Source organism: Kitasatospora paranensis (assembly GCF_039544005.1).
Lineage (GTDB): Bacteria > Actinomycetota > Actinomycetes > Streptomycetales > Streptomycetaceae > Kitasatospora > Kitasatospora paranensis.
Genome location: NZ_BAABKV010000001.1, coordinates 6,831,008 through 6,887,253, shown reverse-complemented (window position 1 = coordinate 6,887,253; position 56,246 = coordinate 6,831,008). Strand labels below are relative to the sequence as shown.

General features: G+C 74.7%; 55 protein-coding genes and 4 pseudogenes (2 of these 59 running past the window's edge). 23 read left to right on the top strand and 36 right to left on the bottom strand.

The window, feature by feature from the left end:
• From ABEB13_RS32715 to infC, 5 genes are all read right to left on the bottom strand, one after another.
• Positions 1-741 carry the 5' portion of an ATP-binding protein gene (locus ABEB13_RS32715; protein WP_345708367.1) on the bottom strand. The gene continues 363 nt to the left of window position 1, outside the view, so only the first 741 of its 1,104 coding nucleotides appear in the window; it begins with the start codon at positions 739-741; its stop codon lies off the left edge, out of view.
• Positions 742-789: 48 nt separating this feature from the next.
• A complete protein-coding gene (locus ABEB13_RS32710; RefSeq protein ID WP_345709905.1) occupies positions 790-1,644 on the bottom strand; it encodes a TrmH family RNA methyltransferase in 855 nt (284 codons plus the stop codon).
• A gap of 115 nt (positions 1,645-1,759) precedes the next feature.
• Complete coding sequence (gene rplT, locus ABEB13_RS32705) at positions 1,760-2,146, bottom strand: 50S ribosomal protein L20 (RefSeq protein WP_100887489.1); 387 nt, start codon at positions 2,144-2,146, stop codon at positions 1,760-1,762.
• Between the two features lie 104 nt (positions 2,147-2,250).
• A complete protein-coding gene (gene rpmI, locus ABEB13_RS32700; RefSeq protein ID WP_045302606.1) occupies positions 2,251-2,445 on the bottom strand; it encodes a 50S ribosomal protein L35 in 195 nt (64 codons plus the stop codon).
• Between the two features lie 134 nt (positions 2,446-2,579).
• Positions 2,580-3,275, bottom strand: coding sequence for a translation initiation factor IF-3 (gene infC, locus ABEB13_RS32695; protein WP_345709904.1), 696 nt, complete (start codon positions 3,273-3,275; stop codon positions 2,580-2,582).
• A 440-nt stretch (positions 3,276-3,715) separates the two neighbouring features.
• Here infC and ABEB13_RS32690 point away from each other — a divergent pair, with 440 nt between their 5' ends.
• Together ABEB13_RS32690 and ABEB13_RS32685 are read left to right on the top strand one after the other, a co-directional pair.
• Positions 3,716-4,087, top strand: a complete 372-nt coding sequence (locus tag ABEB13_RS32690) for a DUF1844 domain-containing protein (protein WP_100887491.1) — start codon at positions 3,716-3,718, stop codon at positions 4,085-4,087.
• A gap of 205 nt (positions 4,088-4,292) precedes the next feature.
• Positions 4,293-4,529, top strand: a complete 237-nt coding sequence (locus ABEB13_RS32685) for a hypothetical protein (RefSeq protein ID WP_345708366.1) — start codon at positions 4,293-4,295, stop codon at positions 4,527-4,529.
• 29 nt (positions 4,530-4,558) lie between these two features.
• On the opposite strand, the pseudogene ABEB13_RS32680 reads toward ABEB13_RS32685, so the two are convergent.
• Both ABEB13_RS32680 and ABEB13_RS32675 read right to left on the bottom strand, forming a co-directional pair.
• Positions 4,559-4,933 (bottom strand): annotated as a pseudogene (locus ABEB13_RS32680) (SseB family protein); the annotation flags it as partial.
• Positions 4,934-4,978: 45 nt separating this feature from the next.
• On the bottom strand, positions 4,979-5,278 hold the full coding sequence (locus ABEB13_RS32675; RefSeq protein ID WP_345708365.1) for a hypothetical protein: 300 nt from the start codon (positions 5,276-5,278) through the stop codon (positions 4,979-4,981).
• A 12-nt stretch (positions 5,279-5,290) separates the two neighbouring features.
• On the opposite strand from ABEB13_RS32675, the gene ABEB13_RS32670 reads away from it, so the two are divergent.
• Positions 5,291-5,941, top strand: coding sequence for a serine hydrolase (locus tag ABEB13_RS32670; protein WP_345708364.1), 651 nt, complete (start codon positions 5,291-5,293; stop codon positions 5,939-5,941).
• Between the two features lie 23 nt (positions 5,942-5,964).
• Positions 5,965-7,184 (top strand): annotated as a pseudogene (locus tag ABEB13_RS32665) (alanine racemase).
• A 59-nt stretch (positions 7,185-7,243) separates the two neighbouring features.
• On the opposite strand, the gene ABEB13_RS40830 reads toward ABEB13_RS32665, so the two are convergent.
• From ABEB13_RS40830 to ABEB13_RS32655, 3 genes are all read right to left on the bottom strand, one after another.
• A complete protein-coding gene (locus ABEB13_RS40830) occupies positions 7,244-7,477 on the bottom strand; it encodes a hypothetical protein (protein ID WP_425559926.1) in 234 nt (77 codons plus the stop codon).
• An 11-nt stretch (positions 7,478-7,488) separates the two neighbouring features.
• The gene (locus ABEB13_RS32660) at positions 7,489-8,316 is read right to left on the bottom strand and encodes a DUF2510 domain-containing protein (protein WP_425559925.1); all 828 of its coding nucleotides are present in this window, start codon (positions 8,314-8,316) and stop codon (positions 7,489-7,491) included.
• A gap of 73 nt (positions 8,317-8,389) precedes the next feature.
• Positions 8,390-9,049: an SDR family oxidoreductase gene (locus ABEB13_RS32655; RefSeq protein WP_345708362.1), complete on the bottom strand. Its 660-nt coding sequence runs from the start codon at positions 9,047-9,049 to the stop codon at positions 8,390-8,392.
• A 129-nt stretch (positions 9,050-9,178) separates the two neighbouring features.
• Between ABEB13_RS32655 and ABEB13_RS32650 the strand changes: the two genes are divergently transcribed.
• The 4 genes from ABEB13_RS32650 to ABEB13_RS32635 all read left to right on the top strand — a co-directional run bounded on the left by ABEB13_RS32650 (position 9,179) and on the right by ABEB13_RS32635 (position 13,313).
• The gene (locus ABEB13_RS32650) at positions 9,179-9,913 is read left to right on the top strand and encodes a gamma-glutamyl-gamma-aminobutyrate hydrolase family protein (RefSeq protein ID WP_345708361.1); all 735 of its coding nucleotides are present in this window, start codon (positions 9,179-9,181) and stop codon (positions 9,911-9,913) included.
• A gap of 128 nt (positions 9,914-10,041) precedes the next feature.
• Entirely contained in the window at positions 10,042-11,094 is a 1,053-nt protein-coding gene (locus tag ABEB13_RS32645; RefSeq protein ID WP_345708360.1) for a cation diffusion facilitator family transporter, read from the top strand.
• Between the two features lie 84 nt (positions 11,095-11,178).
• Positions 11,179-12,081, top strand: a complete 903-nt coding sequence (locus tag ABEB13_RS32640; RefSeq protein WP_345709903.1) for a 5'-3' exonuclease — start codon at positions 11,179-11,181, stop codon at positions 12,079-12,081.
• A 203-nt stretch (positions 12,082-12,284) separates the two neighbouring features.
• Positions 12,285-13,313, top strand: a complete 1,029-nt coding sequence (locus ABEB13_RS32635; protein ID WP_345708359.1) for a sphingomyelin phosphodiesterase — start codon at positions 12,285-12,287, stop codon at positions 13,311-13,313.
• 77 nt (positions 13,314-13,390) lie between these two features.
• Here the strand turns inward: ABEB13_RS32635 and ABEB13_RS32630 are convergent, their stop codons facing one another.
• Complete coding sequence (locus tag ABEB13_RS32630; protein ID WP_345708358.1) at positions 13,391-16,234, bottom strand: DEAD/DEAH box helicase; 2,844 nt, start codon at positions 16,232-16,234, stop codon at positions 13,391-13,393.
• Between the two features lie 483 nt (positions 16,235-16,717).
• On the opposite strand from ABEB13_RS32630, the gene ABEB13_RS32625 reads away from it, so the two are divergent.
• The 8 genes from ABEB13_RS32625 (at position 16,718) to ABEB13_RS32590 (ending at position 22,969) form a co-directional block, all read left to right on the top strand.
• On the top strand, positions 16,718-17,092 hold the full coding sequence (locus ABEB13_RS32625) for a hypothetical protein (protein WP_100887501.1): 375 nt from the start codon (positions 16,718-16,720) through the stop codon (positions 17,090-17,092).
• Positions 17,093-17,133: 41 nt separating this feature from the next.
• Positions 17,134-17,463: an ArsR/SmtB family transcription factor gene (locus ABEB13_RS32620; protein ID WP_100887502.1), complete on the top strand. Its 330-nt coding sequence runs from the start codon at positions 17,134-17,136 to the stop codon at positions 17,461-17,463.
• Positions 17,464-17,615: 152 nt separating this feature from the next.
• Positions 17,616-19,625 (top strand): immune inhibitor A domain-containing protein, encoded by a 2,010-nt coding sequence (locus ABEB13_RS32615; protein WP_345709902.1) that lies wholly within the window; start codon positions 17,616-17,618, stop codon positions 19,623-19,625.
• A complete protein-coding gene (locus ABEB13_RS32610) occupies positions 19,532-20,035 on the top strand; it encodes a hypothetical protein (RefSeq protein ID WP_345708357.1) in 504 nt (167 codons plus the stop codon). The genes ABEB13_RS32615 and ABEB13_RS32610 overlap by 94 nt, the downstream gene beginning before the upstream one ends.
• A gap of 549 nt (positions 20,036-20,584) precedes the next feature.
• Positions 20,585-20,968, top strand: a complete 384-nt coding sequence (locus tag ABEB13_RS32605) for a hypothetical protein (protein ID WP_345708356.1) — start codon at positions 20,585-20,587, stop codon at positions 20,966-20,968.
• Positions 20,968-22,050, top strand: coding sequence for a transcriptional regulator (locus ABEB13_RS32600; RefSeq protein ID WP_345708355.1), 1,083 nt, complete (start codon positions 20,968-20,970; stop codon positions 22,048-22,050). Before ABEB13_RS32605 ends, ABEB13_RS32600 begins: the two co-directional genes overlap by 1 nt.
• Positions 22,051-22,129: 79 nt before the next feature.
• The gene (locus ABEB13_RS32595; RefSeq protein WP_345708354.1) at positions 22,130-22,522 is read left to right on the top strand and encodes a roadblock/LC7 domain-containing protein; all 393 of its coding nucleotides are present in this window, start codon (positions 22,130-22,132) and stop codon (positions 22,520-22,522) included.
• A 72-nt stretch (positions 22,523-22,594) separates the two neighbouring features.
• Positions 22,595-22,969: a hypothetical protein gene (locus ABEB13_RS32590; protein ID WP_345708353.1), complete on the top strand. Its 375-nt coding sequence runs from the start codon at positions 22,595-22,597 to the stop codon at positions 22,967-22,969.
• Between the two features lie 21 nt (positions 22,970-22,990).
• Here ABEB13_RS32590 and ABEB13_RS32585 read toward each other — a convergent pair whose 3' ends face one another.
• Complete coding sequence (locus tag ABEB13_RS32585) at positions 22,991-24,292, bottom strand: MFS transporter (RefSeq protein WP_345708352.1); 1,302 nt, start codon at positions 24,290-24,292, stop codon at positions 22,991-22,993.
• A 131-nt stretch (positions 24,293-24,423) separates the two neighbouring features.
• On the opposite strand from ABEB13_RS32585, the gene ABEB13_RS32580 reads away from it, so the two are divergent.
• Positions 24,424-25,026 (top strand): ArsR/SmtB family transcription factor, encoded by a 603-nt coding sequence (locus ABEB13_RS32580; RefSeq protein ID WP_345708351.1) that lies wholly within the window; start codon positions 24,424-24,426, stop codon positions 25,024-25,026.
• Positions 25,027-25,096: 70 nt separating this feature from the next.
• Positions 25,097-26,554 (top strand): aminopeptidase P family protein, encoded by a 1,458-nt coding sequence (locus ABEB13_RS32575; protein WP_345708350.1) that lies wholly within the window; start codon positions 25,097-25,099, stop codon positions 26,552-26,554.
• A 28-nt stretch (positions 26,555-26,582) separates the two neighbouring features.
• Here the strand turns inward: ABEB13_RS32575 and ABEB13_RS32570 are convergent, their stop codons facing one another.
• The gene (locus tag ABEB13_RS32570; RefSeq protein ID WP_345708349.1) at positions 26,583-27,608 is read right to left on the bottom strand and encodes a nitronate monooxygenase; all 1,026 of its coding nucleotides are present in this window, start codon (positions 27,606-27,608) and stop codon (positions 26,583-26,585) included.
• A gap of 148 nt (positions 27,609-27,756) precedes the next feature.
• Between ABEB13_RS32570 and ABEB13_RS32565 the strand changes: the two genes are divergently transcribed.
• Positions 27,757-29,256: an amino acid permease gene (locus tag ABEB13_RS32565; protein ID WP_345708348.1), complete on the top strand. Its 1,500-nt coding sequence runs from the start codon at positions 27,757-27,759 to the stop codon at positions 29,254-29,256.
• A gap of 28 nt (positions 29,257-29,284) precedes the next feature.
• On the opposite strand, the gene ABEB13_RS32560 is transcribed toward ABEB13_RS32565, so the two are convergent.
• Positions 29,285-29,956, bottom strand: a complete 672-nt coding sequence (locus ABEB13_RS32560) for a TetR/AcrR family transcriptional regulator (protein ID WP_345708347.1) — start codon at positions 29,954-29,956, stop codon at positions 29,285-29,287.
• Positions 29,957-30,066: 110 nt separating this feature from the next.
• On the opposite strand from ABEB13_RS32560, the pseudogene ABEB13_RS32555 reads away from it, so the two are divergent.
• From ABEB13_RS32555 to atzF, 4 genes and pseudogenes are all read left to right on the top strand, one after another.
• Positions 30,067-30,874: pseudogene (locus ABEB13_RS32555) on the top strand (urea amidolyase associated protein UAAP1).
• On the top strand, positions 30,871-31,476 hold the full coding sequence (locus ABEB13_RS32550; RefSeq protein ID WP_345708346.1) for an urea amidolyase associated protein UAAP2: 606 nt from the start codon (positions 30,871-30,873) through the stop codon (positions 31,474-31,476). Before ABEB13_RS32555 ends, ABEB13_RS32550 begins: the two are co-directional and overlap by 4 nt.
• Positions 31,477-31,482: 6 nt before the next feature.
• Positions 31,483-35,061 (top strand): urea carboxylase, encoded by a 3,579-nt coding sequence (gene uca / locus ABEB13_RS32545; protein WP_345708345.1) that lies wholly within the window; start codon positions 31,483-31,485, stop codon positions 35,059-35,061.
• Positions 35,058-36,704 (top strand): allophanate hydrolase, encoded by a 1,647-nt coding sequence (gene atzF / locus ABEB13_RS32540; protein ID WP_345708344.1) that lies wholly within the window; start codon positions 35,058-35,060, stop codon positions 36,702-36,704. Before uca ends, atzF begins: the two co-directional genes overlap by 4 nt.
• Before the next feature lie 7 nt (positions 36,705-36,711).
• Here atzF and ABEB13_RS32535 read toward each other — a convergent pair whose 3' ends face one another.
• The 22 genes and pseudogenes from ABEB13_RS32535 to ABEB13_RS32430 all read right to left on the bottom strand — a co-directional run.
• Positions 36,712-37,419 carry a GntR family transcriptional regulator gene (locus ABEB13_RS32535; RefSeq protein WP_345708343.1) on the bottom strand — a complete coding sequence of 236 codons (708 nt, stop codon included), beginning with the start codon at positions 37,417-37,419 and terminating at the stop codon, positions 36,712-36,714.
• Positions 37,420-37,459: 40 nt separating this feature from the next.
• Positions 37,460-38,407 (bottom strand): ornithine cyclodeaminase family protein, encoded by a 948-nt coding sequence (locus ABEB13_RS32530; RefSeq protein WP_380231950.1) that lies wholly within the window; start codon positions 38,405-38,407, stop codon positions 37,460-37,462.
• Positions 38,404-39,420: a proline racemase family protein gene (locus tag ABEB13_RS32525; protein WP_345708342.1), complete on the bottom strand. Its 1,017-nt coding sequence runs from the start codon at positions 39,418-39,420 to the stop codon at positions 38,404-38,406. The genes ABEB13_RS32530 and ABEB13_RS32525 overlap by 4 nt, the downstream gene beginning before the upstream one ends.
• Positions 39,417-40,757, bottom strand: coding sequence for an aldehyde dehydrogenase family protein (locus ABEB13_RS32520; protein ID WP_345708341.1), 1,341 nt, complete (start codon positions 40,755-40,757; stop codon positions 39,417-39,419). Before ABEB13_RS32520 ends, ABEB13_RS32525 begins: the two co-directional genes overlap by 4 nt.
• 55 nt (positions 40,758-40,812) lie before the next feature.
• Positions 40,813-41,814, bottom strand: coding sequence for a proline racemase family protein (locus tag ABEB13_RS32515; RefSeq protein WP_345708340.1), 1,002 nt, complete (start codon positions 41,812-41,814; stop codon positions 40,813-40,815).
• Positions 41,815-41,845: 31 nt separating this feature from the next.
• Positions 41,846-42,754, bottom strand: coding sequence for a dihydrodipicolinate synthase family protein (locus ABEB13_RS32510; protein ID WP_345708339.1), 909 nt, complete (start codon positions 42,752-42,754; stop codon positions 41,846-41,848).
• A gap of 137 nt (positions 42,755-42,891) precedes the next feature.
• Positions 42,892-44,312: pseudogene (locus ABEB13_RS32505) on the bottom strand (FAD-dependent oxidoreductase).
• The gene (locus ABEB13_RS32500; RefSeq protein ID WP_100887523.1) at positions 44,293-44,613 is read right to left on the bottom strand and encodes a (2Fe-2S)-binding protein; all 321 of its coding nucleotides are present in this window, start codon (positions 44,611-44,613) and stop codon (positions 44,293-44,295) included. Before ABEB13_RS32500 ends, ABEB13_RS32505 begins: the two are co-directional and overlap by 20 nt.
• On the bottom strand, positions 44,610-45,776 hold the full coding sequence (locus ABEB13_RS32495; RefSeq protein ID WP_345708338.1) for an NAD(P)/FAD-dependent oxidoreductase: 1,167 nt from the start codon (positions 45,774-45,776) through the stop codon (positions 44,610-44,612). The genes ABEB13_RS32500 and ABEB13_RS32495 overlap by 4 nt, the downstream gene beginning before the upstream one ends.
• 160 nt (positions 45,777-45,936) lie before the next feature.
• Positions 45,937-46,827 (bottom strand): twin-arginine translocase subunit TatC, encoded by an 891-nt coding sequence (gene tatC / locus ABEB13_RS32490; protein WP_345709900.1) that lies wholly within the window; start codon positions 46,825-46,827, stop codon positions 45,937-45,939.
• A gap of 126 nt (positions 46,828-46,953) precedes the next feature.
• A complete protein-coding gene (locus tag ABEB13_RS32485; protein ID WP_345708337.1) occupies positions 46,954-47,226 on the bottom strand; it encodes a twin-arginine translocase TatA/TatE family subunit in 273 nt (90 codons plus the stop codon).
• Positions 47,227-47,365: 139 nt separating this feature from the next.
• Positions 47,366-47,530 carry a hypothetical protein gene (locus ABEB13_RS32480; protein WP_345708336.1) on the bottom strand — a complete coding sequence of 55 codons (165 nt, stop codon included), beginning with the start codon at positions 47,528-47,530 and terminating at the stop codon, positions 47,366-47,368.
• A 28-nt stretch (positions 47,531-47,558) separates the two neighbouring features.
• Positions 47,559-47,789 (bottom strand): hypothetical protein, encoded by a 231-nt coding sequence (locus ABEB13_RS32475; RefSeq protein ID WP_345708335.1) that lies wholly within the window; start codon positions 47,787-47,789, stop codon positions 47,559-47,561.
• 4 nt (positions 47,790-47,793) lie between these two features.
• The gene (locus tag ABEB13_RS32470) at positions 47,794-48,750 is read right to left on the bottom strand and encodes a helix-turn-helix transcriptional regulator (RefSeq protein ID WP_345708334.1); all 957 of its coding nucleotides are present in this window, start codon (positions 48,748-48,750) and stop codon (positions 47,794-47,796) included.
• The gene (locus ABEB13_RS32465; protein WP_345708333.1) at positions 48,747-49,718 is read right to left on the bottom strand and encodes a helix-turn-helix transcriptional regulator; all 972 of its coding nucleotides are present in this window, start codon (positions 49,716-49,718) and stop codon (positions 48,747-48,749) included. The genes ABEB13_RS32470 and ABEB13_RS32465 overlap by 4 nt, the downstream gene beginning before the upstream one ends.
• A 123-nt stretch (positions 49,719-49,841) precedes the next feature.
• Positions 49,842-50,213 (bottom strand): FKBP-type peptidyl-prolyl cis-trans isomerase, encoded by a 372-nt coding sequence (locus ABEB13_RS32460; RefSeq protein WP_100887530.1) that lies wholly within the window; start codon positions 50,211-50,213, stop codon positions 49,842-49,844.
• 136 nt (positions 50,214-50,349) lie between these two features.
• Positions 50,350-51,642: an FKBP-type peptidyl-prolyl cis-trans isomerase gene (locus ABEB13_RS32455; RefSeq protein ID WP_345708332.1), complete on the bottom strand. Its 1,293-nt coding sequence runs from the start codon at positions 51,640-51,642 to the stop codon at positions 50,350-50,352.
• A gap of 141 nt (positions 51,643-51,783) precedes the next feature.
• Positions 51,784-52,779: an FKBP-type peptidyl-prolyl cis-trans isomerase gene (locus ABEB13_RS32450; RefSeq protein WP_345708331.1), complete on the bottom strand. Its 996-nt coding sequence runs from the start codon at positions 52,777-52,779 to the stop codon at positions 51,784-51,786.
• A 135-nt stretch (positions 52,780-52,914) separates the two neighbouring features.
• Entirely contained in the window at positions 52,915-54,276 is a 1,362-nt protein-coding gene (gene pafA, locus ABEB13_RS32445; RefSeq protein WP_100887533.1) for a Pup--protein ligase, read from the bottom strand.
• A 122-nt stretch (positions 54,277-54,398) separates the two neighbouring features.
• Entirely contained in the window at positions 54,399-55,145 is a 747-nt protein-coding gene (prcA, locus tag ABEB13_RS32440) for a proteasome subunit alpha (protein ID WP_345708330.1), read from the bottom strand.
• A 20-nt stretch (positions 55,146-55,165) separates the two neighbouring features.
• On the bottom strand, positions 55,166-56,023 hold the full coding sequence (prcB, locus tag ABEB13_RS32435; protein WP_345708329.1) for a proteasome subunit beta: 858 nt from the start codon (positions 56,021-56,023) through the stop codon (positions 55,166-55,168).
• 164 nt (positions 56,024-56,187) lie between these two features.
• On the bottom strand, positions 56,188-56,246 hold the final stretch of the coding sequence (locus ABEB13_RS32430; protein ID WP_100887536.1) for a ubiquitin-like protein Pup. Its footprint extends 160 nt past the window's final position; the window shows 59 of its 219 coding nt (coding positions 161-219); its start codon lies beyond the right edge, outside the window — the gene reads right to left on this strand; it ends in the stop codon at positions 56,188-56,190.

Genomic DNA, 56,246 nt, shown 5'->3' with positions numbered 1-56,246 from the left:
CACCTGGTCGATCTTGTCGGGGTCGCCCCACTGCTGGCCGAGCGGCTCGGTGATCCGGATGTCGAAGCGCTCGGCGGGAATCCCGGACGCCACCTTGCCCTCGACGTGCCGGCGCACCGCGGCGGCGATGTCGACGACCTGGCGGCGGACCTCCAGCCGGCCGGCGTCGATCCGGGAGATGTCGAGCAGTTCGGCGATCAGCCGGGTGACCCGGTCCGCGTCGGCGTCGACGGTCTCCAGCATCACCCGCTTCTGGCCGTCGTTGAACCGCTCCCACTTGGCCAGCAGCGTGGCGGTGAAGCCCTTGACGCTGGTCAGCGGGGAGCGCAGCTCGTGCGCGACGGTGGCGATCAGTTCGGCGTGGCTGCGTTCGGTGCGGCGGCGGGCCTCGGTGCCGCGCAGGGCGACGACGACCCGCTGCACCGGTCCGCCGGGCCGCTCGCGGACGTACCGGGCGGAGACCAGCACCTCGCAGCCGCCGGGGAGCAGCAGGTTGCGCTCGGGCTGGCCGGAGCGGATCGCCAGGCCTCCGTACGGGTCGGTGAGCTTCCACCAGCGCCGGCCGTCCAGGTCCTCCAGGGGCAGGGCGTCCGCCAGCGGAGCGCCGAGCACCGCCTCGGGCCGGCGGCCGGTGAGCCGGGCCGCGGCCCGGTTGAAGGTGACCACCCGGCCTTCGGCGTCCGCGACGACCAGGCCGTCCGGTAGGTCGTCCGGGTCGAGCTCCTCCGCGCTGCCGACCATGGGTGTCCTCCCCTGACCCACCGTTCCTACGCCCCGCCGAGGGCGACCCTAGCGCCCGTACTGCTCTGTGCGACACCCTCCGGGCGAGCGCTGCGCCCGGGCCGAGGCGTAGAGGCAGACGGCGGCGGCCGTGGCGAGGTTGAGGCTCTCGGCGTGTCCGTGGATGGGCACGCGCACCACCTCGTCGGCCAGCGCGCGGGTCTCCTCCGGCAGGCCCCAGGCCTCGTTGCCGAACACCCATGCGCCGGGCGCGCCGAGCGTGCCCTCGTCGAGCTCCTGGTCGAGGTCGCGCTCCCCCGCGCCGTCCGCGGCGAGCACCCGGACCCCGGCCTCGCGCAGCCGCGCGACCGCCTCCTCGACCGGCACACCGGTCGCGAAGGGCAGGTGGAACAGGCTGCCGACGGAGGCCCGGACGGCCTTCGGGTTGTACGGGTCGACGGAGGCGTCGGTGAGGACGACGGCGTCCGCGCCGGCCGCGTCGGCCGTCCGGAGCACGGTGCCCGCGTTGCCGGGGTCGCGGACGTGCGCGAGCACCGCGACCAGCTGGGGCCCGGCCGCGAGCACGTCCTCGAACGGGGTGTCGATGAAGCGGCAGAGCGCCACGATCCCCTGCGGGGTGACGGTGTCGCAGATCTCCGCGATCACCTCGTCGGTGGCGGTGAGCAGCGGCAGCCGGGCCTGCTCGGCGGCGTCGACGATGTCGGTGTGCCGCTCCAGCGCCTGCTCGGTGAGGTAGATCTCGACCACGGCGTGCTCGTCCGAGCCCGGCAGTCGCCCGTACGCCACGGCCTCGCGGACCGCCTGCGGGCCCTCGGCCAGGAAGCGGCGCTCCTTGGAGCGCTGGTTGCGCCGGGCCAGCCGGCGGGCGGCGACGACGCGCGGCGAGCGCAGGGAGGTCAGCAGGGGGTGTCGGTGCTCGGCATGCTCTCGTTCTCTGGTGGTCCGGGGTGCGCGACGGGCCCGCAGGCAGCGAGTACCTGCGGGCCCGAAGAGCTCAGCAACCGGGGTGCTGCCTGGATCAGGCGGCGACCTTGGGGGCGTTGACGTCCTCCGGCAGCGCCTTCTGCGCGACCTCGACGAGGACGGCGAACGCGGCGGCGTCGTTGACGGCCAGGTCGGCGAGCATCTTGCGGTCGATCTCGACGCCCGCGGCCTTCAGGCCCTGCACGAAGCGGTTGTAGGTGATGCCGTTGGCGCGGGCCGCAGCGTTGATGCGCTGGATCCACAGCTGACGGAAGTCGCCCTTGCGCTTCTTGCGGTCGTTGAAGTTGTAGACGAGCGAGTGGGTGACCTGCTCCTTGGCCTTGCGGTACAGGCGGGAGCGCTGGCCGCGGTAACCGCTGGCCCGCTCGAGGATGACCCGGCGCTTCTTGTGGGCGTTGACTGCCCGCTTGACGCGTGCCACTTGATTACTCCTTGGGTTGGACCTCGGATCGCTCCGGGCGGTCCGTCATTCGTTGGGGTCGGGAAGGATCAGCTCGTCCCGCGGCCGGGGCCGCGGGTGGGCGATCACTTGCCGAGAAGCTTCTTGATCTTCTTGGCGTCGGCGGGAGCCAGCTCGACGGTGCCGGCCAGCTTGCGGGTCAGCGTCGAGGGCTTGTGCTCCAACAGGTGGCGACGGCCGGCACGCTCGCGCAGCACCTTCCCGGAGCCAGTGATCTTGAAGCGCTTGCTGGCGCCGCTGTGCGTCTTCTGCTTCGGCATGTCGCCGTATCTCCTCGTCGGTCCGCCCCGGCCCGCGCAGCAGTGTGCGGGGCCGGGAGTGGATTCTTCTGCTCGGCCGGGGCGGGAGCCCCGGCCGGGTGGCCGGTTACGAGCCGGTCGCCGAGCCCTGGGGCTCAGGCGTCCTGCTCGGCCTCGGCCGGCTGGTCGACCTCGGCGGGCTCTGCGGCCTCCACGGGCTCCGTGTCCTCGATCGACTCGTGCTCGTCGTCGATCTCGGACTCGGCGCCGGGGGTGCGGCCCTGGCGCTCCGCCTTGCGGGCGTCCGCAAGGGCGCGGGCCTCGGCCATCGCCTCGGTCTTCTTCTTGTGCGGGCCGAGAACCATGATCATGTTTCGGCCGTCCTGCTTCGCCGACGACTCCACGAAGCCCAGGTCCTGGACGTCGTCCGCGAGCCGCTGCAGCAGTCGGAAGCCCAGCTCGGGGCGGGACTGCTCACGACCGCGGAACATGATCGTGATCTTGACCTTGTCGCCCTGCTTGAGGAACCGGACGACGTGACCCTTCTTGGTGTCATAGTCGTGCGGGTCGATCTTCGGCCGGAGCTTCATCTCCTTGATGACCGTGTGCGCCTGGTTCTTGCGCGCCTCACGGGCCTTCATGGCCGACTCGTACTTGAACTTGCCGTAGTCCATGAGCTTGCACACCGGCGGCCGTGCGGTCGCCGCGACCTCGACCAGGTCGAGGTCGTACTCCTGCGCAAGTTCCAGCGCCTTGGCAAGCGGCACGATGCCGACCTGCTCGCCGCTGGGACCGACGAGTCGCACCTCGGGGACGCGAATCCGGTCGTTGATGCGGGGCTCGGTGCTGATGGGGCCTCCTCGGTTGCACCTTTTGCGCTGCGGCCGTCGGGCGGCGGTCGCACGTCGTGGTTTCGACCACTGGGCGGGGCTTCATTCATGCTCCGCTGCCGAAAGGCACCGAACGCACGAAAAAAGCCCCGCACGGTACAGGCGGGGCTCCACACATTCCGGGGCGCCCTCGGGGGGCGCCGCTGGCGATCGCGCGCCTTGCGGCGTACGTCGCGGACCGGACCCGTCGGCCCGGAGGTCGATCGGGTGGGAGACTGTCGCGGTTGCCCTCTCGGGCCTCCTGGGTGGAGCCTCCACTTGCTGGCCGGGTGCCCTGGGGGCTCCTGGCCGGTCAGTCTCGAATCATAGCAGCGTTCGGGGCACGACCGGTATTCCGGCCCCGGGCACCCCGCCTTGTACGCTCCCTGGTGAACGTACCCCCGCCCGACGGAGTGAGCACCTTGACCAGCCAGCCCCACGAGCACGACGACGAGCAGGCGCTCGGCTTCGACGACCTGACCCGCGACATCGCGGAGGTGCCGGCCGTGGAGGTGATCACCACCGTCGCCGTCCACCTGATGAGCGCGGCGGCGGTGAAGTGCGGACTGGCCGAGGGCGGCGAGGCCGACAAGGACCTCGACGAGGCCCGCAAGCTGATCACCGCACTCGCCGGCCTGGTGACCGCCGGCGCGCCGGAGATCTCCAACTTCCACGCCGCCCCGCTGCGGGACGGCCTGCGCTCGCTGCAGCTCGCCTTCCGCGAGGCCTCGCTCGTCCCGGACGCCCCGGGCGCCGGCCCCGGCGAGAAGTTCACCGGCCCGGTCTACTCCTGACCCGCCGCGCCAGGGGCGCGGAACCCGCCTCGGCGGGTTCCGCGCCCCTGGCGCGTGCCGGGGCCGTGCCCCGGTGCCGTGCGAGCCGGACCGGCCGCCGTCAGCGCCGGTAGAAGGGCTCGCCGGACAGTTCGGTGCCCGGCGCCAGCATCGCCATCTCCAGCCCCCGTCCATCCGGACCCGCAGCACCGGGTCGGCGGCCAGCGTGCCCGCCAGCCGCTCGAAGAACGCCCGGGCCCCGTCGCCGTACGCCGTCTCCGGCTCCAGGACGAGCGCGAGCACGCCGTCGACCCCGACCGCGGGGCGCAGGTGGGCGGCAACCACCGCGGGCTCCGCCGCCAGGACGGCCCGCACCGCCTCCCGGACGTCCGGGTCCTCCACCGGCGGCCGGTACGGCCGGTTCTCCGCGAGCGCCCGCAGCCGGGCACCGCTCAGCCGGTAGCTGACCGGGCCCGCCGGGTCGATCAGCAGCGTGTCGGCGCGCTCCGCGAAGGCGACCATCGCCGCCTGCGGCGCGGCCACCGGCGCCGGCCGGGCATCGGCCCGCCAGCGGGCCATCGTCGCCAGCGAGGTGAAGGCGGGCAGCGCCCGCCGCCCGTCCGCGGCCTCGATCACCGGGACGGCCATGTCACTGGTCTTCTCGTGCCGAAGGCCGTCCGCCCCCGTCTCCACCTCCCCCAGCAGCGCCACGATCGGCACCATCAGCCGGCTCGGTGTCAGCGCCGCCAGCAGCGCCGGCTCCTCCGCGGGCCGGCGGGCCCACTCCTCGAGAGCCGAGGCGAGCCTCGGGTCGGCGGTGCCGTCGTCGTCGGCGAATCCGGGGTTCGGGATGTTCTTGGGCTCCACCCGACGAGCCTATGCCACCGCGCGGACGCGCTTCTCAGCCGTCGCTCACCCACGGCTCATGGCCGCCACAGGGGCCCCGGCCAGCATCGCCGCCATGGCAGCAGAGGGCAGGACCCGAAGGGACGCGCGCAGGCGGCGTCGACGGACACGGCGGACGGCAGCGCTGCTCGTCCTCGCCCTCGCGGCCGCCGCCGTCCGGCTGTACCCGGGACGGTCGCAGAGCGCCGACACCTTGCAGGTCGCCGCCACCGAGCCGGCCGGCGCCCCTCCGCCGACGCGGCCGCCCGGCTCGGCGCGCAGCTCGACGCAGGGCTCGCCGACGCCCTCGGCGGCACCACCGGCCACGTCTCCGTCGCCGTGCTGGACACCGCGACCGGTGCCACCGCGGACTACGGCACCGACACCTTCGTGACCGCCAGCATCGTCAAGGTGGACATCCTGGCAGCCCTGCTCCGGCAGTCCGACGGCATGCTGACGGCGGCGCAGCGGACCGCCGCCGCACTGATGATCGAGAACAGCGACAACGACGCGGCCACCGAGCTGTTCGAGGCGGTCGGCGGGGCCGACGGCCTGGACGAGGCCAACGCCGCGTTCGGGCTGACCGCCACCACCGCGGGCACCGACGGCTACTGGGGACTGACGGCCACCACCGCCGCCGACCAACTGCGCCTGCTCCAGGTCGTGTTCGGGACGGACGACTCGCTGGGCACAGCCTCCCGGAGCTACCTGCAGGGGTTGATGGGCCGGATCGCCGACGACCAGGACTGGGGCGTCTCCGCGGCGGACGACGGCGGCGACCCCCGGCTCAAGAACGGCTGGCTGCCGCGGACGGAGAGCGGCGCCTGGGTGATCAACAGCATCGGGCGGGTCGTCCACGACGGCCGCCAGGTGCTGGTGGCCGTCCTGAGCGACGGCTCCGCGACCGAGCAGGAGGGCATCGACCTGGTCGAGTCGGCCGCCTCGGCCGCCGTCGACAGCCTGACCGCGGCCACCTCTACCCAGCGGTAGCCGCCGTGTGGCACGCTGCGCCCATGGCCACCGACCTCGCCCCCGCCGCGCCCGGCGCCGTCGCCGACCGCGCCCGCTACGACCGGGCGACCGCCCACCTCGACGCGCCGCTGGCGATCGTCGACCTGGCGGCGTTCGACGCCAACGCGGCCGACCTGGTGCGCCGCGCGAACGGCAAGCCGATCCGGGTGGCGAGCAAGTCGGTGCGCTGCCGGGCCCTGCTGGAGCGCGTCCTCGCCATGGACGGCTTCGCCGGGATCATGAGCTTCACCCTCGCCGAGTCGCTCTGGCTCGCCCGTTCGGGCTTCTCCGACATCCTGCTCGCCTACCCGTCGGCCGACCGGGCCGCCTTCGCGGAGCTCACCGCCGACCCGAAGCTCGCCGCTGCCGTCACCGTGCTGGTCGACGACCCGGCGCAGCTCGACCTGATCGACGCCGCCCGGGGCGGCGCCGAGACCGTGCGGGTCTGCCTGGAGCTGGACACCTCGCTGCAGCTGCTCGGCGGCCGGGTGCGGGTGGGCGCCCGGCGCTCCCCGCTGCGCACCCCGGAGGCCGTCGGCGCGCTCGCCGAGCTGGTGCAGACCCGCCCGGGCTTCCGGGTGGTCGGCCTGATGGCGTACGAGGGGCACATCGCGGGGGTCGGCGACCGGATCGCGGGCCGGCCGGTGCGCTCGCGGATGGTCCGGCTGATGCAGGACCGGGCGCGGGCCGAACTCGCCGTGCGGCGGGCCGCGGTGGTGCGCCGGCTGCGTCAGGTCGCCGAGCTGGAGTTCGTCAACGGCGGCGGCACCGGCAGTGTGGAGTCGACGGTCGCGGAGGCGGCGGTCACCGAGGTCGCCGCGGGATCCGGGCTGTACGTGCCGCGACTGTTCGACAACTACCGGGCGTTCACCGGGCGGCCCGCCGCGCTGTTCGCCCAGCCGGTGGTGCGCCGGCCCGGCGTCGGCGTGGTGACGGTGCTGGGCGGCGGCTACCCGGCCTCCGGCCCCGCGGGCGCGGACCGCTCCCCGTCCCGCACCTGCCGGCCGGCCTGCGCTACGACCCGCAGGAGGGCGCCGGCGAGGTGCAGACGCCGCTGCTCGGGGCCGCGGCCGACGACCTGCTGGTGGGCGACCGGGTGTGGTTCCGGCACGCCAAGGCGGGCGAGCTCTGCGAGCGCTTCGCCGAGCTGCACCTGGTGGACGGGGACCGCGTGGTGGAGACCGTGCCGACCTACCGCGGCGAGGGCCGGACCTTCCTCTGACCGCGTACAGCACCGGGCGGGCCCGACCAGCGGGCCCGCCCGGTGCCGTACGCATCGCGTCAGGTGTTGGTGCCGTCCTGGGCCCCGGCGGCCGCGGTGCCGATGCCCTGGACGATGGTGTCCATGACGGCGACGTCGGGGGCCTTGGCCGCGATGTCGAAGCCGAAGCGGACGGAGACCAGGCTGCCGCTCTTCGCGCCGGGGAAGACCACCGTCTCCACGTAGCCGTTGTTGCCCTGGGGGGCGTCGACCTTCCAGCGGACGAGGTAGCCGCTGCGGCCCACCACCGTCACGGCCTCGGACTTCAGCTCCTGGTGGCCCTTGATGGCGCCGTAGGAGTCCTTGGCGGCGGCGGCGATGTCGGCCAGCGCGGCCTGCTTGGCGTCACTGCCCTGGAGGCTGCCGGTGACGACACCGCCGAGCGAGCAGTTGGCGCTGCCGTCGGGGCAGGTGTACGTCCCGATGATGAGCGAGGCGTGGCCGTCGGTGCCGGTGCCGCCCTTCCAGCCGCTGGGGATGGGGAGGCTGATGCCGTTGACGGCGTCGACCGCGGTGGTGGCCGAGGAGCCGCTGCCCTTGCCGTTGCCCTTGCCGTTGCCCTGACCGTTGCCCAGCCCGCCGCCGAGGCCGCCGCCGTTGCCCTGGCCGCTGCCACCGTTGCCATTGCCCTGGCCACCGAAGGCGTCCCCGCCGTTGCCGCCGTCGCCGCCGGGGAAGCCCGGGATGCCGTTGCCCCCGGGAAGCCGTAACCGCCCGGGCCGGCCGCCGGCCGGGCCGAGGCCGTGTCCGTGCGGCCGTCCATCGCCAGGTACGTGACGCCGGAGCCGACCACGACACCGGCGAGGGCGGCGACGGCCGCGGCCACCACCGCCGGGCGGGCGGGCCTGCGTGCGGCCTTCGGCGGGGTGTCGGAGGCGAGCGGCGGGTAGTCCGGGTACCGGACGCTGGGGCCGCTCTCCAGTACCTGGCCCTCGATCACGGTCGGCTCGCCGCCGGCGGCCTCCTCCACGGCGCCCGGCCCCGGGCGGGTGGTCGCCGTCCAGCCCTGGCCGTCCCACCAGCGCTCGGGGCGGGGCTCGGTGGTGGTGTCCTTGGGATCCGGGTACCACCCGGCGGGAATCTGCTCGCTCACGCCATCGAATCTAAGGGCGCGCACATAAACGCGATATCAGCGGGAGGGCCGAAACCGCCATTTCGCGATGAGATTACGGTGAGAATCGGATCACCGTGCCGTTGACGCCCGCCGCACCGTCCCCGACCAGGTACGCGGCGGCGGCGGCCAGCCGGTCGACCCGGCCTCCGTCCTCGCCCACCGCGTTGAAGCGGATGCCCTCGGGCCCGAACCGCCCGGCCAGTTCCCGGGTCAGCGTGACCACCCCGGCGGCCGCCACCGTCGCGGCCACCCCGCTCTCGACCGCGGGACCGGCGAGGTTCACCACCGAACCGTGGCCGTGCCGGCGCAGGTACGGCAGGGCGGCCCGGCAGGCGAGGAAGACCGCGGTGAGCCGGCCGTCCAGCACCGCCCGCCAGGTGTCGGGCGAGGTCTCCAGCGGCGGACCGTCGGCGGACGGCGGGCCGCCGGCGCCGTTGACCACCGCATCCAGCCCGCCGAAGGTCTCGTACGCCTCGTCGAACAGCGCCTCCACCATGTACTCGTCCAGGGGGTCGGTGTGCACGAACAGCCCGCCGACCGAGCGGGCCACCGCCCGGCCGGCCCGCTCGTCGGGGTCGGCGCAGACCACCCGCGCACCGTCCTCGGCAAGCCGCCGGGCGACGGCCGCCCCGGCCTCCCCGGCGAACCCGCTCACCCCGGAGACCACCGCGACCCGCCCGGCCGGGCGGCCGGACCCCGCCGACTGCGCCATCCCGCTCTCCTCGGTCACGTACCGGCACGACACGGTCACCGTACGTCGTACCGCCGACCGTGGCCCCGCGGCGCGTGCCGAACCGCCGGATCCCGCCCGATCGGCCCGCCGGGCGGCAGAATCCGCGCCATGACTCCACGGCCCGTGATCGGCATCAGCACACTCGTCACCGACGCCGCCTGGGGGCGGTGGGAGCGGATCCGCACCGTCCTGCTCGCCGAGCGCTACCCGGCGGTGGTGCAGGCGGCCGGCGGGCTGGCCGTCCTGCTGCCGCCGGACGCGGCCGAGCATGCCGCGGACGCCGTCGCCCGGATCGACGCCCTGGTGATCTCCGGCGGCTCGGACGTCGACCCCGCCCGATACGGCGCCGCGCGGCACCCCGAGACCGACGGGGGCGAGCCCGAGCGCGACGCCTGGGAGGCCGCGCTGCTGACGGCCGCGCTGGCCGGCGGGGTGCCGGTGCTGGGCATCTGCCGCGGGCTGCAACTGCTGAACGTCGTCCTCGGCGGCACCCTCGTCCAGCACCTGCCGGACGTGGTCGGCCACCACGGGCACCTGGGCGCGCCCGGGACGTACGGGCGGCACACCGTCCGTCCGGTGCCGGGGACACTGCTGGCCGGGGTGCTGCCGGAGGAGTCCCTGGACGTGCCGACCTTCCACCACCAGGCCGTGGACCGGCTCGGGGACGGGCTGGCCGTCAGCGCCTGGGCCGAGGACGGCACCGTGGAGGCGGTCGAGGGGCCCGGCTTCACCCTCGGCGTCCAGTGGCACCCCGAACAGGGCGACGACCTGCGGCTGATGGCGGCCCTCGTCCGGCAGGCGGCGGCCGTCCGCAGCGCGTCGCTGGCGCCCGTCGGCACATGAGCCGGTCGGCCGGACGGGCGGAACGCGGCAACGACAACGGTCACCAGTGCAGCCTTTGGATCTCCCCACGATCTGGGGTTCACTTCGGGTGCGGGCGGGCAACCGCCCGGTATCGGGAGAGGAGTCCGATGGCCGGCCGCCGGCACGAGCACGACCACGAGCACGGAGACGCGCACGGGCACCAGGACGGCCACGGCCACGGCGGCCACAGCCACGCGGTGTCCGCGGACGCCGACCGGCGCTGGCTGGTGGGCGCCCTCGTCCTGATCACGGCGTTCATGGTGGGTGAGGTCCTGGTGGGCCTGGCCGCCGGGTCGCTGGCCCTGATCTCGGACGCGGCACACATGCTGACCGACGCCGCGGCGATCGGACTGGCCCTGGTAGCCATGCGGCTCGCCGCCCGGCCCGCCCGCGGCGGCTACACCTACGGGCTCAAGCGGGCCGAGATCCTCTCCGCCCAGGCCAATGGCGTCACCCTGCTGGTGCTCTCCGCCTGGCTGGGCTACGAGGCCGTCCGGCGGCTGATCTCCCCGCCGGAGGTGGCCGGCGGCCTGGTGCTGGTGACCGCGCTGGTCGGCGTGGCGGTGAACATCGCGGCGGCCTGGTGCATGTCGAAGGCCAACCGGAGCTCGCTGAACGTCGAGGGCGCCTTCCAGCACGTACTGACCGACCTGTACGCCTTCATCGCCACCGCGGTGGCCGGCGCGGTGGTGCTGACCACCGGCTTCGTCCGGGCCGACGCCGTCGCCTCGCTGATCGTGGTGGCGCTCATGCTGAAGGCCGGCGTGGGCCTCGTCCGGGCCTCCGCGCGGATCTTCCTCGAGGCCGCCCCGGCGGGCATCGACCCGGACGCGGTGGCCGACCGGCTGGTCGCCGCACCGCTGGTCGAGGAGATCCACGACCTGCACATCTGGGAGATCACCTCGGGCCAGCCGGCGCTCTCCGCGCACATCCTGGTCGAGTCGGGCGGCGACTGCCACGCGGTGCGCCGCGAGCTCCAGCGCCGGCTGCGCGAGGAGTACCGGATCACCCACGCCACCCTGCAGGTCGACCACGTCGGCGAGGAAGGTCCGCAGGAGCTGCTGCAGATCGGCCGCGCGGCCGCCATGGAGGCGCTGGAGGCGGAGCACTGCGCGGACGCGCACGGGCCGGTGCACCGCAGCGGGCCGCACCGGCACTGACGCACCGGCAGTGACGCACGGCAGTGACGCACCGGCGGTGTCGGCGGGGTACGGCATCATCGGAGGGTGACCGCACCGCGACTGATGCTGCTCGACACCGCGAGCCTCTACTTCCGTGCCTACTTCGGCGTCCCGGAGTCCCTGAAGTCCCCGGACGGGCAGCCGGTGAACGCCGTCCGCGGCCTGCTGGACTTCATCGCCCGGCTCGTCCAGGACCACCGCCCCGACCACCTGGTCGCCTGCATGGACGCCGACTGGCGGCCGCAGTGGCGGGTCGACCTCATCCCCTCCTACAAGACCCACCGGCTCGCGCCGGAGCCCACCGTGGCAGGTGAGGAGGAGATCCCCGACACGCTGGCCCCGCAGGTGCCCGTGATCGAGCAGGTGCTGGACGCGCTGGGCATCGCCCGGGTCGGCGTGGCCGGCTACGAGGCCGACGACGTGATCGGCACCCTCGCCACCGCGGCCCGGGGCCCGGTGGAGATCGTCACCGGGGACCGCGACCTGTTCCAGCTGGTCGACGACGCCCGCGGCGTCCAGGTGATCTACCCGGTCAAGGGCGTCGGCAACGCCGAGGTCATCACCGAGGCCGCCCTCCTCGACAAGTACGGCGTCACCGGCCCCGAGTACGCCGACATGGCCGCCCTGCGCGGCGACCCCAGCGACGGCCTGCCCGGTGTCAAGGGCATCGGCGAGAAGACCGCCACCCAACTCATCCGCGAGTACGGCGACCTCGCCGGCATCCGCGCCGCAGCCGCCGACCCGGTCTCCAAGCTCACCCCGGCCCGCCGCAAGAACATCCTCGAAGGCGCCGCCTACCTCGACGTCGCCCCCACCGTCGTCCGCGTCGCCACCGACGTGCCGCTGCCCGACTTCGACCCGGTGCTGCCCGGCGAACCCCTCCACCCCATGGCCCTGGAGGCGCTCTCCGAGCAGTGGGGGCTGGGCGGCTCGCTGGAGCGGGTGCTGGCGGTCCTGGGCGGCTGACCGGGCGGGCCGGGCGGGCAGGGCGGGCAGGGGCCCGACAGGCGGCAGAGCTGTACAGACATCTTTCCGCCACAGGACCGCTCCCTGCCGATCGCGTCGCGTTCTTCCGGATGTACCCGCGAGTAGCTAGGGTCCCGCTGTCATGACCGGGGCCCGACAACCGCAGGCCCCGGAGCCGGCCGACCCACCCTCAGGAGAACGCCATGCTCACGCGCCGCTCGGCCGCCGCCCTCGCCTCGGCGGCGGCCGCCGCCCTGCTGCTCGGCGGCACCGCCCCGACCGCCTCCGCCCAGGACACCACCAGCCTCTCGGTGTTCGCCTTCAACGTCGACCTCGGCACCGCGATCGTCGACTCCACCCAGCACGAGCAGGCGGCCACCCGCACCCCGGTGATCGAGTCGATCGTCCGTCAGCACAGCGCCGACGTGGTGATCCTGGACGAGAACTTCAACAACACCTCGACCGCCGACATCAACAGCCGGCTGGCCGACCTCTACCCCTACCGCACCCCGGTGGTCGGCCAGACCTGCTCCGGCGGCGGCTGGACGGGCATCAGCGGCAACTGTTCGAACTCGTGGTTCGTCATCAACGGCGGCACCATGATCCTCTCGAAGTACCCGATCACCGCCCAGTACGCCCACGTCTTCGGCAACTCGACGTACGGCACCTGGGACTACCACGCCAACAAGGGCGCGGCCCTGGTGCGGATCGACAAGGGCGGCACCAAGGCCTGGGTGGTGGGCACCCACCTGCAGGCCGACGAGTCCGACGTCCCCACCGACACCACCCAGGCCACCCGGCTCGGCCAGCTCGGCGAGATCCGCTCCTGGGTGAACGGCATCGCCGGCACCGACGCGCCGGTGCTCATCGGCGGTGACCTCAACGTCGAGTACCTGCACGGGCAGGCCCGCGGCGACTTCGCCAACGCCCAGAACGCCGTCGGCGGCGTCCTCGGCACCCCGGCGACCGACCCCAACGCGACCCGGACCACCATGGACTGCCCGGTCTCGGCCTGGTGCCAGTACATGGCGGGCGTGGAGACCTTCCCGACGGACTACCGGGACGACCTGGACTACCTCGGCTACCTGAACGCGCCGGGCCGGCCCGTCCCGGCCGCGCTGCCGACCGTCACGGTCGACGTCGACCCGCAGCCCGGCTGGACGCCGGGCCAGGTGGACACCCGGGCGCCCAGCGACCACTACCCGGTCGAGGCCACCTTCCAGCTGCACTGACACCGCCGGGAACGGACGCGGGGCCCCGGTCGCCGGAAGGCGATCGGGGCCCCGCGTTGTCCGGCGGCTGCCCCCGGCTACCCCACCGAGGAGTAGGCGATGATGCCGCGGCGCAGCGCGTCGACCGCCTTGCGGGCGGTGGTGCGCAGCTCGGCGTCCTCGCCGGCGGCGTCCTGGATCTGGCCGAGCACGTCGATCAGCTGCTTCGTCCAGCGGACGAAGTCGCCGGCCGGCAGTTCGGCGTCGCGCAGCACCGCGTCCAGGTTGTGGCCGAGCGCCCAGCGGTAGGCGACCCAGGCGAAGCCGAGGTCGGGCTCGCGCTGGCCGACGCCCTCGGCGGTGGAGATCTTGTGCTGCTCCTCCAGGGCGTCGAGGTGGCCCCAGATCCGGATCATCCGGCCGAGCGCCTCCTTGGCCCCGCCCTCCGGCACCCGGGGCGCGGCCGCGTCGTCGGCCTGCCGGGACTCGTAGACCAGCGCCGAGGCGCAGGCGGCGAGTTCGGCGGCGGCGAGGCCGTTCCAGACGCCCTCGCGGATGCACTCGGAGGCGAGCAGGTCGAGTTCGCCGTAGAGGCGGCCGAGGCGCTTGCCGTCCGCGGTGACGGTGTCGCCGCTGAGGTAGCCGAGGTCGGTGAGCAGGCCGCAGACCCGGTCGAAAGTCCGGGCGATGGTGTGCGTGCGGGAGCGCATCCGGCGCTCCAGCAGGTCGGTGTCGCGGTGCAGCCGGTGGTAGCGCTCGGACCAGCGGGCGTGGTCCTCGCGCTCGTCGCAGCCGTGGCAGGGGTGCTGGCGCAGCGCGGCGCGCAGCCGGGCGATCTCGGGGTCGTCGGCGGCGGCGGCGCGGCCCTTGCGGTAGCGCTCGGGCTCGACGTGGCCGGCCTTGGTGCGCAGCGCGGAGGCGAGGTCGCGGCGGGACTGCGGGCTGCGCGGGTTGAAGGACTTCGGGATCCGCATCCGGTCGACCGCCTGGACGGGGTACGGGAAGTCGATCATCGCGAGCCGCTTGACCTGGCGCTCGGCGGTGAGCACGACGGGCCGCGGCCCGTCCTGGTAGTCGGGGTGGCGGGGTGCGCCGCGGCCCGTCCGGTTCACCGGGGGCAGGCCCGGGTCGAGGACGAGCGCGAGGCCGGCGAACTTGCCGGCCGGCACGTGGATGACGTCGCCGGGCTTGAGCTGCTCGATCGACTCGGCGGCGGCGGAGCGGCGCTGGCCGGCGCCCTCGCGGGCGAGTTCGTTCTCGCGGTCCTTGAGCGCCCGGCGCATGCCCATGTACTCGTCGAAGTCGCCGAGGTGGCAGGTCATCGACTCGCGGTAGCCCTCCAGGCCCTCCTCGTTGCGCTGCACCTGGCGGGCGAGGCCGACCACCGACCGGTCCGCCTGGAACTGCGCGAAGGAGGTCTCCAGCAGTTCGCGGGAGCGGTGCCGCCCGAACTGGCCGACCAGGTTGACCGCCATGTTGTAGGACGGCCGGAAGGAGGAGCGCAGCGGGTAGGTGCGGGTGCCGGCGAGCCCGGCCAGCGCCTCGGGGTCGATGCCGCGCTGCCAGAGCACCACGGCGTGGCCCTCGACGTCGATGCCGCGGCGGCCGGCCCGGCCGGTGAGCTGGGTGTACTCGCCGGGGGTGATGTCGGCGTGGGTCTCGCCGTTCCACTTGACCAGCTTCTCCATGACCACCGAGCGGGCGGGCATGTTGATGCCGAGGGCGAGGGTCTCGGTGGCGAAGACCGCCTTGACGAGGCCCTTGACGAAGAGCTCCTCGACGACCTCCTTGAACCGCGGCAGCATGCCGGCGTGGTGGGCGGCGATGCCGCGCTCCAGCCCGTCGAGCCACTCGTAGTAGCCGAGGACGTGCAGGTCCTCGTCGGGGATGTCGTAGCAGCGCTGCTCGACGATCTCCCGGACCTGCCGGCGGTCGCTGTCGCGGTTGAGCCGCAGCCCGGAGGAGAGGCACTGCTGGACGGCGGCCTCGCAGCCCGCGCGGCTGAAGATGAAGGTGATCGCGGGCAGCAGGCCCTCGGCGTCGAGGCGTTCGATGACGTCGACCCGGCTCGGCGTCCAGACCCGGCCGGGGCGGCCGGTGGGCATGGAGCGTCCGCGGCCCTTGGCGAAGCGGTCGCGGCCGCCGCGGTCGATCTCGGCGCGGGCGAGCCGGACGAGCTCGGGGTTGACCGCCTTGGCCGGGTTGCGCGGGGCGTCCTTGGGGCGGCCGTCGCGGTCCGGGTTGGCGAACAGGTCGTACATCCGGTTGCCGGCCATGACGTGCTGCCAGAGCGGGACGGGCCGGTGCTCGGAGACGATCACCCGGGTGCCGCCGCGGACGGTGTCGAGCCAGTCGCCGAACTCCTCGGCGTTGGAGACCGTCGCGGAGAGCGAGGCGAGCACCACCGACTCGGGGAGGTGGATGATCACCTCCTCCCAGACCGCGCCGCGGAAGCGGTCGGCGAGGTAGTGGACCTCGTCCATCACCACGTAGCCGAGGCCGTCGAGGGCACGCGAGCCCGCGTACAGCATGTTGCGGAGCACCTCGGTGGTCATCACGACCACCGGCGCGTCGCCGTTGACGCTGTTGTCACCCGTCAGCAGGCCGACCTTGGCTGCGCCGTAGCGCTTGACCAGGTCGCCGAACTTCTGGTTGGAGAGCGCCTTGATCGGCGTGGTGTAGAAGCACTTGCGGCCGCTCGCCAGCGCCAGGTGGACGGCGAACTCGCCGACGATGGTCTTGCCGGAGCCGGTCGGTGCGGCGACCAGGACGCCCTCACCGGCCTCCAGGGCCCGGCAGGCCTCGATCTGGAACGGGTCGAGCGGGAAGTCGTAGAGCTGCTGGAAGCCGTACAGCTCGGTCGCCTGCTCGGCGGCGCGGCGGCGGGAGGCCGCGTAGGCCTCGGCCGGGCTGAGCTGCTCCTCGGGCATGGTGCTGTCCATCGGCGTCACCTTCTCTTCCCGTGGAAGTGCTGCCCGAACGGGCCGGACGGGGGCGCAGACGGCGACGCCTGCGGCTGCGGGGCCGGGCCGACGTGGGCCGGGGCCGGGGCGCAGCGGATGTGGTGGGTGTGGTGATCGAGCATCTCGCCCAGAGGTTACCCGGCAGAACGGACATCGATAGCACCGTTTTTCCACGCCGGGCCGGGGCGGCGGACGGCTCGGGGCACGGCCGGCCGGGCGGTGACCCGGTGTCGCCGATGATGACCGCTGCGTCGCGGCGACACGCCGACGGATGGCAGGTCAATCACATCCTGAGTTGCAAATGTCTTCAAGCCGTCGCCGTAGCGACGTGATCCGATCACCAAACGAGCATCGGTGAACTGTTCCGGTCAATGACCGATTACTTCGCGATCGTCTCCCTACAGTCGGTGCCGAACCCGCCCGAACGGAGTGCGGGCACCGGCACCAGCAGGAGGAACGACGATGGCGAACCTGGAAACCTCTCTCAAGGAAGCCATGGCGATCGAGGGCGCGATCGGCGTGGCCCTGGTCGACTACGGCAGCGGCATGGCCCTGGGCACCCTCGGCGACGGCGTCGAGATCGACCTCAACGTGGCGGCCGCGGGCAACACCGACCTGGTGCGCGCCAAGATGCGCACGATGGAGATGCTCAACCTGCACGACAACGAGATCGAGGACATCCTGATCACCCTCTCCAGCCAGTACCACCTGATCAGGCCACTGACCACGTCCACCGGACGGGGCCTGTTCCTCTACCTCGCGCTCAACCGCAGCCGGTCCAACCTGGCGATGGCCCGGCACCAGCTCAAGCGGATCGAGGCGGGCCTTGAGGTCTGAGCGGGCCGGCGGCACCGGCACGGCGTCGGAGAGGGGGCGTGATGCCCGTACCGCTGTACCAGGCGAAGGCCGAGTTCTTCCGGATGCTGGGCCACCCGGTACGGATCCGGGTCCTGGAGCTGCTCCAGGCCGGGCCCATGCCCGTCCGTGACCTGCTCGCCGATATCGACATCGAACCGTCCAGCCTCTCCCAGCAGTTGGCGCAGCTGCGCCGGTCCGGGCTGGTGACGGCCACCCGGGAGGGCTCCACCGTGGTCTACGCGCTCGCCGGCGCCGACGTCGCCGAGCTGCTGCGCACGGCCCGCCGGATCCTCACCGAGATGATCCAGGACCAGGGCGTCCTGCTGGCCGAGCTGCGCGCCGCGGACTGACCCCCGTCGGCACCGGACGCCGCGGCGCCGCGCCCGGGACGGCGCGGCGCCGGCCACCGGATCACCCTTCCATCGCATCGAACTGACGATCTGTCATGAACAGGGGACAACTCTCGCCCGATCTCTTCCATGTGACCGATGACATGTGAAATATTACCGGCGCTCGACCACCCTCGTCCCGAAAGGACTCGGTCCGTGCGCCGACTGTCCGCGGCCCTCGTCGCCGCGCTCACCACCAGTGCGATATCCGCCGCCCTGGTCGCCACCCCCGCCCAGGCGGCCCCGCCCACCCCGCGGGCCGCCGGCCCTGCGGCGGCCGTCGCCCCACCGGGCACGGACGGCCGCGAGGGGCCCGAACAGCCGCCCGCCCCGCAGGAGCGGCGCAGCCAGGCACTGCGCAGCCAGGCGCTGGAGCAGCTCAACCGGGGCACTCTCGCCCGCACCCCGCAGGGCACCGCCCCCGCGAAGGTGCGGATCGGCGGCGACTACGTCCAGCTCGCCCGGCAGCGCACCGACCGGGTCTTCGTGATCCTCGCCCAGTTCGGCGACCAGGTCGACGACACCACGCAGTACCAGGGACAGCCGCGCTACGGCGGCACCCCGGGCCGCGGCACAACACGATCCCCGAGCCCGGCCGGGACGACACCCACACCTACTGGAAGAGCGACTTCAGCCGCGACTACTACCAGCGGATGTTCTTCGACGCGACGCCCGGCGCCGACTCCGTCCGCAACTACTACCGGACGCAGTCCTCCGGCCGGTACGACATCGAGGGCACCGTCACGGACTGGGTGACCCTGCCGTGGAACGAGGCCCGGTACGGCTCCAACAAGGGCCCGCAGGGCAGCGGCGCCTGGACGCAGGCCCAGGAGTTCGTCCGGGACGCCACCAAGGCCTGGTACGACGGGGAGATCGCCAAGGGCCGCACCGCCGCGGACGTGAAGGCCGAACTCGCCCGCTACGACGTGCAGGACCGCTACGACCACGACAAGGACGGGAACTTCGACGAGCCCGACGGCTACCTCGACAACGTGATCGTGGTGCACGCCGGGGTCGACGAGACCTGGGGCGGCGGCGCCCAGGGCGCCGACGCGCTGTGGGCGCACCGCAGCTGGGCCTTCCCCGACCCGTCCGGGCAGAGCGGCCCGGCGGGCGACCGGATCGGCGGCACACCCGTCGGCGACACCGGCCTGTACGTCTACGACTACCTCCAGGCCGGCGAGAACAGCGGCGTCGGCCTGTTCTCCCACGAGTACGGGCACAATCTCGGGCTGCCCGACCTGTATCCGACCTCGGGCGGCGACAACGCGGTCAACTTCTGGTCGCTGATGTCGTCCGCGTCGTACCTGGGCACGGGCCGGAGGAACACCACCGGCTCCTACCCCGGCGACCTGGACGCCTGGAGCAAGCTCCAGCTCGGCTGGCTGAACTACGACGAGGCGCAGGCCGCCACCCGCTCCAGCCACGCGCTCGGGGTGAGCGGCTACAACACCGACCAGGCACAGGCCGTGCTGGTGCACCTGCCGCCCGGGCGGACGACCACCACGCTGGCCGACCCCTTCGAGGGCGCCGCGCAGTGGTGGAGCGGCACCGGGGACGGCATGGACGCCTCGCTGGCCCGGACGGTCGACCTCACCGGGCGCGGGTCGCCGGCCGCACTCGACGCGGCGGCCTGGTACGACACCGAGAAGGACTACGACTTCCTCACCGTGGAGGCCTCCACCGACGGCGGCGCCACCTGGACCCCGCTGCACGGCACGGCCGGCGGCGCCCCGATCGGCGACACCCCGGCGCTCACCCCCGGCCTGTCCGGCAACTCCGGCGGCTGGACGCCGCTGCACATCCCGCTGGACGCCTACCTCGGGCGGCCGGTTCAGATCCGGGTGCACGTCACCTCGGACGGCAACACCCACGGCAAGGGCGTCCTGATCGACGCGGTGAAGGTGACCGCGGGCGGCACGACCCTGGTCGAGGACGGCGCGGAGGGCGGCGGCGCCGGATGGGCATCGGCCGGCTTCTCGGTCATCCGGGGCAGGGACGCCGTGCAGGACCACCCCGGGCGTACCTGGTGGAGAACCGGCGCTACGCCGGGTACGGCGCCTACCTGCGCACCGGCCCGTACAACTTCGGCTGGACGGGCGTGGCGGGCAAGGCCGGGGTGATCGACACCTACCCGTACCAGGAGGGCGTGCTGATCTGGCTCTGGGACACCGCCTACTCCGACAACAACACCAAGGACCACCCCGGCGGGGGACTCGTGCTGCCGGTGGACGCCCGCCCGCAGGTGGCCCGGTTCGCGGACGGGACGCGGGTCAACGCCCGGTTCCAGACCTACGACGCGGTGTTCTCGCTGCGGCCGACCACCCCGGTGCTGCTGCACAGCGCGGGCGTGGCCACGCGCTTCCCGGCGGAACCCGCCGTCCCGGTGTTCGACGACCGCACCGGGCACTACCTGGACCCGGCGTATCCGGAGATCGGGGTCGCGGTGCCGGACACCGGCACCAGGATCGAGGTCGTCCGCGAGGCCCAGGGCGGCCGGCTGACCACCGTCCGGGTCGGCCCTTCGGCCTGACCGTCCGCCCGGCGAGGCGCCGTGCCCCCGCTCCCGCACCCCGGGGGCGGGGGCACGGCCGCGGCCCTGCAGCCGGCCGCCGGGTTCGGCCCCGGGATCGCGATCGTGGGCCTCAATATCACACCGGGGTCGGGGTTCGCCGCAGTTGTCCCCGATCGGCTGCGATCTCGGGTCTCCGGCGCCCATCGGGCAGTCAACCACGGAATCCGTCCGCTAGGTTCGGTGCTGGGAGGGGTGCTCGGGAGCACGTCCGGCGTTCGGCCGGCGCTCGGGGCCGCCGTCGTCGGCGCGCCCACCTCGCTCCTCCGGGCTCCTCTGGCTGCCGCCCTCGCCGATTCCCGGTATCCGCCCGCCGCCTGCGGCATCGGGCACGTGCTGACGGATCGTCAATCCCCGTGCGGGAGTTCGGGCATATGCCCGAGGAATGTGCCGGAACCCTCCCCCACCGCCTCACCCTCGCGGTAGCGTTACGGCCCGATGGGGCTACAGCCAGTGAGGGCGTGGCCACAGAAGCGTGCCGTCCGGGCATGTGGGAGGGGTGCGTAACCGTTGCCGGGGATCGACGACTGCCTGACCGAGGCGATGACCATCACCGGGGCCCTGGGGGCCAGCCTGGTCGACTGGACCAGCGGGCTCGCGCTCGGCGCCGTCGGGGCGGGCCCGGGCGGCGACCACGACACCGGGGCCGCCGACGCCACCGAGGTGGCCCGGGCGATCACCCAGACCTCGACCTTCGCCGACCCGGCCGCCCGGACCGCCCCCGCCGACGACGTCATCATCACCTCGGCCGGCTCGTACCACCTCATCCGCTTCATCGAGACCGCCTTCGACAGCAGCGTCTTCCTCTACCTCCGGCTGGACCGGGCGACCGCCAACCTCGCGATGGCGAGACTGCGCCTGGCCTCCATCGTCGAAGGGCTGGTGATCGCCTGATGCAGCCCGCCCTCCGGCCGGACACCCGGCCCGTCCCGCGGCCCGTCGCCGACGCCCTTCCCGAGCCCGTCGCCCAGCGGTTCGGCCGGCTGCCCCGCCGCCACCGGTCCGGCTTCGCCCCGGCCACCGTCTTCGAGGCCGCCCTGACGGACCTGTCCGCCGACCGTGCGACCGGTGCGCTGCACGGCTCCGCCGGCACCGTGCACCTGGTCGCCGGCGAGGTGGTGCACGCCGAGAGCCCGGCCGCCTCCGACGTCGCCGCACTGCTCACCTCGGCCGGCCGGATCTCCGCCCGCACCTGGGCGGACAGCGTGGCCGGCGCCCGCGGCGCCGCGGCCGACCACCTGGTCGCCACCGGGCTGATCGGCCGCGGCGAACTCGAACTGTGCCAGCTGACCGCCGTCATGGACGCGGCCTACTTCGCGCTGCCGCAGAACGACGGGCCGATCGGCTTCCTGCCCGGTGTCCGACCCGCGCTCACCCTCGGCCGGCCGCTGAACGTCGGCACCCTGCGGCTCGGCGCCGGCCGGCGGCGCACCCTGCTCGACCGGACGTGGCCGGCCCCGCAACTGGACGACGCGCCTGTCCGGCCCCGCACCCAGTCGCCCTGGACCGAACGGCAGCTGGGCAGTTGCAGCGGCCGCCGGCGGGCCGTGCTCGCCGCCGCCGACGGCTACCGCACACCGACCCAGATCGCCCGGCTGCTCGGCAGGTCCGCGTTCACCACCCTGCTCGACATCCGGCACCTCGCCGCGGCCGGACTGATCGAAGTCCCGCTCCCCCGGACCGGCTCCGCCCCGGCGGCCGTAACCGTCAGGGCCCGCCACCGGGCACCGGGGCCGGCGCTCCCGCCGGGCGCCGAGCCCGCCACCGCACCGTCCGCGCCCGGCACGCCGGCCGGAGCGCGCGCACCGTTCCCGTCGTCCGGTCCGGCCGTCCCCCGCCGGGTACCCCTGCAGGCCGGGCCCTCCCCCGCCCGTGCGGAGGTGCTGCTGCCGCCGCTCGGATCGTCCGACATCCCGCCCGATCCGGAGATCGCCCTGCTGCTCCGGATCCGAGCCGCCCTGGAGGCCCGACTGTGAGCGTCCCATCCGCCCGTACGCCCTGCTCGCCGGCGTCATGAAGCGCGCCCTGCGCCAGTTCACCGGAAGGCGTTCACCGATGATCCCCGAACCCCAGGTGCTCACCGAGCTGCGCGGCCTGCGCGCGACCGTTCCGCACCTCACCGGCGGGCTGGTCGCCACCACCGACGGCCTGGTCGTCGCCCACGACACGGACGGGCTGGAACCGGAGGGGCTGGCCGCGCTCACCGCCGCCGCGCTCGGCGTCGGCGCGCGGCTGATCGAGGCCAGCGGCCAGGGCGGCTTCCGCGAGCTGCTCACCCGCGGCGAGAACGGCTACACGGCGACGTACGCGGCCGGGGGCTACGTCGTGCTGACGCTGTTCGCCGGGCCGGACGCCAACGTCGGGCGGCTGCACTTCGAGGCCCGCCGGGCCGGCGGCCGGATCGCGGCGCTCGCGGACGCCGCGCTGGAGCGCTCCGACCGGCCCTAGGGCCGCTCCACCCCACGACTCATCTCCCGAGCACCGTCATCTCCCCGTTTCACCACCGAAAGGAACACCCCCATGGCAAGCACCGAGCACTCCCTCAAGGACGCGATGAGCTCGATCGAGGGCAGCATCGGCGTAGCCCTCGTCGACTACAACAGCGGTATGGCTCTCGGCACCATCGGCGGCGGCGCCGAACTCGACCTGAACGTCGCCGCGGCCGGCAACACCGACGTGGTGCGGGCCAAGGTCCGCGCCATCGAGATGCTCAACCTCAACGAGGCGATCGACGACATCCTGATCACCCTGAGCACCCAGTACCACCTGATCAGGCCGCTGACCAGCCGCTCCGGCAAAGGTCTCTTCCTCTACCTGGCGCTGGAGAAGGGCCGCGCCAACCTGGCCATGGCCCGCCACCAGCTGAAGCGCATCGAGGCCGACCTGGAGGTCTGATCCTCCGATCCTGACGCTCCGTCAGCCGCGGGCCGGCGGGACCGGGTGCCGATCGGCGCCCGGTCCGGCCGGCCCGCGGTGCGCCGGGACGCCCGCCGCCACCTCGGGCAGCCGAAGGCCCCGGACGGAGGACAGCGCCAGCAGCGCCGTGTTGGACACCAGGTGGAAGAGCACCCCGACGGCGAGCACCGTCCGCACCCCGGCCGCCCGGCCCAGCGGTCCGGCCGCCGCCAGGCCCACGGGCCCGAGCACGAAGGCGCCCAGGGTCACGTACGAGCCGACCCGGGAGAGCGCCTCGGCCGGCACGAAGCTCTGCAGGGTGATGCTCCACTGCGCGCCGGACACCGCCTGGGCGACCCCGGCCAGGACCCCGCCCGCGGCCACCACCGGGAGCGGGGCGGCCAGCGCCAGGCAGGCCGCCGGGGCGGCGTAGCCCAGCCCGGCCACGGTGGCGGCGACCAGCGGGCGGCGGGCCCGGCGGCCCAGCAGGGCCAGCGCGCCGAGGACGGATCCCGCGCCGTAGCAGCCGACGACCAGACCCCACGCGCGGGCGCCGCCGTAGCGCTCCAGCGAGGCCACCGGGCCGAGCACCAGGTACGGCGCCCACAGCACCAGGTTGAACAGCCCGGCCTGGAGGGTCGCGGCCCACAGCCACGTCGTGCCGAAGAACAGCCGCCGGCCGGCCCGCAGATCGGCGAGCAGGCCGGAGCGGGGACCGGTCGCGGCGGCAGCCGCGGGCGGGCGGGTGCGCAGCGCCGCCAGCGCGAGCGCGCTCAGGGCGAAGGTCAGCGCGTCGAAGGCGAGCACGGGGGCCGGCCCGGTGACGGCGACCAGCAGCCCGGCGAGCACCGGTCCGGCCACCGTTCCGGCCGAACGGCCCATCCCGAGCAGGACGTTGGCGTCGTGCCGGCGCGCGGCGGGGACGAGCGAGGGGACGATCCCGTCGAGCGACGGGGCGAAGAACGCCTCCGCGGCGCTGCCGAGCGCCACCAGCGGGAGCAGGGCGCCGAGCGGCGGGGCGCCCGGCAGCAGGAGCAGGGCGGCCACCCCGGCCTGGGCGAGCACCCGGACGACGTCCGATCCGAGCATCACCAGTCGGCGCGGCAGCCGGTCGCCGGCCACCCCGCCGCCGAGCAGCAGCACGGTCATCGGCAGGACGCGGGCCGCCATCACCCAGCCGAGCGCGGCGGGCGAGCCGGAGCGTTCCAGGACGGCGAAGACCAGGGCCACCGTGGCCATGCCGGTGCCCAGTTGTGAGGCCGTGAAGCCTGCCAGGAAGATCCGGAAGTCCCGTTCCCCGAGTACCGCCGCGCGTCCGCGCACCGCGCCCCCGCCTCTCCCCGTCCCGTGCTCGCGGACGGCCGCCCGCCGTCCCGATCGTGCCCCGCCGACGACTCCCAAGTCAATGCTTGGGGGTGATCGGGGCGGCGGCCCCCGCCGGTACCGTTCCAGGTGTGACAGCCGCCGATCCCGTCCTGCGGGCCCTCGCCCACCCCGTCCGACTGCGCATGATGTCGCTGCTCTGGACGGCCCCGATGTCCGCCGCCGAACTCGCCCGCGAACTGGGCATCTCGCACGCCCTGGCCAGCCAGCACCTGCGCCGGCTCGACGCCGCGGGGCAGGTGGAGCTGGCCGAGGTACGGGCCCGGCGCGGCGGGCGGGAGCGCCGGTACCGGGCCGTCCGCGGCACCCCGCTCTCCGACCGGGTGGACGGCACCGCACTGCTCGCCGAGGCGCTGGCCCACAACCTGCGCGAACGGGCCGCCCGGCGCGCGGCGGACACGCCCGGCGTCACCTGCGACGCCGAGCTCTGGGTCGACCCGCAGGCCTGGGAGCGCGCCCGCAGCCGGCTCGCCGAGGCGGTCGCCGAGCTGCACGACGCGGCCCTGCCGCCGCATGCGGCCGGTTCGGTCCGGGTGAGCGCGAGCGTGATGGCCTTCCCGATGACGGAGGACACACCCCCGGACGCCGATGGCACCGCGGGCACCGCAGACGGCGACGGCACCGCGGGCACCGCAGACGGCGCGGGGGTGTCCGGCGCAGGGGCCGATCAGTAACATAACAATGTGAAATTGCACCGAGCCTTCGGAGGCCCGGTCGCTCACTCCTGCCCCGAAGGAGATCCCCGTGACCGGTCGGCCCAGCCCGATACCGCCCAACACCGGCAGCCACGACCTGCCCGTCTCCCCCGCCCTGGACGCCTTCATGGCCACCGCGTGGGCCCCGACCCCGCTGCCGGCCGAGGACCGGGTCGCCGGGTACGCCGCGATGCCGGCCCGGCGGGCGGCGCTGGCGGCCGCGTTCCCCGGCGAGCGGCTGATCGTCCCGGCCGGCCGGCTCAAGGTCCGCACCAACGACTGCGACCACCGCTTCCGCCCGCACAGCGCCTACGCCTGGCTGACCGGGCTCACCGGCGAGGACCAGGTCGGCCACGTCCTGGTGGTGGAGCCGGACGGCGAGGCGGTGCTGCACCTGCGGCCGCGCTCACCGCGCGGCGGCGGCAGCTCCGAGTTCTACCGCGACCGCAGGTACGGCGAGTTCTGGGTCGGCCGGCGGCCGGACCTGGCCGAGGCCGAACGGCTCACCGGCGTGCGCACCGTCCACCTCGACGACCTCGGCAAGCTGCTCACCGGGCCCCAGCCGCCCACCCGGCTGCTGGCCGGCGTGGATCCGGAACTCGACGCGCTCGCCGGCCGGCCCTCGGCCGCGCTGCGCGCCGGCGACGACCGGCTGGAGGCCGTGCTGGCCGAGCTCCGCCTGGTCAAGGACGCCTGGGAGGTCGAGCAGCTGCAGCTGGCCGTCGACCACACCACCGCCGGCTTCGCCGACGTCGTCCGTGAACTGCCCGCGGCACTGCGCCACCACCGCGGCGAGCGCTGGCTGGAGGGCACCTTCGACCGGCGCGCCCGCGCCGAGGGCAACGGCCCCGGCTACGAGACCATCGTCGCCTCCGGCGCGCACGCCTGCGTCCTGCACTGGATCCGCAACGACGGCCCGCTGGACGCGTCCCGGCTGCTGCTGCTCGACGCGGGCGTGGAGACCGACACCCTCTACACCGCCGACATCACCCGCACCCTGCCGCTGAGCGGCCGCTTCACCGGGGTCCAGCGGGAGGTCTACGAGCTGGTGCTGGCCGCCCAGGAGGCGGGCATCGCGGCGCTGCGCCCCGGCGCCAGCTTCCGCGACTTCCACCACGCGGCGATGCGGGTGGTCGCCGAGGGCCTCGCCGCCTCGGGCGTGCTGCGGGTCTCCGCCGAGGAGGCGCTGCACACCGACAGCGGACTCCACCGGCGCTACACCCTGTGCAGCAGCGGCCACATGCTCGGTCTGGACGTCCACGACTGCGCCAAGGCCCGCGCCGAGACGTACCTGGACGGGGTGCTCGCGGAGGGCCACGTGCTCACCGTCGAGCCCGGCCTCTACCTCCAGCCGGACGACGAGACGCTGCCGCTGGAGCTGCGCGGGATCGGCGTCCGGATCGAGGACGACCTGGTGATCACCGCGGACGGCGCCCGGCTGATGTCCTCGGCCCTGCCCCGGACTCCCGACGGCATCGAGGAGTGGATGGGCGGCCTGCTCGGCTGACGCCGAACGGGCCGGCGGCCGGCGCCGCTCAGCGCGCGGCGACGGCCGCCGCCCACAGCCGTGCGGTGAGGTCGGCGGCCGGGCCGGGTCGGGCGAGCCGGTGACCGGTGCCGGCCCACAGGTGCAGGGCGTCGAGGTCGCCCCGGCGGGCGGCCGCGGCGCGCAGCGGGCGGGTCAGGTGGTGCACCTCCGGGTAGGCGGCGGGCGCCCCGGCCGCGTGGCGGTCGATGAAGGCGTTCCGCAGGCCGCGCGCCGGGCGGCCGGTGAAGGCCCGGGTGACCACGGTGCCGGGGAAGCGCGGGTCGGTGAGTGCGGCCCGGTGGGCCGCCGGCGCGCCGGACTCGTCCGCGGTCAGGTAGGCGGTGCCGAGCTGGGCGGCGGTGGCACCGGCGGCGAGCGCCGCGGCGATGCCGGGGCCGTCCGCGAGGCCGCCGGCGGCGATCAGCGGCAGGCCGGTGACGGCGCGGACCTCGGCGAGCAGGCGCAGCAGCGGGACGGTGCCCGGCCGGTCGGCCGCGCGGTGGGTGCCGCGGTGGCCGCCGGCCTCCGGGCCCTGGACGCAGAGCGCGTCCAGGCCGAGCGCGGCGGCGGCGCGGGCCTCCGGCGCGCTGGTGACGGTGCCCACCAGCAGGCTGCCGGCGGCCCGCAGGGCGGCGGCCTCGGCGGCGCTCGGCAGCCCGAAGGTGAAGGAGACCACCGGCACCGGGTCGGCCACCAGGCGTTCGATCTTGGCGTCCCAGTCGTCCCGGTCGGGGGCGATCCGCTCGGGCAGCTCGACGCCGGCCGCGGCGGCCTCGGGGAGGAGTTCGGCGCGGTAGGCGGCGACGGCGGCCGGGTCGGCCGCCTCGCCGGGGACGAAGAGGTTGATGCCGAACGGGCGGTCCGTCAGCTCCCGGGCCTCGGTGATCCGTGCGTGCATCGCGTCGGCTTCGAGGTAGCCGGCGGCCAGGAAGCCGAGGCCGCCCGCGATGCTGACGGCGGCGGCGAGCGCCGGGGTCGATCCGCCGCCGGCCATGGGTGCGGCGACCAGCGGGACGGCGAGGTCGAGGCTCATGGGCGGCCCTCCGAATCGGCTCCGACAGGTGTCAGCCTAGCCGTGAGCACACGGCAACCTCGCGGCAACAGCCGGGCAACGCCCGGGAATCCGGCGGCCCCTACTTTCTGTCAACCGACAGAAACTGCCGCGGAAAGCCGGTGCCCCCATGACCACCAGCACTTCCCTCGCCCCCGCCGGACCTCCTGGTCCCGCACTCTCCGACACCCTCCCCTACCCGCAGCAACTCCACCGCACGATGGGCCGGTTCGCCTCCTTCGCGGCCGGCTTCTCCTTCATCTCCGTGCTCACCACGGTCTTCCAGCTCTTCGCATTCGGGTACGGCACGGCCGGACCTGCGTTCGTCTGGACGTGGCCCGTCGTCCTGGTCGGGCAGTTGCTGGTGGCCGCCTGCTTCGCCGAGCTCGCCGCCCGCTACCCGATCTCCGGTGCCATCTACCAGTGGGCCACCCGGCTGGCCAACCCGACCTACGGCTGGTTCACCGGCTGGCTGATGGTGCTCGGCCAGGTCGTGGTGGTCACCGCGGCCGCGCTCGCCCTGCAGGTGGTGCTGCCCGCCTTGTGGTCGGGCTTCCAGCTGGTCGGCGGCGATCCGTCGCCGACCACCGCGAGCGGCGCCGCCAACGCGGTGCTGCTCGGCACCGCGCTGATCGTGCTGACCACCGTCGTCAACGCGGTCGACAACCGGGTGCTGTCCCGGGTGAACGGGATCGGGGTGGTCGCCGAGCTCGCCGGCATCGTCCTGATCGTGGTGCTGCTGTTCACCCACACCGAGCAGCCCGCCTCCGTCGTGCTGCACACCGGGCACACCGGCGGCGGCGCGTTCTGGGCCCTGCTGGTCGGCTCGTTCACCGCGGCTTACGTGATGATCGGCTTCGACAGCGCGGGCGAGCTCTCCGAGGAGACCGTCGCCCCGCGCCGCACCGCGCCGCGGACGGTGCTGACCGCCCTCGCCGCGGCCGGCGCCGGCGGCGGACTGCTGCTGCTCGGCGGCGTGCTCGCCGCGCCCAGCCTGACCGACGGCCGGCTCGCCACCGAGGGCCTGTCGTACGTGCTGACCAGCAGCCTCGGCGACGGGCTCGGCCGGGTCCTGCTGGCGGACGTGGCGGTGGCGATCTGCGTGGGCACCCTGGCGATGCAGACCGCCGGGACACGGATGGTGTTCTCGATGGCCCGCGACGGCGCGCTGCCCGGCGCCGGTCGGCTCGCCTCGGTGCACCGGCGCAGCGGCATGCCGCGCTGGGCGGCGCTCGCGGTGGGTGTCCCCGCGGCGGCCTTCCTGCTGCTGAACCTGGTCTCCCCGGCGGCCTTCCTGGCCCTGTCCACCACCTGCATCGTGCTGGTCTACGCCGCGTACGCGCTGGTGGTGGGCGCCCTGCTGGTGCGGCGGCTGCGCGGGCTGCCGATCGGCGAGGACGGCGCGGCGGCGGACGAGACCGGCCGGCCGCTGTTCTCGCTGGGCCGCTGGGCACTGCCGGTGAACGTGCTCGCGCTGGTCTACGGCGTGGCGATGACGGTCAACCTCGCCTGGCCGCGGGCGTCGGTCTACGACCCGCAGGGCGGCCACTGGTACTTCCGGTGGTTCAGCGTGCTGGTGCCGGCCGGTGCGGTGCTGCTCGGTGCGGTCTACCGGCGGCTGCGCCGCTGACCGGCCGGTTCGGGGCCGCCGCCCCCGGTCACAGCAGCCGCCCGCCGTCCCGGCGGGCGGCTTCGGCCTGCGCCGGAGTGCAGCCGGCGAACCGCAGCGCGGCGTCCGCCACGGCGCCCGCGACGTCCCGGGCCGTCCGGCCGCCGCCCTCCCGGGCGACCGCCACCCCGCCCTCGACCAGGCCGAACAGCAGGTCGGTACGGAGGGCCGGGCCCGTGGCGTCGGTGGCGACGAGTCCGAGCAGCGTCCCGTACGCGGCCTTCAGGCGGTTGCGGGCCTCGCGGAAGGCGGTGAAGCGCTCACCGCGGACCTCGGGCAGTTGGTAGAGCGCACCGAGGTTGTACATGCCGCCGAACAGCAGGTCGGCGTCGCGGGCGGCGAGCGCCCACAGCCGGGCGGCCGGGTCGGCGGCGCCGTCCGCGAGCAGCGCGCCGGCGAAGGCGAGCGAGGGCTCGACGGTGCTCTCCAGCAGGGTGGCGAGGATGTCCTCCTTGCCGGCGAAGTAGTGGTAGATCGACGCCTGGCGCATCCCGGCGCGCTCGGCGACCGCGCGGGTGGTGGTCGCGGCGTAGCCGTCGCGGGTGAAGAGGTCCGCGGCGGCGGACAGCACCTGGTCGCGCGGGGCCAGGGCACTGTCGGACGGGCCCTGGGCGCGGGGGCGGCCGACGCGGGCGCGGGCGGGGCGGCTGGTGACGGACACCCTGCGATCCTCGCACATCACGGCTCTCCGCGATCTCCGTGAGGGGACGGTAACTCCCGTGTTACGCGCGGGCAATGGCGGCGAATCCGGTGCTGCCTAATTTCTGTCGCATGACAGAAACCACCGACGCCGGGGCCGGCACCGCCACCACCACGGCCGCCCGCGCCCACGCCAGGTCGCAGGCGGGAGCGGTCGTCGACTGCATGCCCCTGCTGCCGCCGCCGCCCGGCACCCTGTGGTCCGAGACGGTCGCCGGCGGCGGATACACCCACCTCGCCCTGCCGGCCGGAGCCCACGTCACGCTGACCGACCGCGACGGCGACGCCTGCGCCCACCTGCTGCTGTACGTCACCGGCCGGCCGTGGGAGCGGCTCAGCGCCGCCGACACCGTCAAGGTCCAGTGGAACGCCTACCTCGGCACCGGCAGCCAGCTCCTCTCCGACCAGGGCCGGGTGCTGGCCACCGTCACCGCCGACACCTCCGGCCGGCACGACGCGCTGGCCGGCACCTCCACAGCGGCCCGCAACACCGCCCGCTACGGCGACGGCAGCCCGCAGGGCCCTCCCCGCCGGCCGCGAACTGCTGCTCCTGGCCGCCGCCAAGCACGGGCTCGGCCCGCGCGACCTGCCCGCCGCGGTCTCGCTCTTCCACGGCATCGCCGTCGACGGGGACGGCGCCCTGCACTCCACCGGCTCCGCCGGGCCCGGCACCGCCGTCACCCTCCGGCTGGAGCAGGCCGTCACGCTGCTGCTCGCCAACACCGCCCACCCGCTCGACCCGCGCCCCGCCTACCGGTGCACCCCGCTGGAGGTGCTCGCCGTCCCCGGCGAGGTCACCGGCCCCGGCGACCCGCACTGGGACGCCACTCCCGAGCGCCACCGCGCCCACCTCAACACCGCCGCCCTGGGGGTCCGATGACCGTCCTGCTCGACCGGACCGTGCCCGCCCGCGGCGCCTTCTCCGCCGTCGTCCGCCGCGGACAGCTGCTCACCATCACCGACCTCGGCGGCAACCAGGCCGTCGACTGCCTGCTGTACGACGCCCACGACACCGCGATCCGCTACAGCGCACCCGACACCGTCCAGGCCCAGGGCTCGCTCTTCCTCGGCAAGGACAGCGTGCTGCTCTCCACCGAGCACACCCCGCTGATGACCGTCACCGAGGACGACTGCGGCCGGCACGACACCATCGCCGGCGCCTGCTCCAAGGAGTCCAACACCCTGCGCTACGGCCACCACACCTGGTCGCAGCACGCCTGCGTGGAGAACTTCCTCGCCGAGGGCGCCCGGTGGGGCCTCGGCAAGCGCGACCTGGTCTCCAACATCAACTGGTACATGAACGTGCCGGTCGAGCCGGACGGCACGCTCGGCATCGTCGACGGCCTGTCCGCGCCGGGGCTGCGCGTGGTGCTCCGGGCCGAGACGGACGTACTGGTGCTGGTCTCCAACTGCCCCCAGATCAACAACCCGTGCAACGGCTTCGACCCGACGCCGGTGCGCATGACCGTCACCGGGGGCTGACCCGCCATGACCTACGACACCCTGCTGATCGCCAACCGCGGCGAGATCGCCGCCCGGATCATCCGCACCGCCCGGCGCCTCGGCATCGCCACCGTCGCGGTCTTCTCCGACCCGGACCGCTCCGCCCCGCACGTCCGGCTCGCCGACCACGCGGTGCGGCTCGGACCGGCCGCAGCGAAGGACAGCTACCTGCGCACCGACCTGGTGCTGCAGGCCGCCCTGGACACCGGCGCGGGCGCCGTCCACCCCGGGTACGGGTTCCTCTCCGAGGACGCGGCGTTCGCCCGCCGGGTCGAGGCCGCCGGGCTGGCGTTCGTCGGCCCCACCCCGGCCCAGCTGGACGTCTTCGGCGCCAAGCACACCGCCCGGGCCGCCGCCGAGGCCGCGGGCGTGCCGCTGCTGCCCGGCACCGGGCTGCTCGCCGACCTCGACGCCGCGCTGGCCGCCGCCGACCGGGTCGGCTACCCGGTGATGCTCAAGGCCACCGGCGGCGGCGGCGGCATCGGCATGCAGGCCTGCCACCACCCCGGCCAGCTCGCCGACGCCTGGGAGCGGGTGCAACGGGTCGCCGCGGCCAGCTTCGCCACCGCCGGCGTCTTCCTGGAGCGGCTGGTGGAGCGGGCCCGGCACGTCGAGGTCCAGGTGTTCGGCGACGGCACCGGCCGGGTGGTCACCCTCGGCGACCGCGACTGCTCGCTGCAGCGCCGCAACCAGAAGGTCCTGGAGGAGGCCCCCGCCCCCGGCCTGCCCGACCGGGTCCGCAAGGAACTCGCCGACTCCGCACGGGAGCTGTGCGCCTCCGTCGGCTACCGCTCGGCCGGCACCGTCGAGTACGTCTACGACGCCGGCCGCGAGGAGGCGTACTTCCTGGAGGTCAACACCCGCCTCCAGGTGGAGCACCCGGTCACCGAGGCGGTGTACGGCGTCGACCTGGTCGAGTGGATGCTCCGGCTCGCCCAGGGCGACCGCACGGTCGTCCGCGAGGTGGGCCCGGCCGACGGCCACGCGGTCGAGGCCCGGGTCTACGCCGAGGACCCGAGCCGCGACCACCGGCCCAGCGCCGGCCTGCTGACCGAGGTGGCCTTCCCGGCGGACGTCCGGGTGGACTCCTGGGTGGAGACCGGCACCGAGGTCACCACCGCGTACGACCCGATGCTCGCCAAGGTGATCGTGCACGGCGCCGACCGCGACGACGCCCTGGCCCGGCTCACCGGTGCGCTGGAGCGGACCACGATCCACGGCATCGAGACCAACCTGGGCCTGCTGCGCACGGTGCCGGCCGTCCCGGCCGTCCGCGCCGCCGCCCACCACACCGGGACACTCGCGGACGTCACCGATCCCACCCCGCGGATCGAGGTCGTCCGGGCCGGCACCCAGACCACCGTCCAGGACTGGCCCGGCCGCACCGGCTACTGGCACGTCGGCGTCCCGCCGTGCGGGCCGATGGACGACCTGTCGTTCCGGCTCGGCAACCGGGCCCTCGGCAACCCGGAGGGCGCGCCCGGCCTGGAGTGCACCCTGCAGGGCCCGGCGCTGCGCTTCACCGCGCCCACCTGGGTCTGCGTCACCGGCGCCCCGGCGCCCGTCACCGTGGACGGCACCCCCGTCCCGCAGTGGCAGCCCGTGCGGGTGCCGGCCGGCGCACTGCTCGACATCCCGGCCCCGCCCGGCCCGGGCCTGCGCACCTACCTGCTGGTCGCCGGCGGCCTCGACGTGCCGCGGTTCCTCGGCAGCGCCGCGACCTTCACCCTGGGCGGGTTCGGCGGCCACGGCGGCCGGGCCCTCCGGGTCGGCGACGTGCTGCACGGCGGCACCGGCCCCCTCGGCCCGGACGCCGGCCCGACCCCCGCGGAGCTGCGGCCCGTCCTCACCTCCGCCTGGGAGCTGCCCGCCGTCGAGGGCCCGCACGCCGCACCGGAGTTCTTCACCGAGCAGGACGTCGAGGAGTTCTACGCCGCCGACTGGTCGGTGCACTTCAACAGCGCCCGCACCGGCGTCCGGCTGGTCGGCCCCAAGCCGGGCTGGGCCCGCCCGGACGGCGGCGAGGCCGGCCTGCACCCGTCCAACATCCACGACACCCCGTACTCGGTCGGCGCGGTCGACTACACCGGCGACATGCCCGTGCTGCTCGGCCCGGACGGGCCCTCGCTCGGCGGCTTCGTCTGCCCGGCCACCGTCGCCACCGGGCAGCGCTGGAAGCTCGGCCAGCTCCGGCCCGGCGACACCGTGCGCTTCGTCCCGGTCACCCCGCAGGCCGCCGCCGAACTGCGCCGCACCCCGGCCGCCGTGCCGCGCGCCTCCCGCCCGGCGATCGCCGACGGCGGCGTGCTCGCCGTCCTGCCCGCCACCGCCGACCGGCCCAGCGTGACCTACCGGCGCAGCGGCGACGACAACCTGCTCGTCGAGTACGGCCCGATGCAGCTGGACCTGGCGCTGCGGATGCGGGTGCACGCGCTGGCCGAACGGCTCGCCGCGCGGCGGCCGGCCGGCGTCGTGGACCTGACCCCGGGCATCCGCTCGCTCCAGGTGCACGTCGACCCGGACGTCCTGCCGGTCGCCGAACTCCTCGACCTCGTCCGGGAGATCGAGCGGGCGCTGCCCGCCACGGACCGGCTCGTGGTGCCCAGCCGCACCGTCCACCTGCCGCTGTCCTGGGACGACCCGGCGACCCGGGAGGCGATCGAGCGCTACATGGCGGGCGTGCGCGACGACGCGCCGTGGTGCCCGTGGAACATCGAGTTCATCCGCCGGATCAACGGCCTCGGCTCGGTCGACGACGTGTACCGGACGGTCTTCGACGCCGAGTACCTGGTGCTGGGCCTGGGCGACGTGTACCTCGGCGCGCCGGTCGCCACCCCGCTCGACCCGCGGCACCGGCTGGTCACCACCAAGTACAACCCGGCCCGCACCTGGACGGCGGAGAACTCCGTGGGCATCGGCGGCGCCTACCTGTGCGTCTACGGGATGGAGGGCCCGGGCGGGTACCAGTTCGTCGGGCGGACGGTGCAGATGTGGTCGGGCTGGCAGCAGCGCGGCCCGTTCACGCCGGGCGCGCCGTGGCTGCTGCGGTTCTTCGACCGGATCCGCTGGTATCCGGTCACTGCGGAGGAACTCCTTGAACTGCGGGCCGACATGGCCGCCGGGCGGTTCCGGCCGCGGATCGAGGAGGGCGAGTTCGCGCTCGCCGACCACCTCCGGTTCCTGGCCGAGCAGGCCGGACCGATCGAGAAGTTCCGGGCCGTGCAGGCGGCGGCGTTCGCCGCCGAGCGGCAGGCCTGGGAGGAGGCGGGCGAGTTCGACCGGGCCGAGCGGGCCTCCGGCGCGGCACCGGCGGCGCCCCGGACGGTGGCCGCGCCGCCCGGCGGCAGCGTGGTGGCCGCCGAATTCACCGCCTGCGTCTGGAAGATCGATGTCGCCGTCGGCGAACGCGTCAGCAAGGGGCAGCAGTTGATGGCACTGGAAGCGATGAAGATGGAGTCGGCGGTCACCGCCGACCAGGACGGCGTGGTCGCCGAGCTGCTGGCCGGCTCCGGCGACCAGGTCGAGGCGGGCAGCCCGCTGGTGGTGCTGGCGGCGGTCGCGTGAGCGCCGACCCGCGGCCGGGCGCCGTCGAGCGCGTCCGCCGGGCGTACGCGCGGATCGCCGCCGTGGACCGGCCGGAGGTCTGGATCGACCTGCGGCCGCAGGCCGAGACCGAGGCCGAGGCGGCCCTGATCGATGCCCGGACGGCCGCCGGCGAACACCTGCCGCTGGCCGGCACGGTGTGCGCGGTGAAGGGCAACATCGACGTGGCCGGGCTGCCCACCACGGCGGGCTGCCCCGGCTACGCGTACCTGCCCGAGCGTGACGCCCCGGCGGTCGCCCGGCTGCGCGCGGCCGGCACGGTGGTGCTGGGCACCACCAACCTCGACCAGTTCGCCACCGGTCTGGTCGGCACCCGCAGCCCGTACGGCGCCGTCCGCGGCGCGGTCGACCCGGAGCGGATCTCGGGCGGCTCCAGCTCCGGCTCCGCGGTGGCCGTGGCGCTCGGCGTGGCCGACCTCGCGCTGGGCACCGACACCGCCGGCTCGGGCCGGGTGCCGGCCGCACTGAACGGCATCGTCGGCCTCAAGGCCGCGCCCGGCCGGGTGCCGACCGAGGGTGTCGTCCCGGCCTGCCGCAGCCTGGACTGCGTCTCGGTGTTCGCCCGGACGGTCGGCGAGGCCCAGAGCGCGCTGCGGCTGATCGCCGACCCGGCGCCCGCGCGTCCCGGGCGCCGACCCGGCCCGTGGCGGATCGCCGTCCCGGCGCCGGCCGCGCTCGGGCCGCTGGCCGACGGCTGGGCCCGGGCGTTCGGCGCCGCGGCCGACCGGCTCGGCGCGGCCGGCGCCGCACTGCGCCCGGTCGACCCGGCCCCCTTCGACACCGTGGCGGCGATGCTCTACGAGGGCGCCTTCGTGGCCGAACGGTACGCGGCGGTCGGGGAGTTCGTCGACAAGGGCGGGCCCGGCCTGGACGCGGTGGTGGCCGGCATCATCGGCGCCGCCCGCGACCTGCCGGCCCACCGGCTGTACGCCGACCTCGCCGAGCTCGCCCGGCTGCGGGAGGCCGCGCTGGCCGAACTGGGCGACGCGGACGCGCTGCTGCTGCCCACCACCACCTTCCACCCGACCCTGGCCGAGGTCGCGGCCGACCCGGTGGGCGTCAACACCCGGCTCGGCCGGTTCACCAACTCGGCGAACCTGCTGGGGTTGTGCGCCCTGGCGGTGCCCGCGGGCACGGTCGCCGGGCTGCCGTTCGGCGTGACGCTGGTCGGCCCGCCCGACACCGAGGAGGGGCTCGCCGCGATCGCCCGGCTGCTGGTGGAGCCGCCCGTCCGGCTGGCGGTCTTCGGCGCCCACCTGACCGGGCAGCCGCTCAACGGGCAACTGAGCGCGCTCGGCGGCCGGTTCACCGCCGACATCGCCACCGCACCCACCTACCGGCTGTACGCCCTGCCGACCGAGCCGGCCAAGCCCGGGCTCGTCCGGGTGGCACAGGACGGCGCCACGATCGCGGGCGAGCTGTGGGAGCTGCCCGCGGCCGGGCTCGGCGCGCTGCTCGCCGCACTGCCGCGGCCGATGGCGCTCGGCCCGGTGGAGCTCGCCGACGGGCGGCAGGTGACCGGCTTCCTCTGCGAGCCGGCCGCGCTGGCCGGGGCCCGGGACATCACGGCCACCGGCGGCTGGGCGGCCCACCTCCGCGATTGACCCGCCGTCAGCTCCCGGTGCGCAGCTCCGGGCGGCCGTCCTCGCCCGCGTCGAGGCCGGCCGCCCAGAGCGAGCGGACGTGCCCGAGGTGGCGGGCCATGCACTCCTCGGCCGCCTCGGCATCCCCGGCGATCATGAGGTCGAGCAGCTCCAGGTGCTCCTCGGCCGAGGAGACCAGCTCGCCGCGCCGGTCGAGCCGGTGCAGGCCGTACAGCCGGGAGCGCTTGCGCAGGTCGCCGACGGTCTCCACCAGCCGGGCGTTGCCGGCCAGGCCGAGCAGGCCGAGGTGGAAGCGCCGGTCGGCCTCCAGGTAGGCGATCAGGTCGTGGGCGCGGGCGGCGGCGACGATCGCCTCGGCCTCGACGCGCAGCGCCTCCAGCTGCTCCCTGGCGGCGGTGCGGGTGACCCGTCCGACGGTGGGGACTTCGATCAGGGCGCGGATCTCGGTGAACTCGTCGAGGTCGCGGTCGCTGAGCTCGGTGACCCGGAAGCCCTTGTTGCGGACGGCCTCGACCAGGCCCTCCCGGGCGAGGTCGAGCATCGCCTCGCGGACGGGGGTGGCGGACACCCCGAAGTCGGTGGCGAGCGCGGGCGCCGAGTACACGACGCCGGGGCGCAGCTCGCCGGAGATCAGCGCCGCGCGCAGGGCGTGCGCGACCTGGTCGCGCAGCCGCTCCTGGACGGAGATGAGGGCGCGGGGCTTGAGGTCCGCCATGGTGTGCCTCCGGAGGTGTGCAGGACCTCATCGTACAATGTCACGTTTCGCCGGCCTCGGCCCGAAGCCCGTCCGGGCCTGGCCCGGGCGATCCGCCGCCGTGGAGCTCGTACTGGGCGGCGGCGACGGCGAGGTCCTGCCAGGCCATCCCCACCCCCTTGAACAGCCGTGGCCGGTCGACCGGCACAACTGCCGCTCCGGTGACGAGTTCTGACAGGTTAGCAAGCGGAAGCGGCCCGTTCTCGGCGAACGCCGCCAGCAGGTCGCCTGCCTCCGCCAGGACGGCCCGGGCCTCGACCCAGAGCGCGCTGCGGCCCACCAGTGCCGTGTCCACCTCCCGGGCGTCCGGCTCGTGCGAGCCGATGGCCGCCACCGCGGCCCGGTCGGGGACGAGCCGGCCGTCGAAGAGCGGGGTGCGGGCGGTGGTGCAGCAGACCACCAGGTCGGCGTCGGCCACCGCGTCCGGCCCGCCCGCCCGGGCGTCGAGCCCCAGCGCGCGGGCCCGGTCGACCAGCGCGGCAGCCGGCCCGGGCCGCCGGGCCACCACGGTGACCCGGCGCAGCGGGCGGATGCCCGCCAGGGCGGCCAGGTGGCCGTGGGCCTGCGGACCGGCGCCGAACAGCACCAGGTGGGACGCGACGGGAGCGGCGAGGCGGTCCAGGGCGAGCGCGGTGACCGCCGGGGTCCGCAGCGCGGTGAGCGCGGCGCCGTCGAACAGGGCCAGCGGCCGCAGGGTCGGGCCGTCCAGCAGCAGGTACGCGCCGGTGATCCGGGGCAGGCCGAGCGCGGGGTTGCCCGGCGCCACCCCGGCGACCTTCACGCCCGCGTAGCGGCCGGCCGCGGCGGGCATCAGCAGCAGCTCACCGGCGGGCACGGGCACGCCGGTGCGCGGCGGGGCGGTCTCCGGGTCGAGGCCGTCGCGCAGCGCGCGTTCCAGGGCGCGGACGGCCTCGGTCGGGGTGAGCGTGAGGTCGAGCGGCGGGATCACAGCAGGAAGCCCGTGCCCAGCGCGTCGGCCGGGTCGAGCACGAAGCGGTGCTCCCCCGTCCGGTGCGCGGTGCCGGTGACCTCGGTCACCAGGCCGCCGCCCTGCTCGCCGACCACCCGTCCGGTGAAGGCGGTGCCGATCACGGACAGGTGCCTCAGTTCGCCGGTGCGGCCCTCACCGGCGAGCAGGGCGAGCCGGGCGGAGGTGCCCGACCCGCACGGCGACCGGTCGATCTGACCGTCGGCGAAGACCGTGACGTTGCGCTGGACGGGCCCCTGCGCGCTGTCCGGCAGGTCGTCGTACAGCACCACGCCGTACACCCCGGAGAGCCGGTCGTCGACGGGGTGCCGGGTGCCCGGGTGGCCCTCCAGCGCGGCGCGGATCCGCCGCCCCGCGTCGGTGAGTTCGGTCAGCCGGTCGACGGTGGCCGACAGCCCGAGGTCGGCCGCGCGCACGCTCGCGTAGCAGGCGCCGGCGTGCGCCAGGTCGACCGCGGCCTCGCCGTACGGGGTGGCGACCGGCACCGCGCGGGCGGTGACGAAGGCGGGCACGTTGCGGAAGGTGACGGCGGTCGTCCGGCCGCCGCGGCGGTGCACGGTGGCGGTCACCCGGCCGGAGGGGACGTCGATCCGGACGTCCGCGGTGCCGTCCGCCGGGGCGGGGACGAGCCCGCTGTCGACGGCCCAGGCGCCCAGCGCGATGGTGCCGTGGCCGCAGGCCGTCGAGTACCCGTCCTTGTGCCAGAACAGCACGCCGAGGTGGGCGCCGTCGTCGTCGGGCGGCACCGGGAAACCGCCGTACATCCCGGCGTGCCCGCGCGGCTCGCGGGTGAGCAGTCGGCGGACGTCGTCCGCGGCGCTCGGACGCGGCGCCGTCGCCGAGCCGCCGGGGCCGAGCAGCGCGGCCCGGCGCTCGGCGACACTCGCGCCGGGGAGCGCCGGCAGGCCCGCCGTGACGATCCGGAACGGCTCGCCCGCCGTGTGGTAGTCGACCGCCTCGACCGGGCCGGTCATGCCGGGGGCAGCAGCGAGACGGTGCGGCTCGCGGTGTAGAACTCGAGCGCCGCCGTGCCCTGTTCGCGTTCGCCGTAGCTCGCCGAGCCCGTCCCGCCGAACGGCAGGTGGAAGTCGACGCCGGTGGACGGCGCGTTGATCCTGATCATTCCGGCGGCCAGCCGGTCGGCGGCCGCGAGGGCGGTGTCCAGTGCCCGGGTGTGCACCGAGGCGGCCAGGCTGTGCCGGCTGGAGTTGGCGATCGCGATCGCCTCGTCCAGGTCGGCGGCGGGCAGCAGGACGGCGAGCGGGCCGAAGAACTCCTCGCCGAGCAGAGGGTGTCCGGCCGGCACCTCGGCGAGCAGCGCCGGCGCGAACGACCAGCCGGGGCCGTCGGAGCGGTGGCCGCCGGTGAGGACGCTCGCGCCGCCGGCCCGGGCGGTGTCGACCGCGGTGGTGAGCCGGTCCAGGGCGGCCTCGCCGATGACCGGGCCGCAGACCTCCGCGGCGAGGCGCTTGGCGAGGGCCTCGCGCAGCGGCTCGTAGGCCGCGCCGACGGCGATCACCAGGCTGGTCGCGGTGCACTTCTGTCCGGCGTAGCCCGCGATGGCGGCGGCCAGGTGGTCGGCGGCCTGCTCGATGTCGGCGTCGGGCAGGACGAGGGCGGCGTTGAGCCCGCCGAGCTCGGCCTGGGCGGGGATGCCGCGGGCGGCGGTCGCCGCGATCACGGCCCGGCCGACGGCGGTGGAGCCGGTGAAGGAGACCACGTCGGCGGTGTCGACCAGGGCCGCGCCCTCCTCGGCGCCGCCGGGGACGACGGTCAGCACGCCCTCGGGCAGACCGAGCAGCTCGGCCAGCCGCAGCGCGCAGGCGGTCGCCTCCGGGGCGGGCTTGAGCACGGCGGTGTTGCCGGCCGCCAGGGCGGGTGCGGCCTTCCAGACCGGGATCGCGAGCGGGAAGTTCCACGGGGTGATGAGGCCCGCGACGCCGTACGGGCGGCGGCGGGTGAGCAGCAGGCCCGGCCCGGCCGCGGTGTCGTGCACGGCTCCGGCGGGAGCGTACGGGGCCTGGGCGTAGTAGCGGAGGATGGCGGCGGTGCGGGCGACCTCCCCGCGGGCCTCGCCGGCCGGCTTGCCGACCTCGCGGACGGCGAGCGCGGTGAGTTCGTCGGCGTGCGCCTCGACCGCGTCCGCGGCCCGGGTGAGGGCGGCGGAGCGGGCGGCGGCACCGGAGGCGTACCAGGCCCCCTGGGCGGCGCGGGCCCGCTCGACGGCGGCCCGGGTGCCGTCGGCACCCGGGGTGTCGACGGTGATCACCAGGTCGGCGGGGTCGGCGGGGTTGCGGGAGATGACGGTCACGGGAGGTCCTCCGGTCGCGGGTGGACGGCGGCCCGGCGCGCGGCCGGGGCCGCCGTCAGAGCAGGAAGCCGGCCGGGAAGGGGTCGGCCGGATCCAGGAAGTACTGGGCGGTGCCGGTCAGCCACGCCCGTCCGGTGACGGTGGGCACGACCGCGGGCAGGCCGCCGACGGTCGTCTCCTCGACCAGCCGGCCGGTGAAGCTGGTGCCGATGAAGGACTCGTTGACGAAGTCCCGGCCGAGCGGCAGCTCGCCGCGGGCGTGCAGCTGGGCCATCCGGGCCGAGGTGCCGGTGCCGCAGGGCGAGCGGTCGAACCAGCCGGGGTGGATGGCCATCGCGTGCCGGGAGTGCTCGGCCGTCGACCCGGGCGCGAGCAGCTGGACGTGGTGGCAGCCGCCGATCGAGTCGTCCTCGGGGTGCACCGGCCGGTCGGACGCGTTGACGGCGGCCATCACCGCGAGCCCGGCGTCCAGGATCTCCTGCTTGCGGGCCCGGTCGAACGGCAGCCCGAGCCGCTCCAGCGGCAGGATCGCGTAGAAGTTGCCGCCGTAGGCCAGGTCGTAGCCGACCGTGCCGAAGCCCGGCACGTCGACCTTGCGGTCCAGGGCGACGGCGTACGAGGGCACGTTGCGGAGGGTGACCGCCCGGGCGGCGCCGTCCTCGACGTGCACCTCGGCCACCACCAGGCCGGCGGGCGTGTCGAGCCGGACGGTGGTGACCGGCTCGACGACCTCCACCATGCCGGTCTCGACCAGCACGGTGGCGACCCCGATGGTGCCGTGGCCGCACATCGGGAGCAGGCCGGACACCTCGATGTAGAGCACCCCGAAGTCGGCGTCCGGCCGGGTGGGCGGCTGCAGGATCGCGCCGCTCATCGCGGCGTGGCCGCGCGGCTCGTACATCAGCAGGGTGCGGAAGTCGTCCAGGTGCCGCTGGAAGTGGATCCGGCGCTCGGCCATGGTGGCGCCGGGGATCGTGCCGAACCCGCCGGTGATCACGCGGGTCGGCATGCCCTCGGTGTGCGAGTCCACGGCGTGGAAGACGTGACGGCTGCGCATGTGGCTCCCTCCGGTGGGTCGGGGACTGGCTCTAGGAGAGGCCCTCGGCGAGCGCCTTCTCGGTGGCGGCCCGGACGGCGGCCTCGGTCGCGGCGGGCAGCGGTCCGCGCGGCGGGCGGGTCGGGCCGCCGGGCAGCCCGGCGATGTCCATCGAGAGCTTGATCGCCTGGACGAACTCGGTCTTGGAGTCCCACCGCAGCAGCGGGTGGAGCGTCCGGTAGAGCGGGAGCGCGGTGGCCAGGTCGCCGGCGACGGCGGCCTCGTAGAGCGCCACCGAGGCGGCGGGGAGCGCGTTCGGATACCCGGCGATCCAGCCGACCGCGCCTGCGAGGGCGAGCTCCAGCAGCACGTCGTCGGCCCCGATCAGCAGGTCCAGCCCGGGGGCCAGCTCGGCGATCTGGTACGCCCTGCGGACGTCGCCGCTGAACTCCTTGACCGCGACGATCGAGCCCTCGCCGTGCAGCCGCGCGAGCAGCTCCGGCACCAGGTCGACCTTGGTGTCGATCGGGTTGTTGTACGCGACGACCGGCAGCCCGGCCCTGGCGACCTCGGCGTAGTGGGCGCCGACCGCGGCGTCGTCCGCGCGGTAGGCGTTGGGCGGCAACAGCAGGACCGAACCGGCCCCTGCCTCGGCGGCCTGCTCGGCCCAGCGGCGGGACTCGGCGCTGCCGTACGCGGCCACCCCGGGCATCACCCGGGCGCCGTCGCCGGCGGCCTCCACCGCGGTGCGCACGACGGCGGCGCGCTCCTCGGCGGTGAGGGTCTGGTACTCGCCGAGCGAGCCGTTGGGGACGACGCCGTGGCAGCCCGCATCGATCAGCCGGCGGACGTGCTCGCCGTAGGCGTCGTGGTCGACCGAGAGGTCGGCGCGCAGCGGCAGGGCGGTGGCGACCATGATGCCGCGCCAGGGGCGGGCGGGGTCGAACGGGACAGCGGACATGTGGCGGCTCCAGATGGTGCGGTGTGACATTTTATAAGGGGGCGGGCCCGCCCGGCAAGGGCGGCCCCGGGCGGACGGCCGGTCGTCGGCGGTGCGCGGTCGGTGTCGGCGGGTGGCGGCGGTCGGTGCCGGTGGCGTCAGGTGTCGTCGGGGGCGGCCGCCAGGTCGGCGAGCTGCGCGAGCGGCACCGGGCAGGCGAGCGGCCGGCTGTCCGGCCGCCCCTCGCCGCCGCCGGACAGGCAGGCCACCGCCAGCCCGCACATCCGGCCCTGGCACCAGCCCATCCCGGCGCGGGTGAGCAGCTTGACCGTCCGGGCGTCGGCGGCGCCGAGCTCGTCGACCGCCTCGCGGATCCGGGCGCAGGTCACCTCCTCGCACCGGCAGACCTCGGTGTCCGGCGTCAGCCACTGCGGCCAGCCGGGGCCGGGCCGGTGCGCACCGGCCATCAGGTCGGCGAAGGCCCGACGGCGACGCCGGAATGCCGCCAGGGCAGCGGGCAGCGGACGGCCCGCGACCGCCAGGGCCGCGAGTTCGCCCTCGGCGAGTGCCAGGTCGGCGCCGCCGATCCCGCACGCCTCGCCCGCCGCCCACAGACCGGGCAGGCTGGTGCGCAGCCCGTCGTCGACGGCGACGGCGACCGCGCCGTCCGGTGCGGTGACCGTCCGGGCACCCAGCTCGGTGGCGAGCTCGATCTGCGGCAGCAGGCCGTGGCCGACGGCCAGCGCGTCGCAGCGGATCCGCCGCTCGGTGCCGGGCCGGGGGCCCAGCGGGCGTCCAGCCGGGCCACGGTGACCGCAGTGACCCGGTCGGTGCCGTGCACCGCGACGACGGCGCTGCGCAGTCGCGGCCGGACGCGGTGCCGGGCCAGCACGGCGGCGTGCCGGGCCCCCTCCGCGAGCTTCGCCGGGTTGGCGGCGAGCGCGGCCGGGGTGCGGGCGTAGCCGAGGTACCGGGTGGCCTCGACCACGGCCGGGACGCGGGCCCCGGCCTGGGCCAGCGAGGCGGCCGCGGCGAGCAGCAGCGGCCCGCTGCCGGCCACCACGACGCGGCGGCCCGGCAGCACCAGGCCGCCCTTGAGCATGGCCTGGGCACCGCCCGCGGTGACCACCCCGGGCAGCGTCCAGCCGGGGAACGGCAGCTGCCGCTCGTAGGCGCCGGTGGCGAGTAGGACGGCGCGGGCCTCGACGACCGCGGCGTCCGGGCCGGCCGGGCCGCGGGTGGCGTGCAGGCGCCACGGGTCGCCGCGCTCGGCCGTCCAGACGTGGTGGCCCGTCAGGTGAACGACCCGGCCGGCCCGGACGTGGTCGGCCAGCCGCCGGGCGAGCGCGGCGAAGACGGGCCAGTGGTGGTGCAGGCGGTCGGGCCGGGTGGCACCGAGGCCGGGTGCCGGGTGCCGGTAGTACTGACCGCCGGGGCGGTCCGCGGCGTCCACCAGGGCGCAGCGCAGACCGTGGTCGGCGGCGGTGACGGCGGCGGCGAGACCGGCCGGGCCGGCGCCGACCACCGCGAGGTCGTACGGGCCGGGGCGGGCCGGGGCGTCAGACGGCGAGGTCGGCACGGCCGTGGCCCTCCTGGGTGGTGACGGTGGTGCCCGGCTCGGCGGGGAGCAGGCAGGTGCGCTGGTTGGGGCGGCCGTCGACGGTGGCCAGGCAGTCGTGGCAGACGCCGATGCCGCAGAACGCGCCGCGCGGGCGGCCGCCGACCCGGGTGCGGCGCCAGGCGAGCACCCCGTCGGCCCAGAGCGCCGCGGCGATGCTCTGCCCGGGCAGGGCGGGCACCGGACGGCCGTCGAAGTCGATGGTGTGCGCCGGGCCGGGCCGGGCGCCGGCCAGCTCGGCGGGGGTGCGGGCGGTGGTCATGGCCGGGCCTCCTGGCCGGGGAAGCGGTCCGCCCGGAAGGGGGCCGGGTCGAGCGCGGGGGTGGCGCCGGTGAGCTGCGCGGCGATCAGCAGGCCGGTGGCGGGGGCGAGCCCGATGCCGGCCCCCTCGTGCCCGCAGGCGTGGTAGAGGCCGGGCACCCGGGCGTCGGCGCCGATCGCGGGCAGGTGGTCGGGCAGGTAGGGGCGGAAGCCCCGGTAGGCGCGCTGCACCGCGACCTCGCGCAGGACCGGGAAGAGCGCCGCCGCCTGGGCGGCCAGGCGGCGCAGCACCTCGACCGAGAGGGTGCGGTCGAAGCCGACCCGCTCGCGGCTGGCGCCGATCAGCACCGGCCCGGCCGGGGTGCCCTCGACCACGGCGGACGTCTGGAGTGCGGCGGAGGCGCTCGCGACGTCGGCCACGTAGTCGGCGGCGTAGACCTTGTGCCGGACGATCCGCGGCAGCGGCTCGGTGACGAGGACGAACCCGCGCCTTGGCAGCACCGGCAGCCGGACCCCGGCGAGGGCGGCGAGCTCGCCGCCCCAGGTGCCGGCGGCGTTGACCACGGCCGGGGCGGCGATCCCGCCGCGGTCGGTGGCCAGGCCGCGCACCGAGCCGTCGGGCCGGGTGCGGACGGCGGTGACGGTCTCGCCGAGCCGCAGGTGGGCGCCAGCCAGCCGGGCCGAGCGCAGCAGGTGGGCGGCGGCGAGCGCGGGCTGCACCTGGGCGTCCTGCGGGTAGTGGACACCGCCGGCCAGGCCGGGCGCGAGGTGCGGTTCGAGGTCCGCGAGCCGGTCGGCCGCGACGGTCTCGCAGACCACGCCGGCGGCGGTCTGGGCGGCGGCGAAGGCGTGCAGCGGCGCCAGCCCGGCCGGGTCGGCGGCGACCACCAGGCCGCCCTTGGGCTCGTACTCGACGGCCGGGCCGAGCTGCTCGGCGAGCTCGCGCCACAGCCGGGCGGAGAGCAGCGCGAGGTCCAGTTCGGGGCCGGGCTCCTTGTCGGAGACGAGCAGGTTGCCCTCGCCCGCCCCGGTCGTACCGCCGGCCACCGGGCCGCGGTCGACGACGGCGACGCGCAGCCCGGCCCGCGCGGCGTAGTGGGCGCAGGCCGCGCCGACCACGCCCGCGCCGACCACCGCGACGTCGTAGGAGGATTCCGTGAGCACCTCAGTAATATGTCACATTGCGATGGGGCTGCCAAGACACCCGTGCGCGCGAACCCGGAGGGCGCAGCGACACGCCGACGGCCCGCGGAACGCCGAGGGCCCCGGCCCACCGCGCGGAGCGGCGGGCCGGGGCCCTCGGTCACGACCGGAGCCGGGCGGCTCAGGTGATGTCGTCCATCTGCTCCCGGCGGGCGGCCGGGACGGGCGCGGGCGCCTCGGGGGCGTCGGACGCCTCGACGGCCTCCGCACCGGCCACGCCCTCGACCGTCAGGTCCACGTGCGAGGCCTCCTCGTCGTCGAGGTCGGCGTCCGGGTTGTTGCGGGCCCGGCGGCGGTCGTTGAACAGCGAGATGCCGACCGCGACGAAGTACAGCGCCCAGATCGGCGCCGCCAGCGCCAGCATCGACAGCGGGTCGGCACTGGGCGTCGCGAAGGCCGCGAACACCGTGATGCCCATGACCATGCCGCGCCACCAGCCGAGCAGCCGCTTGCCGGTCAGCACCCCGATGAAGTTCAGCATGACCAGCAGCAGCGGCAGCTCGAAGGCGCCGCCGAACACCAGCACCATCCGGGTCACCACGTCGAGGTAGTCCTCGGCGGGCATGATCGGCACGGCCTCGGTCGGCGCGAACGAGATCAGCATCCGCGCGGTGGCGGGCAGCACCAGGTAGGCGAGGACCGCACCGGCCAGGAACAGCGGGATGCCCGCTGCCAGGAAGCTCACCGAGTACTTGCGCTCGTGCTTGTGCAGACCGGGTGCCACGAAGGCCCACAGCTGGTACAGCCAGACCGGCGTGGCGGCGACCACACCGGCCGTGAGGCTGACCTTCAGCGCCAGGGTGAAGGGGGTGAGCAGGCCGATCGTCGAGATCACGCCGCACTTCTGCCCGTCGGTGGTCAGCCCGTTGCTGCTGCACTTCGGCAGCGGGTTGAGCAGGAGATCGGTGAGCTGCTTGTGGTAGAACGCCGCGACGGCGGTGAACACCACGATGGCCAGGACCGACTTGACCACCCGGTTGCGCAGCTCGCGCAGGTGGTCGGCGAGGGCCATCCGGCCCTCGGGGTCCTTGGGCGGCTTCGACGCCTTCGGCGCCTTGGAAGACTTGCTCAACCCCGGTCCTCAACTCGTGCGACGGAGCCCGCCGGCCGGCGGACCCCCGTGGTGCCGGTCACCGGCTCAACCCCGTGATGCCGGGTCGGGCTCGGCGGCGGCCACCGGGCGGGCGGGACCCGGGTCACCGGGAGCCGCCTTGATCGTCATGGCTGCCGGCTCCGCCGAGGGCGGAGCCTGCCGGGTGGCGGAGGCGTCCGGGTGAGGAGCGCGCACCTCGGCCCGCAGGACGCGCAGCGCCCGGCCGAGCGAGCGTGCCGCGTCCGGCAGTCGCTTCGCCCCGAAGAGCAGCACCGCGAAGACGACGACCACCAGGACCGCCGTCGGCGAGATGCGCATGGCGCGACCACCTTTCTCACCGGGGCCGGACTCCCCGCTGCGGGCGATGGTAGCCGCTGCCGGTGACGGCCCGGCGACCGCCTGTGCCTTGTGGGCCCCGGCCGCACCGCGGGGCCTGCCACGAGGGTACCCGGCCGGGTCAGCGACCCGTGAGCTGCCCGGCCGCCGCCCCGAGTGCCCGGGAGGCCGCGTCGACCTCGCGGGCCAGCCGCCGGACGTCCGCCCAGAGCCGGACGGCGAGCACACCGAGCACCAGGAGCCCGGCGGTGGCCGCCAGAACGGCGGCGATGACGATCCACTGCATGGCCACGACCCTATCCGTCCCGCTCCGCTCAGCCCTCGACCGGCAGCAGCCGCATGGTCTTCACGCCGGCCTCGGTCATCGCCTGGACGATCTTCTCCCCGGCGGGCTTGCGCACCGAGGCGCCGCACTCGGGGCAGACGAACCCGTAGAAGGTCCGCTCCGGGGTCGGGCCGAGCGCCAGCCGGAAGTCCTCGGCCGGCAGCTCGACCTTCTCCCGGCACTGCGAGCAGTACACCTTGAATCTGGTGCCGTGCGCCACGTGCTCAGGCCTGCCCCTCCGGGTAGCCCGCGAGCGCGGCGCGGGCCGCCTCGCGGGCCTGGTCGGCGAGGGCGGGCGGGGAGACGATCCGGCCGTCGCGGCCGAGCCGCAGGGCCAACGGGCGCAGACCGGACGGGTCGGCGCTGCGCAGCGTGATCCGCAGCCCTCCGTCGGGCAGCTCCTCGGCCTTGTCGTGGGTGTAGTACTCGGCCACCCAGCGGCCGCCGGGGCCGACCTCGACCACCACCTCGGGGTCGTCGACGGCCGGGCTGACCAGGCCCGCGGAGAGGTCGCGGGGCTCCAGCCGCGGCGGGTCGGCCGGCTCGTCGAGCACCTTGATCTCGGCGACCCGGTCCAGCCGGAAGATCCGGCGGTCCTCGGAGGTGCGGCACCAGCCCTCGAGGTAGGTGTGGCCCTCGGCGACCAGCCGGATCGGGTCGACCTCGCGCTCGGTCATGCCGCCGCGCCCGTGCGACCAGTAGCGCAGCCAGAGCCTGCGGCCCTCGGTGAGGGCCCGGTCGATGTCGGCGAACACCTGGCCCTCGGCCTCGAAGGTGACCCCGACCCTGGCGCTGGACTCGGCGCTCTCACCGGCCGCGTCCTCGATCTTGGCGACGGCGCGGGTGAGCGCCTCCCGGTCGCGCCGGCGCAGGCCGGGCAGGCCGGCCACCGCGCGGGCGGCCACCAGCAGGGCGGTGGCCTCGTCGGCGGCCAGGCGCAGCGGCTGGGCGACGTCGTCGACGTTGTGCCACCAGATCCGCTCGCCGTCGGTGTCGATGTCGAGCAGGTCGCCGCCGCGGAAGCTGGTGCCGCACATCGGCAGCACGTTGAGGTCGCCGATCAGCTCGCGCTCGGAGATGCCGAACGCGCGGGCCACCTCGGCCACCTCGGCGCCGGGGCGCTCGCGGAGGTAGGTGACCAGCGACAGCATCCGCCGGGTCTGGTCGATCGCGTTGCTCATGCCTGCTCCCCCAGTCCTGCGACGGCGCGCAGCCGGTCGATGACGTCGGCCCGCAGGTCGTCCGGGCCGAGGACGACAACGTCGGGCCCGAACTCGGCGAGGTCGGCGCCGAGCCCGTTGCCGTACGGGATCTCCAGCTCGTCCCACTGCTCGTCGACCCGGCTGGTCGCCAGGGCCTTGGCGCGCAGCGGGAAGGCGGCGCCGCGGCGCAGCCGCACGGTGGCGCTGGCGGTGGCGCCCTCGCCGGCGAACCGGGCGACGGTGGCGCGCACGTCGACGTGCTCGGGGACGGCGCCGGTGAAGCCGCCGGCCCGGGAGCGGACCTTGCCGGTGATCCGGCTGAGCCGGAAGACCCGGGCGCTCTGCCGGTCGCGGTCGAAGCCGGCCAGGTACCAGTGGCCGCGCCAGCACTCCAGGGCCCAGGGCTCGACGGCGCGCTGCTCGGCGGTGGCGGCACCGGCCTTGCGGTACTCGAAGGTGACGGGGCGGCGGTCCCGGGCGGCGACCAGCAGCGGCTCGAACGCGGCCTCGCGGGCCGGGATGCGCGGCTGGAGGGCGGTGTGCTCGGCGTCCTCGGCGAACGGCACGCCGGCCGCCCGGAGCTTCTGCAGCGCTCCGCTGGCGGCGCCGGACATCTTGGCCTGCTGCCAGACCCGGGCGGCCAGCGTGAGGGCGGCCGCCTCCTCGGCGTCCAGGGCGATCTCCGGCAGCCGGTTGCGGTCGCGGCGGGCGAGGTAGCCGACCTCGCCGTCGAGCGCGTTCTCGTCGACGTCGATGACCAGGCCGAGCTCGCGCAGGTCGTCCTTGTCGCGCTCGAACATCCGGTTGAACGCGTCCTCGCTGCCCTGCTGCCAGGCCTCGCGGTAGGCCTCGACCGACTCGCGCAGCTCCTTCTTGGAGAGCGGACGTCTGGTGTTCATCAGGCACAGGGCGAGGTTCATCAGCCGCTCTGCCTTGGCGATCGCCATCGCTGATCCTCCCGGGAATCGTGTGACCCGCCGACCGTACCGGTCCGGACACGCTCAGCAAAAGCCGAGCCCCCGGCTCCGAGCGGAACCGGGGGCCCGAGGACTCCCAGGGGAAACCCGACGTCAGACGCCGAGCAGGTCCACGACGAAGATCAGGGTCGACCCCGCCGGGATGAGCGGGCTCGGCGACTGGTTGCCGTAGGCCAGGTGCGGCGGGATGACCAGCTCGCGGCGGCCGCCCACCTTCATGCCCTGCACACCCTGGTCCCAGCCCTTGATGACGCGGCCGGCGCCCAGCGGGAAGCGGAAGCTCTGACCGCGGTTCCAGGAGGCGTCGAACTCCTCGCCGGAGGCGAAGGTGACACCCACGTAGTGGACCTCGACGGTGGCACCGGCCTTGGCCTCGGCACCGTCGCCGACCACGATGTCGCGGATCTGCAGCTCCGTCGGCGCGTCGCCGCCCGGGAAGTCGATCTCCGGCTTGGTAAGGCTCACAACATACTCATCTCGTTCGGTGGTACAGACATGACGGGGCGGCAGGCACCCCTACGGTCCACCGTACGGCGGCCCGCCGCCCGTCGCGGCCATCCGGGCCCGGCGACGTGTCGCCCGGCCCGGACTGCCATCATGGCTACGAGTCCTGAGTCCCGACGCCGGCATCAAGGATGTCGATCACGAAGACCAGTGTCGAATTGGCGGGGATGTCACCCTGTGCCTGGTCCTTGTAGGCGAGCGAGGCGGGGATGACGAGCTCGATCCGGCTGCCGATGGCCTGGCCGGTCACGCCCTTGTCCCAGCCCTCGATGACCTGGCCGCCGCCGGAGACGAAGGTGAAGGCCTGGCCGCGGTCGAGCGAGGAGTCGAACTTCTTGCCGTCCTTGTACAGCGCACCGGTGTACTGGACGAGCACCTTCTCGCCGGCCTCGACCTTGCGGCCCTTGCCCTGGATCAGCACCGCGGACTTGAGGTCCTTCGGCTCGGCCGCGCCGGGCACCGGGGTGATCCCGGCGGCCTTCTTGCCGTTGTCCTTCACCTTCGGCATGTCGGCCGGCGGGGCCGTCACGTCGCCGCTGACGACCGCGTCGGGAGCGGTGGCGTTCTTGATGTCGATGACGAAGACCAGGGTGTCCTTGGGGCCGACACCCATGCCGCTGCTGCCCTGGGCGCCGAAGGCGGCCGCCGGGGGTGCCACGACCAGCAGGCGGCTGCCCGCCTTGTGGCCGGTGACGGCCTGGTCGAGAGCGGGGATCAGCTTGCCGCCGCCGGCCTGGAAGAGCTGCGGCTTGCCCTGCTCGTAGGAGCCCTGGATCTCCTTGCCCGTGCCCCAGTTCATCGCCGAGAAGTCGGCGGTGACCCAGGTGTTCTTGTCCACCTTCTGGCCATCGCCGCTCTTCAGCTCCTTGACCACGAAGGTGCCGTCGGCGGCCTCCTTCGGCAGCGCGATGGTCGCCTTCTTGCCGAAGTCGCCGGTGACGGTCGGCAGCACCTTGGCGCTGTCCTTGATCGGCGGCACCGGGTCGGCCGTCGGCGTCGGCGAGGCGGTGACCGATGCCTCGGGCGTCGCGGCCGTGGACGTGGAGTCGTCCTTGTTCATCACGTACAGCGCGACGCCGCTGCCCACGATCAGGACGGCCAGCACGGTGCCCAGGATCACACCGAGTCGGCCCACCCCGGGCGGGTTCTCGTCGTAGCCGGCCTCCGACAGGTCCTTCTTGCGCACGGTCGACGCGAAGACCTGCGGCTCCTCGTCCTTGGCGCCCGCCGGCCGCGCCGGGGCCTGGCCCCAGCCGGCCTGCTGCTTCAGGATCGCGGGCGGGACGACGATCGACTCGCCGTCGCCGGGCAGCGGACCGCCGGGCCGTGCGGCCGCCGGGTCGCCCGCAGCGGTGCCGGCCTCGCCCGGGCTCGTCGCTTTCTCAGACATGACTCCCCATCCATCTCGCCGTGTCACACCCTCGCCGGGCCCTGACGACGCCTGCCACAGTGCGGAAAGGGCAGCAGTATGTCAGGTCTGCATGAGGACGGTCCCGTCCGGTGCGTGATCGAGTGCACACCGGAGCCGGTGCTACACGGCCTCCAGGATGTCGATCACGAAGACCAGGGTGGAGTTGGCCGGGACGGGACCGCTCTCCTTGTCGCCGTAGCCGAGCGACGGGGGCACCACGAGCATCACCTGGCTGCCGACGGTCTGGCCGACCAGCCCCTGGTCCCAGCCCTTGATCAGGCTGCCGGTGCCCACCTGGAGGGCCTGGGCGCCGCCGTGGCTGTAGGAGGAGTCGAACTGCTTGCCGTCGGCCCACAGCACGCCGGTGTACTGCACGAGCAGCTGCTGGCCGGACTGCACCTGCTTGCCGTCGCCCTTGATCAGCACGTACGTCTGGAGGTCGGTCGGCGGGGCCTGGCCGGCCGGGATGGTGATCGTCGGGGCCTGCTTGCCGTTCTGCTTGACCTGCGGCGCACTGGCCGGCGGCTGGGTGACGTCACCGGTGATGGTCGAGTCCGGCGCCAGCGACTCCACCAGGTCGAGGACGAAGACCACGGTGTCCTGCCCGCCGACCCCGGCCGAGGTGTTGCCGCCGGTGCCGAACCCGGCCGCCGGCGGGGCCACCACCAGCAGCCGGCTGCCGACCTTCTTGCCGATCACCGACTGGTCGAAGGCGGGCACCAGCTGCCCCGTCCCGGCCTGGTACAGCTGCGGCTTGCCGCCGGCGTCGTAGGAGCTGGAGACGTCCTTGCCGGTCGTCCAGTCCTTGGCCGTGTAGTTGACGGTGACCCAGTCCCCCTTGGCGACCGTGGCGCCGTCCCCCTCGCTGACGGTCGACACCACGAACTGGCCGCTCGGCTTCTCCGACGGGATGGTGATCGTCGCCTTCGAGCCGAAGTCGCCCGTCACCGTCGGCATCGGCGAGGCCGACGCGACCGGGCTCGGCACCGCGGTCGCCGACGCGGAGGCGCTCGGCGAGGCCTTGGAGGCCCCGGACGAGCCGCTGCTGCAGGCGGCCAGCAGGACGGTGAGCAGGGCAGCCAGGGGCACGGCCGGCAGTCCGGCGATTCGACGCATGGCCGCCAGCGTACGGACCGACCGTGCCCCGCGCCCGGAGGCGCACGCGCGGCACGCGAAAGGGGCGGTGAACGGACGAACCGCCCGTCACCGCCCCTGCCCGCCGATCCGTCGCGCGCCGCCCCGGACGCCGCGTCACATGCCCGCGATGAGCTTCTCCACCCGCTCGTCCACCGAGCGGAACGGGTCCTTGCAGAGCACGGTGCGCTGCGCCTGGTCGTTGAGCTTCAGGTGGACCCAGTCCACCGTGAAGTCGCGGCGCTGCTCCTGCGCCTTGCGGATGAAGTCGCCGCGCAGCCGGGCCCGGGTGGTCTGCGGGGGGACCGACTTGGCCTCGAAGGTCTTGAGGTCGTTGGTGACCCGCGCGGCCCGGCCCTTGTTCTGCAGCAGGTAGAACAGGCCGCGGCGGCGGTGGATGTCGTGGTACGCGAGGTCGATCTGGGCGACCCGCGGGTTGGACATCGTCATCTGGTGCTTCTCGCGGTACTGCTCGATGAGCTTGTACTTCATGATCCAGTCGATCTCGGTGGCGACCCGGTCGAGCTCCTCGGTGCGCACCGCCTCCAGGGTGCGGCCCCAGAGGTCGAGCACCCGGGCCACCGTGCCGGTGTTCAGGCCCTTGCGGTCCGCGAACTCCAGCGCCTTGGTGAAGTACTCCTCCTGGATGTCCAGCGCGCTGGCCTCGCGGCCGTTGGCGAGCCGGACCTGGTGGGTGCCGGTGAGGTCGTGGCTGACCTCGCGGATCGCCCGGATCGGGTTCTCCAGCGTCAGGTCGCGCATCACCACGCCGGCCTCGATCAGGCGCAGCACCAGGTCGGTGGCGCCGACCTTGAGCAGGGTGGTGGTCTCCGACATGTTGGAGTCGCCGACGATGACGTGCAGCCGGCGGTACCGCTCGGCGTCCGCGTGCGGTTCGTCCCTGGTGTTGATGATCGGGCGGGAGCGGGTGGTCGCCGAGCTGACGCCCTCCCAGATGTGCTCGGCCCGCTGGCTGACGCAGTACACCGCACCGCGCGGGGTCTGCAGCACCTTGCCCGCGCCGCAGATCAGCTGCCGGGTCACCAGGAACGGGATCAGGACGTCGGCCAGCCGGGAGAACTCGCCGTGCCGGGCCACCAGGTAGTTCTCGTGGCAGCCGTAGGAGTTGCCGGCGGAGTCGGTGTTGTTCTTGAAGAGGTAGACGTCGCCGGCGATGCCCTCCTCGTGCAGGCGGCGCTCGGCATCCACCAGCAGGCCTTCGAGGATGCGCTCCCCGGCCTTGTCGTGCGTCACCAGCTCGCTGACGTCGTCGCATTCCGGAGTGGCGTACTCGGGGTGCGAGCCCACGTCGAGATAGAGCCGTGCACCGTTCCGCAGGAAGACATTGCTGCTGCGGCCCCAGGAGACTACGCGGCGGAAGAGGTACCGGGCCACCTCGTCCGGAGACAGGCGTCGCTGCCCCCGGAATGTGCACGTGACGCCGTACTCGTTCTCCAGCCCGAAAATTCGGCGGTCCATAAGGCTTCTCTTCTCTTCTCGAGGCCTCGCGAAACCCTTCGGTGAAATCCGATGAGACATCAGATCGGTGCGGTGCGGGGGAATCCCGCGCGGTCGGGCCGCGCGGGATTCCCACCGGCCGGCTATTCGGTGCCGGACGCGTCCTCGTCGTCGGTGGCGGCGGACTCGTCGCCGCCGAGGAGCCGTCCGAGCTGGCCGCCCAGGATGCGCTTGAACTTGCGCTGCTGCACGCGGTTGCGGTCGAGGACCGCGACCTCCAGCTGCTCGGGCGTCAGCGCGCGGGGGCTGCCGCCGTTCGGGTCGCGGGCGAGGCCGTCCGCGGCGAGCTTGAGCGCCTCGGTGAGCGTCATGCCCGCGCGGTGGCGCTGACCCAGGTAGTTGCCGATGGAGTCGGCGTTGCCGCCGACCACGACGTAGTTCTTCTCGTCGACGACCGAGCCGTCCGGGGTGAGCCGGTAGATCTGGTCGTCGCCGTCGGTGCGGCCGACCTCGGCCACGATCAGCTCGACCTCGTACGGCTTCTCGCCGACCGAGGAGAAGATGGTGCCCAGGGTCTGGGCGTAGACGTTGGCCAGGCCGCGGGCGGTGACGTCGGCCCGGTCGTAGGAGTAGCCGCGCAGGTCGGCGTAGCGGACGCCGCCGATGCGCAGGTTCTCGAACTCGTTGTAGCGGCCGACCGCCGCGAAGGCGATCTTGTCGTAGATCTCGGAGACCTTGTGCAGGGCCCGGGAGGTGTTCTCCGCGACGAAGACGATGCCGTCGGCGTAGGTGAGCACGACCACACTGCGGCCGCGGGCGATGCCCTTGCGGGCGTACTCCGCGCGGTCCGCCATGGCCTGCTGAGGCGAGACGTAGAACGGTGTGGACACCGGCGGTCGTCCCCTTCTGACTAGGGTTGCGGCGGACTAGAGGAGGGGGCCTGCGGCCCGTTGGGGTGCTGGCGGCGCCCGGCGGTGATGGAGACCGCGATCTCGGACACCTCGTCGTCCTCGAGCCGGCGGAAGCCGCTCTCGGTGATCAGCGAGACGATCGGGAAGATGCCCCGGGCGAGGTCCGGGCCACCGGTGGCGGAGTCGTCGTCGGCCGCGTCGTACAGCGCCTGCACGGCCAGCGTGGCGGCCTGCTCGCCGGAGAGGTCGTCCCGGTAGAGCTTCTTCAGGGAGCCCCGGGCGAACACGGAGCCGCTGCCGGTGGCGGCGAAGCCGCGCTCCTCGGAGCGTCCGCCGGTGACGTCGTAGGTGAAGATACGGCCGCGGCCGAGGTCGAGGTCGTATCCGGCGAAGATCGGGACGACGGCCAGGCCCTGCATGGCCATCGCCAGGTTGGACCGGATCATGGTGGTGAGCCGGTTGGCCTTGCCCTCCAGGGAGAGCACGGCGCCTTCGATCTTCTCGTAGTGCTCCAGCTCCAGCTGGAACAGCCGCACCATCTCGACGGCGAGGCCGGCGGTGCCGGCGATGCCGACGGCGCTGTACTCGTCGGCCGGGAAGACCTTCTCGATGTCGCGCTGGGCGATGACGTTGCCCATGGTGGCCCGCCGGTCACCGGCGATCACCACGCCGCCGCCGAAGACCGCGGAGACGATGGTGGTGCCGTGCGGCGCCTCGATGGTGAGGCCCTCGGGGAGGCTGCGCCGGCCGGGCAGCAGCTCGGGCGAGTGCCGGTCGAGGAAGTCCATGAACGACGAGGACCCGGGGGTCAGGAAGGCAGCCGGTAGACGCCCGGTGCCACCAGTGATGGCTTCCACACGATTCCTTCCAGGTTGACGATCAAGCAACTGTTGCCGGGACCCTACCCGCGCCGGGCCCGGGTGATCCACACGGTGCGGAACCGATCGCGCTGCAGGCGCCGCCCCGGCTGGGGGCGGAGGCGCACCTGCAGCGCGATTCGCGAGGGGCGGGAATTACCCGCTCACTCGCCGCCCTTCTGCACGAAACCACGGACGAAGTCCTCGGCGTTCGATTCCAGAA

Excerpts from the sequence above, each read along its gene's own strand:
- ABEB13_RS32620 (WP_100887502.1), top strand. The coding sequence starts at position 17,134 with ATGCCCGTACCGCTGTACCAGGCGAAGGCCGAGTTCTTCCGGATGCTG.
- ABEB13_RS32625 (WP_100887501.1), top strand. The coding sequence starts at position 16,718 with ATGGCGAACCTGGAAACCTCTCTCAAGGAAGCCATGGCGATCGAGGGC.
- ABEB13_RS32500 (WP_100887523.1), bottom strand. The coding sequence starts at position 44,613 with ATGACCACCGCCCGCACCCCCGCCGAGCTGGCCGGCGCCCGGCCCGGC.
- ABEB13_RS32630 (WP_345708358.1), bottom strand. The coding sequence starts at position 16,234 with ATGGACAGCACCATGCCCGAGGAGCAGCTCAGCCCGGCCGAGGCCTAC.
- ABEB13_RS32470 (WP_345708334.1), bottom strand. The coding sequence starts at position 48,750 with ATGAGCAACGCGATCGACCAGACCCGGCGGATGCTGTCGCTGGTCACC.
- ABEB13_RS32645 (WP_345708360.1), top strand. The coding sequence starts at position 10,042 with ATGGCCGGCCGCCGGCACGAGCACGACCACGAGCACGGAGACGCGCAC.
- ABEB13_RS32525 (WP_345708342.1), bottom strand. The coding sequence starts at position 39,420 with ATGACCGGCCCGGTCGAGGCGGTCGACTACCACACGGCGGGCGAGCCG.
- ABEB13_RS32535 (WP_345708343.1), bottom strand. The coding sequence starts at position 37,419 with ATGGCGGACCTCAAGCCCCGCGCCCTCATCTCCGTCCAGGAGCGGCTG.
- ABEB13_RS32565 (WP_345708348.1), top strand. The coding sequence starts at position 27,757 with ATGACCACCAGCACTTCCCTCGCCCCCGCCGGACCTCCTGGTCCCGCA.
- uca (WP_345708345.1), top strand. The coding sequence starts at position 31,483 with ATGACCTACGACACCCTGCTGATCGCCAACCGCGGCGAGATCGCCGCC.
- ABEB13_RS32640 (WP_345709903.1), top strand. The coding sequence starts at position 11,179 with ATGCTGCTCGACACCGCGAGCCTCTACTTCCGTGCCTACTTCGGCGTC.
- ABEB13_RS32650 (WP_345708361.1), top strand. The coding sequence starts at position 9,179 with ATGACTCCACGGCCCGTGATCGGCATCAGCACACTCGTCACCGACGCC.
- ABEB13_RS32515 (WP_345708340.1), bottom strand. The coding sequence starts at position 41,814 with ATGCGCAGCCGTCACGTCTTCCACGCCGTGGACTCGCACACCGAGGGC.
- ABEB13_RS32465 (WP_345708333.1), bottom strand. The coding sequence starts at position 49,718 with ATGGCGATCGCCAAGGCAGAGCGGCTGATGAACCTCGCCCTGTGCCTG.
- ABEB13_RS32595 (WP_345708354.1), top strand. The coding sequence starts at position 22,130 with ATGATCCCCGAACCCCAGGTGCTCACCGAGCTGCGCGGCCTGCGCGCG.
- ABEB13_RS32510 (WP_345708339.1), bottom strand. The coding sequence starts at position 42,754 with ATGTCCGCTGTCCCGTTCGACCCCGCCCGCCCCTGGCGCGGCATCATG.
- ABEB13_RS32455 (WP_345708332.1), bottom strand. The coding sequence starts at position 51,642 with ATGTCTGAGAAAGCGACGAGCCCGGGCGAGGCCGGCACCGCTGCGGGC.
- tatC (WP_345709900.1), bottom strand. The coding sequence starts at position 46,827 with ATGGCCCTCGCCGACCACCTGCGCGAGCTGCGCAACCGGGTGGTCAAG.
- ABEB13_RS32590 (WP_345708353.1), top strand. The coding sequence starts at position 22,595 with ATGGCAAGCACCGAGCACTCCCTCAAGGACGCGATGAGCTCGATCGAG.
- ABEB13_RS32570 (WP_345708349.1), bottom strand. The coding sequence starts at position 27,608 with ATGAGCCTCGACCTCGCCGTCCCGCTGGTCGCCGCACCCATGGCCGGC.
- ABEB13_RS32450 (WP_345708331.1), bottom strand. The coding sequence starts at position 52,779 with ATGCGTCGAATCGCCGGACTGCCGGCCGTGCCCCTGGCTGCCCTGCTC.
- ABEB13_RS32600 (WP_345708355.1), top strand. The coding sequence starts at position 20,968 with ATGCAGCCCGCCCTCCGGCCGGACACCCGGCCCGTCCCGCGGCCCGTC.
- pafA (WP_100887533.1), bottom strand. The coding sequence starts at position 54,276 with ATGGACCGCCGAATTTTCGGGCTGGAGAACGAGTACGGCGTCACGTGC.
- ABEB13_RS32655 (WP_345708362.1), bottom strand. The coding sequence starts at position 9,049 with ATGGCGCAGTCGGCGGGGTCCGGCCGCCCGGCCGGGCGGGTCGCGGTG.
- rpmI (WP_045302606.1), bottom strand. The coding sequence starts at position 2,445 with ATGCCGAAGCAGAAGACGCACAGCGGCGCCAGCAAGCGCTTCAAGATC.
- ABEB13_RS32550 (WP_345708346.1), top strand. The coding sequence starts at position 30,871 with ATGACCGTCCTGCTCGACCGGACCGTGCCCGCCCGCGGCGCCTTCTCC.
- ABEB13_RS32485 (WP_345708337.1), bottom strand. The coding sequence starts at position 47,226 with ATGCGCATCTCGCCGACGGCGGTCCTGGTGGTCGTCGTCTTCGCGGTG.
- ABEB13_RS32635 (WP_345708359.1), top strand. The coding sequence starts at position 12,285 with ATGCTCACGCGCCGCTCGGCCGCCGCCCTCGCCTCGGCGGCGGCCGCC.
- ABEB13_RS32480 (WP_345708336.1), bottom strand. The coding sequence starts at position 47,530 with ATGCAGTGGATCGTCATCGCCGCCGTTCTGGCGGCCACCGCCGGGCTC.